Annotated in this window: 54 protein-coding genes and 2 pseudogenes (2 of these 56 cut by a window edge); 37 read left to right on the forward strand and 19 right to left on the reverse strand. The window is 56.7% G+C overall.

Features of this window, described 5'->3' with window-relative positions:
• Positions 1-729, reverse strand: the 5' portion of a protein-coding gene (locus tag ACWGXE_RS03895) for a M16 family metallopeptidase (RefSeq protein WP_447601477.1). Its footprint begins 651 nt before the window's first position; the window shows 729 of its 1380 coding nt (coding positions 1-729); its start codon is at positions 727-729; its stop codon lies beyond the left edge, outside the window.
• A 27-nt stretch (positions 730-756) separates the two neighbouring features.
• Entirely contained in the window at positions 757-1851 is a 1095-nt protein-coding gene (rlmN, locus tag ACWGXE_RS03900) for a 23S rRNA (adenine(2503)-C(2))-methyltransferase RlmN (RefSeq protein ID WP_447601479.1), read from the reverse strand.
• A 111-nt stretch (positions 1852-1962) separates the two neighbouring features.
• On the opposite strand from rlmN, the gene ACWGXE_RS03905 reads away from it, so the two are divergent.
• The 9 genes from ACWGXE_RS03905 (at position 1963) to ACWGXE_RS03945 (ending at position 11368) form a co-directional block, all read left to right on the forward strand.
• Positions 1963-4230, forward strand: a complete 2268-nt coding sequence (locus tag ACWGXE_RS03905) for a lytic transglycosylase domain-containing protein (protein WP_447601480.1) — start codon at positions 1963-1965, stop codon at positions 4228-4230.
• An 88-nt stretch (positions 4231-4318) separates the two neighbouring features.
• Positions 4319-4573, forward strand: coding sequence for a hypothetical protein (locus tag ACWGXE_RS03910; protein WP_447601482.1), 255 nt, complete (start codon positions 4319-4321; stop codon positions 4571-4573).
• Positions 4566-4865 carry a cell division protein ZapA gene (gene zapA, locus ACWGXE_RS03915; RefSeq protein ID WP_447601484.1) on the forward strand — a complete coding sequence of 100 codons (300 nt, stop codon included), beginning with the start codon at positions 4566-4568 and terminating at the stop codon, positions 4863-4865. The genes ACWGXE_RS03910 and zapA overlap by 8 nt, the downstream gene beginning before the upstream one ends.
• A 538-nt stretch (positions 4866-5403) precedes the next feature.
• Positions 5404-6981 carry a ribonuclease Y gene (gene rny, locus ACWGXE_RS03920; RefSeq protein ID WP_447601486.1) on the forward strand — a complete coding sequence of 526 codons (1578 nt, stop codon included), beginning with the start codon at positions 5404-5406 and terminating at the stop codon, positions 6979-6981.
• A gap of 10 nt (positions 6982-6991) precedes the next feature.
• Positions 6992-7771 carry a TIGR00282 family metallophosphoesterase gene (locus ACWGXE_RS03925; protein ID WP_447601487.1) on the forward strand — a complete coding sequence of 260 codons (780 nt, stop codon included), beginning with the start codon at positions 6992-6994 and terminating at the stop codon, positions 7769-7771.
• 60 nt (positions 7772-7831) lie between these two features.
• A complete protein-coding gene (gene xseA / locus ACWGXE_RS03930; protein WP_447601488.1) occupies positions 7832-9175 on the forward strand; it encodes an exodeoxyribonuclease VII large subunit in 1344 nt (447 codons plus the stop codon).
• 76 nt (positions 9176-9251) lie between these two features.
• Complete coding sequence (gene xseB / locus ACWGXE_RS03935; protein ID WP_447601490.1) at positions 9252-9509, forward strand: exodeoxyribonuclease VII small subunit; 258 nt, start codon at positions 9252-9254, stop codon at positions 9507-9509.
• A gap of 68 nt (positions 9510-9577) precedes the next feature.
• Positions 9578-10354 carry a TlyA family RNA methyltransferase gene (locus ACWGXE_RS03940; RefSeq protein ID WP_447601491.1) on the forward strand — a complete coding sequence of 259 codons (777 nt, stop codon included), beginning with the start codon at positions 9578-9580 and terminating at the stop codon, positions 10352-10354.
• A 93-nt stretch (positions 10355-10447) separates the two neighbouring features.
• Entirely contained in the window at positions 10448-11368 is a 921-nt protein-coding gene (locus tag ACWGXE_RS03945) for an NAD-dependent epimerase/dehydratase family protein (protein WP_447601493.1), read from the forward strand.
• 21 nt (positions 11369-11389) lie between these two features.
• On the opposite strand, the gene ACWGXE_RS03950 is transcribed toward ACWGXE_RS03945, so the two are convergent.
• Entirely contained in the window at positions 11390-11710 is a 321-nt protein-coding gene (locus ACWGXE_RS03950; RefSeq protein WP_447601494.1) for a rhodanese-like domain-containing protein, read from the reverse strand.
• A gap of 309 nt (positions 11711-12019) precedes the next feature.
• Here ACWGXE_RS03950 and cutA point away from each other — a divergent pair, with 309 nt between their 5' ends.
• From cutA to ACWGXE_RS03965, 3 genes are all read left to right on the forward strand, one after another.
• A complete protein-coding gene (gene cutA, locus ACWGXE_RS03955) occupies positions 12020-12322 on the forward strand; it encodes a divalent-cation tolerance protein CutA (protein ID WP_447601496.1) in 303 nt (100 codons plus the stop codon).
• Between the two features lie 128 nt (positions 12323-12450).
• A complete protein-coding gene (locus ACWGXE_RS03960; protein WP_447601498.1) occupies positions 12451-13467 on the forward strand; it encodes a M23 family metallopeptidase in 1017 nt (338 codons plus the stop codon).
• Positions 13468-13601: 134 nt separating this feature from the next.
• On the forward strand, positions 13602-15269 hold the full coding sequence (locus ACWGXE_RS03965) for a formate--tetrahydrofolate ligase (RefSeq protein ID WP_447601500.1): 1668 nt from the start codon (positions 13602-13604) through the stop codon (positions 15267-15269).
• A gap of 3 nt (positions 15270-15272) precedes the next feature.
• Here the strand turns inward: ACWGXE_RS03965 and hflC are convergent, their stop codons facing one another.
• The 3 genes from hflC to arsS all read right to left on the reverse strand — a co-directional run bounded on the left by hflC (position 15273) and on the right by arsS (position 18352).
• Entirely contained in the window at positions 15273-16133 is an 861-nt protein-coding gene (gene hflC, locus ACWGXE_RS03970; RefSeq protein ID WP_447601502.1) for a protease modulator HflC, read from the reverse strand.
• Positions 16130-17164, reverse strand: coding sequence for an FtsH protease activity modulator HflK (gene hflK, locus ACWGXE_RS03975; protein ID WP_447601503.1), 1035 nt, complete (start codon positions 17162-17164; stop codon positions 16130-16132). The genes hflC and hflK overlap by 4 nt, the downstream gene beginning before the upstream one ends.
• 147 nt (positions 17165-17311) lie before the next feature.
• Positions 17312-18352 (reverse strand): arsenosugar biosynthesis radical SAM (seleno)protein ArsS, encoded by a 1041-nt coding sequence (gene arsS / locus ACWGXE_RS03980; RefSeq protein WP_447601505.1) that lies wholly within the window; start codon positions 18350-18352, stop codon positions 17312-17314.
• A gap of 205 nt (positions 18353-18557) precedes the next feature.
• Here arsS and ACWGXE_RS03985 point away from each other — a divergent pair, with 205 nt between their 5' ends.
• Positions 18558-19847, forward strand: a complete 1290-nt coding sequence (locus tag ACWGXE_RS03985) for a PrsW family glutamic-type intramembrane protease (protein WP_447601507.1) — start codon at positions 18558-18560, stop codon at positions 19845-19847.
• A gap of 79 nt (positions 19848-19926) precedes the next feature.
• Here the strand turns inward: ACWGXE_RS03985 and ACWGXE_RS03990 are convergent, their stop codons facing one another.
• Both ACWGXE_RS03990 and ACWGXE_RS03995 read right to left on the reverse strand, forming a co-directional pair.
• Positions 19927-20313, reverse strand: coding sequence for a DUF2784 domain-containing protein (locus tag ACWGXE_RS03990; RefSeq protein WP_447601509.1), 387 nt, complete (start codon positions 20311-20313; stop codon positions 19927-19929).
• Between the two features lie 10 nt (positions 20314-20323).
• Positions 20324-21022, reverse strand: coding sequence for a DUF488 domain-containing protein (locus tag ACWGXE_RS03995; RefSeq protein ID WP_447601511.1), 699 nt, complete (start codon positions 21020-21022; stop codon positions 20324-20326).
• Positions 21023-21452: 430 nt separating this feature from the next.
• Between ACWGXE_RS03995 and ACWGXE_RS04000 the strand changes: the two genes are divergently transcribed.
• On the forward strand, positions 21453-22850 hold the full coding sequence (locus ACWGXE_RS04000) for an amino acid permease (RefSeq protein WP_447601513.1): 1398 nt from the start codon (positions 21453-21455) through the stop codon (positions 22848-22850).
• A gap of 59 nt (positions 22851-22909) precedes the next feature.
• Here the strand turns inward: ACWGXE_RS04000 and ACWGXE_RS04005 are convergent, their stop codons facing one another.
• The 7 genes and pseudogenes from ACWGXE_RS04005 to ACWGXE_RS04035 form a co-directional block, all read right to left on the reverse strand.
• Positions 22910-23908: a hypothetical protein gene (locus ACWGXE_RS04005; RefSeq protein WP_447601514.1), complete on the reverse strand. Its 999-nt coding sequence runs from the start codon at positions 23906-23908 to the stop codon at positions 22910-22912.
• Between the two features lie 9 nt (positions 23909-23917).
• Positions 23918-24685: an ABC transporter ATP-binding protein gene (locus tag ACWGXE_RS04010; RefSeq protein ID WP_447601515.1), complete on the reverse strand. Its 768-nt coding sequence runs from the start codon at positions 24683-24685 to the stop codon at positions 23918-23920.
• Positions 24676-25446 carry an ABC transporter permease gene (locus ACWGXE_RS04015; RefSeq protein ID WP_447601517.1) on the reverse strand — a complete coding sequence of 257 codons (771 nt, stop codon included), beginning with the start codon at positions 25444-25446 and terminating at the stop codon, positions 24676-24678. The genes ACWGXE_RS04010 and ACWGXE_RS04015 overlap by 10 nt, the downstream gene beginning before the upstream one ends.
• On the reverse strand, positions 25436-26605 hold the full coding sequence (locus ACWGXE_RS04020) for a TIR domain-containing protein (protein WP_447601519.1): 1170 nt from the start codon (positions 26603-26605) through the stop codon (positions 25436-25438). Before ACWGXE_RS04020 ends, ACWGXE_RS04015 begins: the two co-directional genes overlap by 11 nt.
• Positions 26595-27620 carry an ABC transporter substrate-binding protein gene (locus ACWGXE_RS04025; protein ID WP_447601521.1) on the reverse strand — a complete coding sequence of 342 codons (1026 nt, stop codon included), beginning with the start codon at positions 27618-27620 and terminating at the stop codon, positions 26595-26597. The genes ACWGXE_RS04020 and ACWGXE_RS04025 overlap by 11 nt, the downstream gene beginning before the upstream one ends.
• 213 nt (positions 27621-27833) lie before the next feature.
• Positions 27834-28854: pseudogene (locus ACWGXE_RS04030) on the reverse strand (IS630 family transposase); the annotation flags it as partial.
• A 438-nt stretch (positions 28855-29292) separates the two neighbouring features.
• Positions 29293-30150, reverse strand: a complete 858-nt coding sequence (locus ACWGXE_RS04035; RefSeq protein WP_447601523.1) for a class I SAM-dependent methyltransferase — start codon at positions 30148-30150, stop codon at positions 29293-29295.
• Between the two features lie 285 nt (positions 30151-30435).
• Here ACWGXE_RS04035 and ACWGXE_RS04040 point away from each other — a divergent pair, with 285 nt between their 5' ends.
• From ACWGXE_RS04040 to ACWGXE_RS04060, 5 genes are all read left to right on the forward strand, one after another.
• Positions 30436-30828 (forward strand): hypothetical protein, encoded by a 393-nt coding sequence (locus ACWGXE_RS04040; protein WP_447601525.1) that lies wholly within the window; start codon positions 30436-30438, stop codon positions 30826-30828.
• 138 nt (positions 30829-30966) lie between these two features.
• Positions 30967-31611 (forward strand): DUF2238 domain-containing protein, encoded by a 645-nt coding sequence (locus ACWGXE_RS04045; protein ID WP_447601526.1) that lies wholly within the window; start codon positions 30967-30969, stop codon positions 31609-31611.
• Between the two features lies 1 nt (position 31612).
• Entirely contained in the window at positions 31613-32272 is a 660-nt protein-coding gene (locus ACWGXE_RS04050) for a DUF2238 domain-containing protein (protein WP_447601527.1), read from the forward strand.
• Positions 32273-32284: 12 nt separating this feature from the next.
• On the forward strand, positions 32285-33826 hold the full coding sequence (locus ACWGXE_RS04055) for an ATP-dependent DNA ligase (protein ID WP_447601528.1): 1542 nt from the start codon (positions 32285-32287) through the stop codon (positions 33824-33826).
• A gap of 303 nt (positions 33827-34129) precedes the next feature.
• Entirely contained in the window at positions 34130-34564 is a 435-nt protein-coding gene (locus ACWGXE_RS04060) for a CBS domain-containing protein (protein WP_447601530.1), read from the forward strand.
• 102 nt (positions 34565-34666) lie between these two features.
• Here the strand turns inward: ACWGXE_RS04060 and ACWGXE_RS04065 are convergent, their stop codons facing one another.
• Positions 34667-35155, reverse strand: coding sequence for a hypothetical protein (locus ACWGXE_RS04065; RefSeq protein WP_447601532.1), 489 nt, complete (start codon positions 35153-35155; stop codon positions 34667-34669).
• A gap of 352 nt (positions 35156-35507) precedes the next feature.
• Between ACWGXE_RS04065 and ACWGXE_RS04070 the strand changes: the two are divergent.
• The 17 genes and pseudogenes from ACWGXE_RS04070 to ACWGXE_RS04150 all read left to right on the forward strand — a co-directional run bounded on the left by ACWGXE_RS04070 (position 35508) and on the right by ACWGXE_RS04150 (position 53873).
• A pseudogene (locus ACWGXE_RS04070) lies at positions 35508-36455 on the forward strand (NmrA/HSCARG family protein).
• Positions 36456-36582: 127 nt separating this feature from the next.
• The gene (locus ACWGXE_RS04075) at positions 36583-36864 is read left to right on the forward strand and encodes a hypothetical protein (RefSeq protein WP_447601534.1); all 282 of its coding nucleotides are present in this window, start codon (positions 36583-36585) and stop codon (positions 36862-36864) included.
• A 128-nt stretch (positions 36865-36992) separates the two neighbouring features.
• The gene (locus ACWGXE_RS04080; RefSeq protein ID WP_447601535.1) at positions 36993-38009 is read left to right on the forward strand and encodes a S1/P1 nuclease; all 1017 of its coding nucleotides are present in this window, start codon (positions 36993-36995) and stop codon (positions 38007-38009) included.
• A gap of 186 nt (positions 38010-38195) precedes the next feature.
• Entirely contained in the window at positions 38196-39650 is a 1455-nt protein-coding gene (locus ACWGXE_RS04085) for a sodium:solute symporter family protein (protein WP_447601537.1), read from the forward strand.
• Between the two features lie 49 nt (positions 39651-39699).
• Complete coding sequence (locus ACWGXE_RS04090; RefSeq protein WP_447601539.1) at positions 39700-40212, forward strand: hypothetical protein; 513 nt, start codon at positions 39700-39702, stop codon at positions 40210-40212.
• Positions 40213-40378: 166 nt separating this feature from the next.
• A complete protein-coding gene (locus tag ACWGXE_RS04095; RefSeq protein WP_447601541.1) occupies positions 40379-40981 on the forward strand; it encodes a Spy/CpxP family protein refolding chaperone in 603 nt (200 codons plus the stop codon).
• Positions 40982-41089: 108 nt separating this feature from the next.
• Positions 41090-41677 carry an RNA polymerase sigma factor gene (locus ACWGXE_RS04100; RefSeq protein WP_447601543.1) on the forward strand — a complete coding sequence of 196 codons (588 nt, stop codon included), beginning with the start codon at positions 41090-41092 and terminating at the stop codon, positions 41675-41677.
• Positions 41658-41972, forward strand: coding sequence for a hypothetical protein (locus ACWGXE_RS04105; RefSeq protein ID WP_447601545.1), 315 nt, complete (start codon positions 41658-41660; stop codon positions 41970-41972). Before ACWGXE_RS04100 ends, ACWGXE_RS04105 begins: the two co-directional genes overlap by 20 nt.
• 26 nt (positions 41973-41998) lie before the next feature.
• Positions 41999-42427: a hypothetical protein gene (locus tag ACWGXE_RS04110; RefSeq protein ID WP_447601547.1), complete on the forward strand. Its 429-nt coding sequence runs from the start codon at positions 41999-42001 to the stop codon at positions 42425-42427.
• Between the two features lie 12 nt (positions 42428-42439).
• Positions 42440-42880, forward strand: coding sequence for a hypothetical protein (locus ACWGXE_RS04115; RefSeq protein WP_447601549.1), 441 nt, complete (start codon positions 42440-42442; stop codon positions 42878-42880).
• A 61-nt stretch (positions 42881-42941) separates the two neighbouring features.
• Positions 42942-44207, forward strand: coding sequence for an MdtA/MuxA family multidrug efflux RND transporter periplasmic adaptor subunit (locus ACWGXE_RS04120; protein WP_447601551.1), 1266 nt, complete (start codon positions 42942-42944; stop codon positions 44205-44207).
• A complete protein-coding gene (locus ACWGXE_RS04125; protein ID WP_447601553.1) occupies positions 44204-47320 on the forward strand; it encodes an MdtB/MuxB family multidrug efflux RND transporter permease subunit in 3117 nt (1038 codons plus the stop codon). Before ACWGXE_RS04120 ends, ACWGXE_RS04125 begins: the two co-directional genes overlap by 4 nt.
• Positions 47317-50412: a multidrug efflux RND transporter permease subunit gene (locus tag ACWGXE_RS04130; protein WP_447601555.1), complete on the forward strand. Its 3096-nt coding sequence runs from the start codon at positions 47317-47319 to the stop codon at positions 50410-50412. The genes ACWGXE_RS04125 and ACWGXE_RS04130 overlap by 4 nt, the downstream gene beginning before the upstream one ends.
• A gap of 168 nt (positions 50413-50580) precedes the next feature.
• Complete coding sequence (locus ACWGXE_RS04135; protein WP_447601557.1) at positions 50581-51351, forward strand: CBS domain-containing protein; 771 nt, start codon at positions 50581-50583, stop codon at positions 51349-51351.
• 155 nt (positions 51352-51506) lie between these two features.
• On the forward strand, positions 51507-51866 hold the full coding sequence (locus ACWGXE_RS04140) for a hypothetical protein (RefSeq protein ID WP_447601558.1): 360 nt from the start codon (positions 51507-51509) through the stop codon (positions 51864-51866).
• A 483-nt stretch (positions 51867-52349) separates the two neighbouring features.
• Complete coding sequence (locus ACWGXE_RS04145; protein ID WP_447601560.1) at positions 52350-52814, forward strand: CoA-binding protein; 465 nt, start codon at positions 52350-52352, stop codon at positions 52812-52814.
• Positions 52815-52976: 162 nt separating this feature from the next.
• Positions 52977-53873 carry a nuclear transport factor 2 family protein gene (locus tag ACWGXE_RS04150; RefSeq protein WP_447601562.1) on the forward strand — a complete coding sequence of 299 codons (897 nt, stop codon included), beginning with the start codon at positions 52977-52979 and terminating at the stop codon, positions 53871-53873.
• Positions 53874-54683: 810 nt separating this feature from the next.
• Here the strand turns inward: ACWGXE_RS04150 and ACWGXE_RS04155 are convergent.
• Entirely contained in the window at positions 54684-55298 is a 615-nt protein-coding gene (locus ACWGXE_RS04155) for a DUF2959 domain-containing protein (RefSeq protein ID WP_447601564.1), read from the reverse strand.
• A 182-nt stretch (positions 55299-55480) separates the two neighbouring features.
• On the reverse strand, positions 55481-56386 hold the full coding sequence (locus ACWGXE_RS04160; RefSeq protein ID WP_447601565.1) for an SDR family NAD(P)-dependent oxidoreductase: 906 nt from the start codon (positions 56384-56386) through the stop codon (positions 55481-55483).
• 204 nt (positions 56387-56590) lie between these two features.
• Here ACWGXE_RS04160 and ACWGXE_RS04165 point away from each other — a divergent pair, with 204 nt between their 5' ends.
• Positions 56591-57334: a M48 family metalloprotease gene (locus ACWGXE_RS04165; RefSeq protein WP_447601566.1), complete on the forward strand. Its 744-nt coding sequence runs from the start codon at positions 56591-56593 to the stop codon at positions 57332-57334.
• Positions 57335-57376: 42 nt separating this feature from the next.
• On the opposite strand, the gene ACWGXE_RS04170 is transcribed toward ACWGXE_RS04165, so the two are convergent.
• Positions 57377-57671: the 3' portion of a CBS domain-containing protein gene (locus tag ACWGXE_RS04170; RefSeq protein WP_447601567.1), read on the reverse strand. 107 nt of this gene lie beyond the right edge of the window; 295 of the gene's 402 nt are visible here — the last part of the coding sequence; its start codon lies beyond the right edge, outside the window; the stop codon is at positions 57377-57379.

The raw sequence follows: 57671 nt of genomic DNA on the forward strand, positions 1-57671 counted from the left end.
AATCGGTTCGAATAACTTGGTGATGGTCTGAATCAATGTGTCGGCCTTGATGTCGCCCACAATGACCAACGTGGCATTGTTCGGCGAGTAGTAGGTGTCGTAGTGCCGTTGCAAATCTTCCAAGGTCATGGCGTCCAAGTCCGCAAACCAGCCAATGACCGGCCAATGGTAAGGATGGCTGACATAGGCCTGCGCGAAAAGGGCTTCGACGAGCGCTCCCTGGGGATCGTCTTCGGAGCGGAGGCGACGCTCTTCCTTTACGACTTCTCGTTCGGTCTTGAACTCATTGCCGTCCAGGATAAGGCCCTGCATCCGGTCCGACTCAAGCTCCAATGCGAGGGTCACTCGATCGGCCGCCAAATTCTCGAAATAGGCGGTGAAATCCTGGCTGGTGAACGCATTGTCCATCCCGCCGTTTTTTCGGATCAGGCGGGAGAACGACCCCTTCGGGAACCGATTGGTGCCCTTGAACATCATGTGTTCCAGCATATGAGAGAGGCCGGCCCTGCCCATCACTTCATTTCTGGAGCCGACCTTGTACCAGACCTGGACGGTCGCGACCGGTGCTTTGGGGACCTCGACCAACAACACCCTCATGTCGTTGGAGAGCACGAATTCTTTAGGTTCAACGGCGTGGGACACCGGTAGGGCCGCCGCCGATATCGTGAACAGTGTTCCGAGGATTGTGGATATGATGCGGCCGGATGTGGGGCGGAGAAATAAGATCATGAGTTCATGACGGAAATCCATCTCATGCTAGCAACGGCTTTGAATCTGTGTCAAGGTAATCGCAGCATCGCCCGCGACATTGCCGAGCTGCCCGCAGGCGCCGAGGACATCGCGCCCGCGGCTTTTTCTCACGAAGGTGTCGAGGCCGTGGCGGCGAAGGATCTCCTGGAAGGCATTCACCGCCTCATCCGACGGGCGGCGAAAGAAACTGCCGGGAAACGGGTTAAACGGAATCAAGTTCACCTTGCTGCGTAGTCCCCGCAGCAATGAAACTAAGCGGCGGGCGTCGTCCAAGCCGTCATTGACGCCACCCAATAACACATATTCGAACGTCAGACGGCGGTGTGAGGGAAGCGGATAGGCGCGGCAGGCCGCTAGGAGACTTTGAAGAGAATGAAGCCGATTGGCGGCGGGCATGAGTCGTTGCCTCATGTGATCCGTTGTCGCATTGAGTGAAATGGCGAGGTTCACCCCGAGCGGGGCCATTTCTCTGAGGCGAGTCGCCAGGCCGGCCGTCGAAATAGTAATGCGTCGGGGAGAAAATCCGAACCCCCACACATTGTTCGTCAGCCGCCCGATCGCATCGACAAGGGCGTCAAGATTGGCCAGCGGCTCCCCCATGCCCATGAAGACGAGATTTGTAATCGGTGTCTCTTCCGGGGTGTGATGCTGCGCCGCCAGGACCTGCGTCAGGATTTCAGCAACTCGTAAGTTCCGCCGAAGGCCCATGGTACCGGTGAGACAAAAACCGCAATCCAACGTGCATCCGACCTGGGTGGACAGGCACAAGGTCAATCGGTCGTCCTCGGGAATCAATACGCTCTCCACCGCCAGGCCGTCGGACAAGGTAAATACCAATTTTTTCGTCCCGTCCTTCGATGTATGGATCCGGCAATCCCGAGGCCTCGAGATGACGGCGCAATTCGAGAGCCGATTCCGGTCGTCCCTGGACAGGTCACTCATTCGCGCGATATCCGTCTCCCGGCGGCGATATAGCCATCGCAGTACTTGCTTGGCGCGATAAGACGGCCATCCGAGTCCCCGGACGAGTTGCACCATGCCGAATTCATCCAGGCTGAGAAGGTCCACTGGTTCTGTAAGCTGCTGCGCCGGCGTCGCCATGTGGCAAAAGCCTAACACACCAAAAAAAGTGCTGACAACCGAAGGCCCACGTCGAATCGACGGCAGGCTGTTCTCGCCGCGTCGAAGCCACTATAATGAGTCTCAGTTGTCATGATATTCGCATCCTCAACAGGTCCTATCCCTTCGGTACTTAAGCGGATGCAGGGATGGTTGGTTCTCTGTGCTCTGCTGGGGCTTACTTGCCTGATGCTGCCCACCGTGTCAGGCCAGTCTCCGCCTCAGCAGCTGGGGCCTCAGTGGTCCTGTGATTCGCCTGAAGATTGTTTTAGGTCGGTCGCCGCCATCCGTGACAATCGCACAACGGTGGAACGGCGGGATGAGGTACTTTCAACGAAGATCGAGCGGCTCCGTACCATCATGGAGCGCTATCCCGCATCTCTCTGGGCCAAGCGAGCCGGGGTACTCTTGGGCATTCTTCTGATTGATCGGGAGCCCGCCGAAGCGATCCGGTATCTCAAGAGCGCCCAACGCGATTTTCCTCTACTGGAAGACTATTTCCGCCTATGGATCGGTGATTCACTGGTGAAATTGAATGACGGGGCGGAGGCTGCAAAGTCTTTCGAATCGATCCGCGACGCCGTGCCCGATTCAAGTCTGGTGGTGCGAAGCGCCTATCGAACGGGAGAGACGTACTATGTGCTCAATGATTGTTCTGCCGCCATAGAATGGCTCAGCCGGGCTCTGGCACTGAATGACAAGGACCGGGCGGCTCCGCCGGCTTTGGTTCATTTGGCGGATTGCCATGATCGCGCGGGCCGGATCACGGAAGCCCGCACGGCGTTCAAACAGGCGTGGATTCGATTCCCCCACACGGCCGAAGCGCGGGAGGCAAAAGCGCGCCTTGATGCCAATGGGGGCGGAGAAGCGTGGACCCCGTCGGCGGACGACCATTATCAACGCGCACAAGCGTTTCTCGGCCTCGCCATGCAAGCCGAAGCGATCGAGGAACTGCGGCGCGTTCTCTCGCTGGAGCCGCAGCACCCTCGTCGATACGAGGCGAGGCTGAAACTCGGCATCGCTCAGACGAGACTGAAGCAGTATGACCTGGCGCGGGAGACCTTCCGCAACCTATCGATGGAACGTGCTCCGGAGGCGAACGAAGCGCAGGTATGGCTCTCTCGGGTGTATTTGCGCCAGGGATTGGGTGACAAGTTGCTGGAATTGGCTCGCCTGTCATTACATTCCACGCTGACCAATGATCAAAAAGCGATGGTGCAGTTGTTTGCCGGTGTCTGGCTCGAAGATCAAAACCGCTTTGATGACGCAGTCGGCGCTTTCCGCCAGGTGGCAAAATACGGAGAGTCGGCCTCGCAGCGCGCGGAGGGATTATGGAGAGTGGGATGGGTGCAATATCGCACGGCTCGGTATGCGGAGGCCGTCGAAACATTCAAAACGTTGGCGGACGCCCAAGTCAGCGCATTCGAGCCGCAGGCGCTTTATTGGTTGGCGCGAGCCTCGGATCATGACAAAAACGGCAAGGCGCATGACTATTACAGTCGTGTGTGCCAGCGCCAGCTGTATAGCTACTACTGCCAGTTGGCTATGCGGCAAGCCGATGTGCGGCTTGAGCCCATCCCGCAAGTCGTCCCTGTCAGCACCGGAGTCGAGGATCCGCCCCTGCCGGAAAACAGGCGGCTTGAAATTGAGCGACATCCGGCCTACCGGCGGGCGGTCGAACTGAAAATTCTGGGTCTCACCCAGGATGCCGCCCGTGAGCTCGCAACACTCACGGAGCAGTACAGTCGGGACGAAGAAGTCCTGCTCGCGTTTTCGGCTCTCTTGAATGAAGTGGGCGCCTACTATCCCGCGTTGCGTTTGGCCAAAACTCATTTTCGTGACAAGCTCGAGCGGGGCGGAGCCCCGGCTTCCTCTGTGCTCTGGACGGTGGCGTACCCGACCGGGCTTGTTCCGACCATCCAGTCTCAAGGCGTCACACAGGTCAATCCGTATCTTGCCGCCGCCATTATCCGCGAAGAAAGTCAATACGATGAAAAAGCGGTGTCGATGGTCGGGGCGGTAGGTCTGATGCAACTGATGCCTGCGACGGCAAATCAGGTGGCGCAACGATTTGGGTTGTCGGCAGTGGAGCGGGAAGATCTCTTCGATCAAAGCACCAATATCGGTCTGGGTGTACGATACCTGGGCCAATTGCTGGATCAGTTTTCCGGCAATATCGCTTACGCGGTCGCCGCCTATAATGCCGGTCCAACCGCCGTCACCGGCTGGATTTCCACCCACCGGGGGCGCGAGCAGGACGAATTTATTGAATTAATCCCGTATCAAGAGACTCGTCTCTACGTCAAACGGGTGCTTCGCAGCTACGGCGAGTATTTGCGCCTTCACCGGCTCTCCTCCTAGTCTTCCTTTCTTGACAAGGTATTGTGAACTTTCTATAGTGCCCGCCCATATAGGGTATTTTTTACTTTTGGATGATGAGGATGGCGCCATGACGATGGATCGGCTTGATGCGTTGGAAGTTCGAATCCGAGAGCTTGTCAAACTGGTACAGGATCTGAAACGGAAAAACACCGCCCTGGAAGAAGAACTTCGTCTTGCCCGGGAACGGCTGGTCTCGCAGGATGACAACAATCGGCGGTGGGAGCGCGAACGTATGGATATCCGGGCGCGTATCGAACGTGTATTGGGAGAAATCGAAGTACTCGAATGTCTGGACCCTTCCAAGGAGGTGGCTCTTGATTAAGACCATCGAGGTGGAGATTCACGGTCATCGGTTCGGTATTAATGGTGATGCCGATGATTCCTACGTGTACCAGCTTGCGGAAATAGTTGATAAACAAATGAAACATGTTGCGCAGGGCATGAAAACCGCCACGCCTCACAAGTTGGCCGTCCTTGCCGCGCTCAACCTCGCGCACCAGTTATTGGAGTGCGAAAAGAAGATGCAGCGTATCGAAACGGACATGGAGCGGCGGATGCTCTTGCTGATGGAGTCCATCGAAGAGCAAGTGCCTTCCGGGCCGCCGGCTCAATAGGTGGTCGCCTTGCAATCATGTAGCCCCTTTGCTATTGTGGGTCACCGGAAGATGAAGTGAACAGCGGATCGAAGAAAGGAACTTGGAATCGGTCAGGCGCTTGTACGAGCTCATGTACCCAATGAATATGGAATCGCTGGTCTGTCTTGCAGTTATCAGTGTCCTCGCTGGATGGGCGACAAAGCCGATAGCCCGTTTAATGCAGTGGAATGAAGGGTTAACGGACAATCTGGTGTCTATGATGAGGGATTTCCTGCTCAATGGGCCTCATGCCGGAGCACGTCCCTCATATGCGGCCGTTCGGTCTAGGCGGGGAAAATGTAACGATAGCGGCAGCTTGCCCGCAGGAGAACGGCAATCAGATAGACCTATTCAGTTCCGGCGATCCGACGGCGCTCCCTGGCTGACTGCCTAATCCGTAGGCGCGCTCAATCGTGCCTTCTTCGTTCCTCCCCTTTCGCTTCTGATTCCCTTTTTTGATCCGGTGAATCATTACCGCTCGGCCTGACCATTAGGTTCGGCATCGACTTTAAGGGAGGTGGGTCCCATTTCTCTCAGCATCTTTGCATACATTGTCACTGCGCTCCTAGGCGCCGGAATCGGCGTCGGAGTGTATGAGTTCTTGCGCCGAAACTCGGCCTTGGCACGGCGTACCGAAGCCGAAGAGCAAGCCCGCCATATTATCCAGGGCGCTCAACGCGAAGCCGAAACGGTGATGAAAGAAGCCAAACTGGAAGCCAAGGACTTGGTATTTCAATCCAAAACTGAGATTGAAAAAGAACAGAAGATGAAGTTGGCCGAATTGCTCAATATTGAAAAGCGCATCGCCCAGCGCGAAGAGAACTTCGAGAAAAAGCTGTTCGGGGTGGAGAAACGCGAAAGCGACCTTGCGAAGCGCGATCAAGAGTTGGCCAAGCGGGAAGACGGCCTGGGCCAAAAGGAAGCCCTATGCGTCGAGGCGTTGAAGCAGCACCGCGAGGCGTTGGAACGGGCGGCGAGCATGACTGCCGAGGAGGCCAAAAGGCAACTCATTGCTGAAATGGAGAGTCAGGCCCGTCTTGAAGCCGCGGGACTGGCCAAGCGGACGCTCGAAGAAGCCAAAGAGAATGCGGAGCGCGAAGCGCGTGAAATTATCGCCCGATCGATTCAGCGCGTGACACGCGATTATGTCAACGAAGCTACCATCTCCGTCGTCCCGATTCCCAATGATGCCATGAAGGGGCGAATTATCGGACGAGAAGGCAGGAATATCCGCGCGATCGAGGCCGCCACGGGCATTGATCTCATCATTGATGAAACGCCGGAAGCCGTCATTATCTCAGGGTTCGATCCGCTTCGCCGGGAGATCGCCAAGGTCTCGCTCGAACGCCTCATGCACGACGGGCGGATTCACCCTACTCGAATCGAAGAAATCGTGGAAAAGGTGAAGACGGACATCGAGAAGCTCATGATCGAAGAGGCGGAAAAAATCATCTTCGAACTGGGCCTGTCGGATTTCCATCCTGAATTGGTCAAGGTCCTGGGGCGTCTCAAATATCGGACCAGTTACGGTCAGAATAATCTGTACCATGCGCGGGAAGCCTCGTACATTTGCGGCATTATGGCGTCCGAACTTGGACTGGATGTCAAATTGGCGAGGCGCGGCGCGTTGCTGCACGATATCGGAAAGGCGGTCAGCCACGAAGAAGAGGGGCCGCATGCCATGCTGGGAGCGGAGATCGCTAAGAAATATGGAGAGGATCCGAAGGTCGTGAATGCCATTGCGGCGCACCACGAGCAGGTGGAGCCGATTTGCCCGGAAACGGTATTGGTTGCCTCAGCGGAAGCCTTGTCGGCGGCCCGGCCAGGGGCTCGGAGGGAAGCGCTGGAATCGTATGTCAAACGGCTTGAGAAGCTCGAGTCGTTGGCGACCGGCCAGAAGGGGGTCCAGAAGGCCTATGCCATCCAAGCCGGCCGCGAGATCCGCGTCATTGTCAAACAGGACGATCTCTCGGATCCCGAGTGCTTTCAGCTCTCACGGGATCTCGCCAAAAAAATCGAGCACGAATTGACCTATCCGGGACAAATTAAGGTAACGGTCATTCGAGAGAGTCGTTTCGTGGATTACGCGAAATAAGGAGGACGGCGTGAAGGTTCTCTTTATCGGCGATATCATGGGCGAGCCGGGACGCAAAGCCCTCGCTCGCCTCCTTCCCAAGCTGGTGGTACAGCGCCACATTGATGTCGTCATAGGGAATGGAGAAAATGTTGCGGGCGGATTCGGGATTACTCCCGATCTTGTCGATGAATTGTTTGACCTTGGCCTCTCCGTTATCACCACGGGCAATCATGCCTGGGATAAGAAGGAGATCGTCGACTTTTTCCCGCGTGAACCGCGGTTGCTTCGCCCGGCCAATTACCCGGAGGGCGTGCCGGGGAAAGGCGGTTACGTGCTGACCTGCCCGAACGGAGAGTCATTGGCCGTGTTGCACCTGATGGGACGTGCCTTCATGCCGACGATCGACTGTCCCTTTCAAGTTGCGAAACGAGAGCTGGAGCGGCTGAAGAGCCAAACGCCCGCGATTGTCGTCGATATGCATGCCGAAGCGACGTCCGAAAAGATGGCGATGGGGCATTTTTTGGACGGATCGGTCACGGCGGTCGTCGGCACTCATACTCATGTCCAGACCGCGGACGAGCAAATCTTGCCAAAAGGCACCGCCTATATCACGGATATTGGGATGACGGGCCCCCTGCACTCGGTTATCGGGATCAAGAAAGAACTCGCCATCGAAAAGTTTCTGACCGGGATGCCTCGTCGATTTGAGGTCGCATCAGGGCCGGTCGTATTTTGTGCCGTGCTTGTTGAGCTTGATGCCAGGCTGGGCAAAGCACTCTCAATCGAACGCATTCGCGTCGTTGACTGATCGCTCCTCCGTTTGACCGTTCAATCCTCACCGGTCTCCGATCTCATGGTTTGACGCCACATGGCCTCACGACGTATCTGGACCGTTTCTGATCTGACTAGCTTGATCCGGGAATCTCTGGAAGGGGATTTTCGCGATGTTTGGATTGAAGGAGAAGTATCGAATATCAGATGGCCCGGCTCGGGACATGTCTACTTCACCTTGAAAGACGAGCGGAGTCAAATCCGCATGGTGCTGTTCCGGGCCGGGGCTCAAAACCTCCGATTCGAACTTAAGGAAGGTCTTCATGTGCTGGTCCGAGGTCGCGTGTCCGTCTACGAGCCGCGGGGAGAGTATCAAGTGGTGGTCGAATATGCCGAGCCCCTCGGCATGGGGTCCTTGCAGTTGGCGTTTGAGCAGCTGAAAGAGCGGTTGGCCCGAGAAGGATTGTTTACTGAGAATCGAAAGCGTCCCCTTCCTCGCTTTCCGCGTGCCGTCGGCATTGTGACGTCCCCGGCCGGAGCGGCTGTCCGGGACATGGTGACCGTGCTACGCCGGCGATGGCCGGCCATCAATATTGTGCTTGCTCCCGCCCCGGTGCAAGGTGTCGGGGCCGCCGAGCGCATTGCCTCGGCAATCGGGGACTTGAGCGCCGCGGGCTTGGTCGATGTCATCATTGTGGGGCGGGGCGGAGGTTCTTGGGAGGATTTATGGTCTTTCAATGAAGAGATCGTGGTGCGCGCCATCGTCGCCTCGCGAGTTCCCATCGTGACCGGCGTGGGGCATGAGATCGACGTCACGCTGGCCGATTTTGCCGCCGATTATCGGGCGGCGACTCCTTCGGCTGCGGCGGAAGCGGTCGTGCCCGTATTTGATGAAGTGATGGAACGAGTCACCCAGTCGTCCGGACGGATAATCCGGTGCATGCGCACTCACTGCCTCTCGCAGCATCATCGGGTTGAGAACGGCCTCCGCCTGTTCGACGTCATGCGCCGGCGGCTGCAAGCCGAGGCTCAGCGGGTCGATGACGTGGTTGCCGGCGTGGTGGAGCATACGCGCCATCGTCTCGGATTTGCTCAACGCACCGTGCATGCGCTGCAGCACGACTTGCTTATAGCCGGTCCCGTGACTACGATGCGGGAATTTCGAATTCTGCTCCCTCAATTGGTCAATCGCCTGGGACGGGAAATGCGAACCCTGCTTTCGTGCAGGCGCCAAGGGCTTCATCGCCACATTATGGGGCTGGACGCCCTCGGTCCGCTGGCCATTCTGGCGCGCGGGTACAGCCTGGTTCATCGGCTTTCCGACGGTCGATTGGTCAGGGATGCGACGGATGTCGCCGAAGGAGATCTTGTCCGGGTGCGGCTCGCCGCGGGTCGGCTTTTGTGCGTGGTGCAACAATCGCTGCCTGATTCTTCACCTTGACCTCTCAAAGATCTCCGGCAATAATGTGTTCCTCTTCACATGTGCGTGAGTTTTCTTGTGATGAAACGGAGTCGCCGTGGCGGCCGTGAAATTTGAGCAAGCGATGGCCAGGCTCGAGGCCATTGTGACCGAATTGGAAAAGGGGGATCTTCCCCTCGATGATTCTCTGCGGATTTTTGAAGAGGGGATCCGACTATCCAAAACCTGTCTGAAAATGTTGGAAGATGCGGAGCGAAAGGTGGAAATTCTGGTTCAAGAGAAGGACGGTAGAAGGCGACTCCAGGCATTCTCGCTTACCGACCAAGATCCCGATGTTCCCTCGCCCAGCACATAATATCAATCATTCGGCCATCAAACTGATTGTTTATTACGGCTATTGTGATGCCTTCCCGGCTTCCCGCCATGCGCGATCGTCTTGATCGCTCTCTCGTTACCCGCGGACTGGTCTCCGGTCGAGACGAGGCCGGCCGGTTGATTCTTGCCGGCTTGGTCCGGGTCGATGGGTGTTTGGTCGACAAACCGGCTAAGCTCGTGCCTGTAGATTCCGATGTCCAGGTTCTGTCGCCCCCCTCACAGTATGTCAGCCGCGGCGGGGACAAATTAAGCCCGGCCCTCGATTATTTTGGAGTGAATGTTCGCGGGTGCATTACGTTCGATGTGGGATGTTCGACGGGAGGCTTCACCGATTGCCTTCTCCAACGCGGCGCCCAGCTCGTGTACGCCGTCGATGTCGGTTACGGTCAATTCGACTGGCGCCTGCGGCAGGATTCCCGCGTGGTTCTCCTGGAGCGCACGAATATTCGTTATCTCTCTCCTTCCGCCATAGCGAATCCTATTGAAGTGGCTGCCATCGATGTTTCATTTATTTCGTTGTCCATTGTGCTACCCTGCGTGATGCGCTTCCTCGCGACGCCTGCCACCGTGGTCGCGCTCGTCAAACCGCAATTTGAAGTCGGGAAGGGACGCGTGGGAAGGGGAGGCGTGGTGCGCGACGACGCCTTGCGGTTGGAAGTCAAAGAAAACATGATCGAATTAGCCCAAGACCTTGGATTGTCGGTGATCGGCAGTATGGATTCACCGATTCACGGTCGGAAAGGAAATCGCGAAATTTTGATGTGTTTCTATCGACCTGTGCCTGGTTCATCCTCTCGTTCAAGTCTGGCGGTCGCGCAAGGCTGAAAAATATTTGCAGCAGGGCTGAGAGGGTGTAGGCTTCAATTCCGATTCCGTGGAATGGGCTGTCGCTGGTTCGAATCGTAATCGAGGAAAATTATGAAGGTATTGGTAACTGGGGGTGCGGGATTCATCGGGTCTCATGTGGTCGATCGGTTGGTGCAGGAAGGCCACGATGTGACGGTCGTCGACAATCTGTGTTCCGGGAAGCGCAAGAACGTGCCGCGCGCGGCCCAGTTTTACAAGGTGGATATCGAAAGTTCGAGACTCGAACGTGTCTTTCGAAATGAGCGTCCTTCCATCGTGGTTCATCTCGCGGCGCAGATGAACGTGCGCAAATCGGTGGAGGATCCGCTTTTTGATGCGCGGGTCAACGTGCTGGGCACGCTCAATGTGCTCGAGCAGGCGGCAAAACATGGCGCGCGCAAGGTCATTTTTTCCTCATCCGGAGGGGCGATCTATGGGGAACAGGATGCCTTTCCCGCTACCGAATCTCACGCCACGCATCCGCTTTCGCCCTATGGAATCAGTAAATTATGCGGCGAGCATTATTTGTCCTATTACACCCGGATGAGCGGAATACAAGTGGTGAGCCTGCGATACGCGAATGTCTATGGTCCAAGACAGGATCCTGAAGGTGAAGCAGGGGTGGTCGCGATTTTCATACAGAAGCTGCTCAATCACGAGCAACCGGTCATTTACGGCAATGGGCGGCAGACACGCGACTTTGTATACGTTGAGGATGTGGTCGAAGCCAATCTCATTGCGATGGGGCAGGAAGCTCACGGTGTGTTCAATGTCGGCACAGGAATCGAAACCACAATCAATGATCTATTCTCTCTGGTTGTCGAATTGACGAAGTCGGACTGCAAAGAAGTGCATGGTCCGGCAAAAAAAGGCGAGCAGGCACGCAGCGTCATTGATGCGACGAAGTTAAGGCACGAACTGGGGTGGGAAGCGAAGGTGGATCTTCGGGAAGGACTCCGGCGAACAGTCGCCTATTTTCGCGAACGTTCTTAGCAGTCGTCTGATGTCGGTCGTTCAATAACGCGGTACGGAAGGGTCCACCTGCGCCGACCAGGCATCAATGCCGCCGATGAGGTTCTTCACGTTGGGGAAACCCTGTTGGAGAAGAAACCCCGTGGCGTCGGCGCTTCTCATACCATGATGGCAGTAAGCGATGATTTCAGTCTGCCGGTCCAGTTTGTCGAGTGCTTGCGGTAGCGTCCCGAGCGGAATCAGGATAGATCCTTCAAGTTTGGCCAACGCATATTCCCATTGCTCGCGAACGTCCACCAACACGAGTTTGTCGCCTTTATCGAGCCGCGTTTTTAATTCTTTTGGAGTGATGGTATAGCTCATGCCGGTACCCTCCATATTTCAAAGGGATCATAAGATAGGGTCAAAAGAGCTGTCAACTCGTGATCGGGCGGCCGGTTTACCGGCTGCCCTCGGCTGTGCGACTCTGACGGCCGCAGCCCTGAGACAAAATTTGTCGGTTTCTGTTCACGATTCGTACAGAGTTTCCATCTGAAATTCCGCTCGGAGTAGGAAGGTTCTCCTAAGAGGTTGGAAATCCGGAGCCATTGGGCCGTTGATCTTTGTGAGGGTATGGAATTTGCCTCCATCTAAACGCATGGGTGCCTGACCGTGACCGGAGAAAATCTTGTCGTGTTGGTCACGACCGCTTCTGTTGAAGAAGCCAAAACTATCGCGCAGATTGTTGTTGAAGAGAGATTGGCTGCATGCGCCTCCATTGTCGATCGTGTTCAATCAATCTTTAGGTGGGAAGAAGCGGTACAGTCTGAACAGGAGTCGTTGCTGATTATAAAGACGACTGCCGCGCGCTTCCCGGAACTTGAGGCACGCATTAAGGCGGTACACAGCTATTGCGTGCCGGAAATCATTGCTGTCCCGATCCAGATGGGCGCAGAGTCCTATTTGACTTGGTTGAACCGAGAAACGCAGAAGTAGAGGAATTTGTTCGAAAGGGAATTTTCAAGGGAAGGGTTGACCTACTAAGGAGAGATCAGTAAACTGCCTCCACATAGACGAATGTGATCATCCTTCCTGTATCGTGAGGGGGGAAGGGAGTTGCCATCATGAGCCAGCCAGCAAACGAAACAAGCGACGCTTATACAGTAGTCGTCTTCAGAGGGTCCTCCTCTAAACCTCTGCGCTTCAGCTTTCCGAGGAAGTTTATTAGAAAACTACTGATTCTCGTTGCTGCGTTTGTCGTCGCCGATTTACTTGTTGTTTCCCATTATGTGATACGGACCGGAGAAGTATGGCAATTGTCGGCGTTTCGAGCGGAAGCCATGAGCGCACGCGAGCAGACGGCAGCATTCTCTTCCGCCATCGATGATCTTAAAAGGCGGATCTCCGCCATGAATGAAGTCAACCAGCGGTTGCGGGTCATGCTGGGCATCGAACCCTCGAAGCAGCCCGGCGACTTATCCAATGGACGTGGAGGCGAGGAGACGCCTTTGCCCGATGGAAAAGGCACCATCGGTTCGACGCCTGCCGGTACCGGTTCGGACAACCGCCAGTCATCTGTGGACATGAACGATGCCGTACGTGCAGACAGTAATATTACCGCTGAGAATGCGGAAATAATCGCTCAGCAAGTTCGTGAAGAGATTCAATCACTTGCAGTAGCGGCCTCAAATCAGGAACAGTCGCTTGAAGAGTTGAGCCAGGCTGCTGAGCAGCGTTCCACCCAGTGGTCTTCCACGCCGTCCATTTGGCCTGTACGGGGTTGGGTGACGTCCGGCTTCGGTCCTCGGGTATCCCCATTCACAGAGAAGCCGGCTTGGCATGATGGTCTCGATATCGGAGCTTCTCCCAACGCTCCGGTTCAGGCTCCGGCTCAGGGCCGTATCATTTCGGTCGGCTTCGATCCCAAAATGGGAAACAATGTCAAGATTGACCACGGTTATGGGATCGAAACGGTCTACGGGCACCTTGCGAAAGCCTTGGTCAAGGAAGGCCAGCGTGTCAAGCGGGGCGATGTGGTGGCCTTGGTCGGGACGACCGGTTTATCGACCGGCCCTCATCTGCACTATATGGTAAAAAAGAACGGTCAAGCACTCGATCCCACTAGGTTTATTCTCGACTGATCAGTCGATTTCTCTTCGATAGCATCTCCCGCGCATCCCCGGTTCTTGTCCCGCCTTCAGCTCTGTCGCTCATCAGTAATGGATCAAACTCTCCGGCGGTCGAATTGCAGAATTGTTGAAGGAAGGACTTGGACATGTCTCCCTCCCGGGCTCCCCGCCACATTTTTGAAGTTGGACAGGCGCTGGGCATCCACTCTGATGACCTCATGCCGTTTGGCCGGTACAAGGCCAAAGTGGGCCTCGATGTGCTGGAGCGGCTTCAAGCTCGACCCAGCGGCCGATACATTCTTGTCAGCGCAATCAATCCCACCCCTTTAGGGGAAGGGAAAACGACCACGGCGATAGGTCTGGGCATGGGGCTCAGTCGCCTGGGACACCGCGCTATTGTCACATTGCGACAACCGTCGCTTGGCCCGGTATTCGGCATTAAGGGAGGGGGAGCGGGGGGCGGAAAAGCTCAGGTGTACCCGATGGAAGACATCAATCTCCATTTGACGGGTGACGCCCATGCGGTTGCTTCGAGCCATAACTTATTGTCGGCTTTCATAGACAATCATATCTTTCACGGCAACTCTCTAGCGCTGGACCCGCAACGGATCACCTGGCCTCGTGTGACCGGCATCAGTGATCGCGCGTTACGCGAGATTATCCTGAAAAATGGAGCCGCCGAAAAGACCGGCCGCTTTGTCATTACCGAGGCATCCGAAGTCATGGCGATATTGGCCTTGGCTCGCAATGCAGAAGATTTGCGCCGCCGCCTCGGACACATCGTCATCGGCCTCACATCTGACGGGAGACCGGTCAAGGCGGACGAGTTGGGCTGTGTCGGGTCCATGACCGTGTTGCTGAAGGAGGCTTTACTGCCGAACTTGGTTCAGACTCTCGAAGGGACGCCGGCATTCGTGCACACGGGACCGTTCGGCAATATTGCGCACGGCAATTGTTCGATCGTATCCGATGCGATTGCGTTGCGTTGCGCCGACTACGTCATCACGGAAGCCGGATTCGGGAGCGACTTGGGCGCCGAGAAATTCTTCAATATCAAATGCCGGCTGTCCGGTTTCCGCCCGTCCGCCGCCGTGGTGGTGGCGACACTCAGGGCGCTGAAGCTGCACGGAGGCGGAGGGCCTGCCAAATCGGGTGCGCCGTTACCCGAGACCTTGACCGGTCCCAACGAAGAGGCGCTCGCCAAGGGGTTTGCCAATCTCGAACAGCATATTGCGAACCTCCGCGCCTACGGGATTCCTGTCGTGGTGGCGGTGAATGCCTTTACGAGCGACTCGACCGCGGAACTGGAATGGGTCCGCGAACAATCCTGTAAAGCCGGAGCGTTTGATGCCGCGATAGCGACCCATTGGGCCGACGGAGGAAAGGGAGCGGAGCAACTGGCGGACGCCGTCCTTAGGGCCGCGAGGCATGGCAGCACCTTCACATATTTATATGATCCCGAGTGGCCTATCCGAAAGAAGATCGAGACCATCGCGATGAGGATGTACGGGGCGGCCGGAGTGTCGTTTGAGCCGGACGCCGAGCAACAAATGGAAACCGCCGGTCGCTTGGGTTATGGAAATCTCCCGATTTGCATGGCGAAGACCCCCCTTTCTTTGTCGCATGATCCCGCCCTGAAAGGGCGGCCTTCCGGATTTATCCTTCCGATTAAGGAGCTTCGTATCTTGGCAGGGGCCGGTTTCCTGACGGCGGTGTGTTCCGGGATGCAATTGCTGCCGGGCCTTCCGAAAAAACCCGCGGGGGAGCGAATCGATCTGAACGTCGAGAGCGGCGAAATCACCGGCTTGGCGTAGCGGCTACCGCTGTTTCAAGAACCGGAAGAATTCCGAGTCGGGGTTCATGATGAGAGTGGATTTGTCCCGAAACGTTTTCTTGTAGGCTTCCATTGAACGGGTAAATTCGAAGAAGCGCGGATCTTGACGATACGCGTCCGCATAGATCTTGAACGCTTTGGCATCTCCGCCCCCGCGTAGCTCTTCAGATTCCTTGTAGGCCTCCGCCAGGATAATCTCCCGGTCCTTCTCGGCGTCCGATCTGATTTTTTGAGCCTCTTCGGCCCCTTCCGCTCGGTATTGCTTCGCTTGCCGTTCGCGCTCGGCCTGCATGCGGGCGAAGACGGCCTTCTCATTCTGCTCCGGCAAGTCGGCCCGCTTGATGCGGACGTCCAAGATCTCGATGCCGTACCCTGAGGCCTTTTCATTGGCTCGCTGGGTGACCACTTTCATCAGTTCGGCCCGGGCCGTCGAGACGATTTCCGCCAATTCATGCCGTCCCAATTCGACGCGCAGCTCGCTATAGATGATGTCATGCAGGCGTTGTAAGGCTCCCCGCTGAGTCTGGAAGGCTTGATAGACCTTCAGCGGGTCGGTAATCCGCCATTTGGCGAAATTGTCCAAGAGCAAGGTCTTCTTATCCTGGGTGATGACGTCTTGCGCGTCTGATTCGTAGTCCAAGAGACGTTTGTCGAAGTAGGTGACCTCTTCGATGAAGGGTACCTTCATGTACAGGCCGGCTTCCGTCACATTGCGAACGGGCTTGCCGAGTTGGACGACGATGGCCGTTTGCGTCACATCCAAAATAAAGAACGGCGATGCCCCCAAGACGACCAAGCCGATGAGCACGGCCAGCACGCCGATGATGATTCCTTGCTTGCTCATTGAGTTCGCTCCGCAGCGGCGGATGAAGGCGCGGGTTTGGTCAACCGTTCGAGAGGGAGATACGGTACGACGCGGTCGCCGGCTTTCCCGTCCAGGATAATCTTGTCGACGTTCGGGAGGATCTCTTCCATCGTCTCGATATAGATTCGTTTGCTGATGATGTCCTTGGCCTGATTGTATTCCTTCAGCGTGGCCAAGAAACGGTTGGCTTCGCCTTGCGCGCGGTTGACTCGTGCCTGTGCATAGCCTTTCGCCTGGTTGACGACCTGCGCCGCTTCGCCTTTGGCCCTCGGGATGATGTCGTTCCGATATCCCTGCGATTGATTGATCAACTTTTCCCGGTCTTCCTTGGCATTCGTCACATCCTTGAATGCGGCGGCGACCGCTTCAGGCGGGTCGACGTCTTGCAACTGGATCGCGGCGACTTGTACGCCGGTTGCGTATTGATCCAGGATCGCTTGCAACAGCTCCTGGGTATCCTGCTGGATAATCGCTTTCCCGGTCGTGAGGGCCTCGTCGATCTTGCTCTTACCGATGACTTCCCGCATCGCGGCTTCGGCGGCCTTCACGATTGTTTCGTCGATATAGGCGACGTTGAACAAATATTCGCTCGAGTTCTTGATCTTGTACTGCACGATGAACTCGATGGCCAGGATGTTCATGTCACCGGTCAGCATCAGGGCTTCCTGCGGAATCATCTGCTGGCGGCCCTGGCGATCCTTTCTGAAACCCACTTCGACGCGGTGCAACTTGGCCACTTTCGGCTGGAGCACGCTTTCCAGAAGCGGAATCTTGAGATGAGGACCGGGAGAAACGGTGCGGACGGGAACACCGAAGCGCTTGACGACGCCTTCTTCATCCGGCGCGACAATGAACGCGCTCTGCCAAATCAAGAAGATGACCGCGACAACCAGAATGATGTTCTTGAGACCTCCGGAGGGAAGCAGTTCACGCAGCTGTCCCTGTGCCTGCTTGAAGGCGTCATCAAGCTTGTCGCCTTTGCTCCAAGGATCTTTCGGGTCCCAGACCATAACAAGTATGTCCCTGAACGTTAAGTAAGGCCCCCAACCATAACAAAGTGAGGTGTCGCGAGCAATAAAGAAAGAGACGAGCCGGCGCGACACGTAGGCGCCCGTTCAATACAACGGAACGAGTGTCGCAGCGAAGCGGGGAACCGGTCAGGGAGTCACGGCGCCGCCGCACGAAGAGCCGGACCCCGCGGTGCACCCGTAGCAATGATTGCCGGTGACGATGCGCCTGGTTTGCAGCCGGGTCAGGTCGAAGTCACGGAGGTGAGAAGGAGCGCCATGTTTCAGCGAAAGATCGAGCATCTGGTTAAAGTCACAATCATACAAGGTACCGTCCCAACCGACGGATAGCGTATGCCGGCACATGACACCGGCGGCGGCAGAGGGGTTGAACGCGTTGGCAAGCCGTTCCATGTAGGCTGCGTAATTACCGCTGTCGAGCAGGAATTCCAGAAAGCGGCTGATGGGCATATTGGTGATGGTGTAGAGCCGGTTGAAGCTCACCTGATAGCGACCGGCGAGTTCCCGGCGAAAATGCGCTTCAATGCTCTCTTGCTTCGGCGGCAGAAACGCCCCGACGGGATTGTACACTAAATTTAACGTGAGTCCGCTGCCGTCCCGTCCATAACCCAGATCATTCAACAGCCGTAACGCCTGGATGGATTTATCGAACACACCCTCTCCTCGTTGTGCGTCTGTTTGACCGGCCCGATAGTAAGGCAGGGAGGCCACGATCTCTACTTCATGACGGGCTAGAAAATCGGCCAAGTCCGATTGTGATGGCAACAGGAGGACGGACAAATTGCATCGGTCCATCACACGGCGTCCGAGGGCACGCGCCTGTTCGATGAGCCGGCGAAAATTGGGGTTCAATTCCGGGGCGCCACCGGTAATATCCACGGTGGGAATATCGGTTTTCGCCAGGACGTTCAAGCACAGCTCAGCTGTTTCCCGCGACATGACCTCGCGGCGGTCGGGCCCGGCGTCCACATGACAATGCCGGCAGGTCTGATTGCAGAGCTTGCCAACGTTGATTTGTAAAACGCTGATCCCCGTTGCCCGCAGGGGATACAGGCCGGCCTTTTCAAGACGGGACTCAAACGATGGACAGCCGGCCGGTTTGCCGAGTATACGCAGCTGCTCGCTCGCCGAGGCCAAGGGATTCTGTCGTCCCAGAAGCGTCAGAGGCATGATGAGTGGGTCCTCATGATGACTGTGGATAAAGGTCCTATCGCAAGGCTCTTCACTTTCCTTATACCATTCCCTGACAGAATGCTTCTTTCCCACCGATCCCCTTGACAGCAATGTGTCAAAAATAAACACCTAGCAGCCGCGACCGGTGTTATGCAATTGTCTTCCTCATCGGGGGGTGACAATGGATATTCCTTCCTCCTCTGTGACACCAATCATCCTGCATTGTATCTCAGGCCCAGATCTGGGAAAACGCCTGGCTGTCCGCGAAGACGACCTGACATTAGGCCGTTCACCGCTGTGCAATCTCCTGAGCGACGATCATGACGTCGGCGAATGCCACGTCACCTTCAATGTGAAAGAGAACAGGCCGACATGCAGGGCCATGGGAGAGGCCACGTTTCTGGTGGACGGCCATCGGGTGCGCGAGGCGGCATTGTCTCATGGACAACAAATTAGAATCGGCCGATCATTGTGGGAGGTCGGGTTTGGCGCGCCGGATACAGGATTGGATGGATGGATCGATCACATCAACACGAAGATCAGCGATGTCGCGGGGGTCGAACGTCTTGAAGGCTTTAGCGCCCGCGAGATGTTTTCCCAGGTTCTTAAATCACGCAAGGATGATGATGTTGAGGAATACTTCACGGTCGGCACCGCCTCGACGACCCCGCCTTTGTCGGCAGTCGAGACTAGCTGGCCGAAGCCATGGGCGTTCTTCAAAACCTTCACGCTGGCCGTCGGGGTGTACCTCTGTTTTGTCCTGGCGGTAGAGCAATTTCGGAATCCGAAGCTGGTGCCGGGATTGATTATTACCGGCGCCTTTCTCATTCCGATGTCCTTGCTGATCTTCTTCTTTGAGATGAATGTGGTACGCAATGTCTCTCTCTATCAAGTCGTGAAATTGGTTCTCCTCGGCGGCATCCTTTCACTTCTACTCTCGCTTTTTCTGTTCGAATGGACTTCGTTAGGGACCTGGCTGGGCGCCATGAGCGCCGGCATCATCGAAGAGATCGGGAAAACAGCCGCACTCTTTTTGGTCGTGTATAAGAAGAAATATCGGTGGACCTTGAACGGCTTGCTATTTGGAGCCGCGGTCGGAACCGGGTTCTCAGCCTTTGAATCGGCCGGCTATGCCTTGGTGCAAGGATTGAGCTACGGGCAGGAGGCGATGCTGGAGATCATCAGCCTCCGCGGGCTTCTCAGTATGCTGGGGTTGCATGTGATTTGGACGTCAATGGTCGGGGCGGCCTTGTGGCGCGTGCGCGGCGATCGCGACTTCAGTCTCGACATGCTGAAAGATCCGCGATTTCTCCGCATTCTCGGCCTGGCAATGGCCCTGCATATGGTCTGGAACGCGCCCTTTGATCTGCCGCTGCACTTCAAGCACATCGTGCTGGGCTTTATCGCCTGGACCGTGAATCTAAGCTTGGTTCAGGCCGGTCTGAAGGAGGTCCGCCGCGCCCAGCAGGAGCTGCGCGCGGCTGCATCGTAGCTTCGCTTCGTGACGATACGTGAGACATTTGCCACGATGCGAAACGGCTTTCCTGCCGCGCCCTTCTCTACATTGTTCTTCAGGCCGAAAACCGGCTTCGTGTTCTCTGTCGCCAATTGGCAAGCACCCACGCATACATGGCGACGTTGGCGACAACCACCAGCAGGCCTAGCACGATCTGCCCGTTCCGAGTCAGTCCTTCCGGATAGAGAATCGGCAGCAGATAATGCGCGATGAAGTCCCCCTCATAGCCTTCCCCGGCGCTTTGGAGCAGAAAGTGATTTTCGAGCGGCGTCAAGGGACAGGTCCAACCCAGAAACTCGATCATCGCTCCCCATAGTGCAGCAGGGATATGCAGCCACGCGACCGCTGGCCATTTCAGGACCAGCAATCCTCCGCCGGTGACGAACAGGACGAAGGCAAGATGGATCAGCATGACCAGGTCGGCGAGAGGGCCGTACAACATACTCACCGAGTTAGAACAATGATGATTGGCCGGTCGCTGACGGGTATAGCAGTTTGTCGCCTGAGACTGTCGCAAAGGACGTCAACGTGTGGGTGTCAGTGCGGTTTGCAGAGATGATGTGAAGCACGCGCCATCCTCTCGTTACCAGCGCATCCGCAATCAAATTCCGATGACAACGCCAAGGCACCGCCTCAGCGCACATGATAACCATGGGGGATGGGCGCATCTCGGTGCGCCCAGGGCGGGTGGGTGAGATTGTGGATGGGCGCATCTCGGTGCGCCCAGGGCAGGTGGGTGAGATTGTGGATGGGCGCGTCTCGGTGCGCCCGGGGCGGGTGGGTAAGATTGTGGATGGGCGCGTCTCGGCACTTGCCATTAATTCTTCCAGCGCTTCCCAGAACTCATCCGTTTCCATGTAATCCGCGTAGCCCCGAAATCCGGCGTTGCGCCATCCGATGTTCGGCGAGTCTCGTCTAGCTGGACGGCGGCCTCCGAGCGCAGGCATGTGATGATATTGAATGCCTGCATCTTTCAGGGATTGCGCCAGCAAAGTGCCGTTAAAGTGCGGATAGCGCCGTGAGGCAGGGAACCGGCGGACATCGACCAGCGATCGAATGCCGGGTTCCTTCAGCAGATCGATGAATTCCTCGATGGAGCGAGTGGAATGGCCGATAGTCCAGATCGTCAGCGGGACACTTGCTTTATCCATCGATCTTGTACTGGCCATAACTTAAGAGAAGATGACAGATAGTGACTGGCGGAATTAGTTTTCTCAAACGCGCCGGATAGTGTCTCTTGTAAATACCAATATTATCCGAACAGATACTACTTCCATGCTGGTGTGAAATAGGATGGCCGCCCATACGGAGTTGTTCACACAGAGGTCTATGGAATTCAGTAATTTACATTGGCTTCCAAGGGCTTTTTGGGTTTGCCTAAGTCTGGTATCAAGATTGCTTATCTTGTTGCTCTAGAGACACATGCCAATTAGACCACGATTGATAGTACTCAATCTTAGAACTTGGATCAAACCTGTGAATGGGCCTCGACTCTTCCTAACCAAACTACTCCGTACAGCACCGCTCGGTCAGTTACAGCAGGATGCGCAATCATCCAAGTTAAAACGAGCATTGGGCCGAATGGATGTGATGGCGTTAGGCATAGGGGGCATAATAGGAAGCGCGATTTTTACATTAGTCGGTTCCGTCATTGCAGTGGGGAAGAATGGGCAAGGGGCAGGTCCATCAGTCGCCCTCGCTTTCCTACTCACCGCAATTGCCTGTGGGTTTTGTGCATTGTGCTATGCAGAATTTGCTTCTCGTATCCCCGTTGCTGGAAGCGCATATACGTATGCCTATGCTACGCTGGGCGAATTGATAGCATGGATCATCGGATGGGACTTGTTGCTTGAATATGCCATCAGCAATTCAGTAGTGGCCATGAGTTGGTCCTCACATATCTATGTCCTCTTCACTGATTTTGGAATTCACATTCCTGAATGGGCCGCAGTCAACTACCATACGGCGATAGAAAGTGAAACGGAATTGGCGCAGCTCGCGTTGAAAAACCACCCGAGTATTTTAGGCCTTCCTGTTATATTCGATTTCCTAGGCCTGTTTATCGTTATGAGCATAACGTTGTTGCTTTTAATCGGTGTAGAGGAATCGGTTGCGACGAACAAGTGGATCGTGAGCCTGAAGCTCATGACATTAGTCATATTTATCGTGATAGGGTTGGTATATGTGAACCCGGAAAATTGGAGTGTGTTTATGCCCAATGGTCCGGGCGCCACCTGGTATGCGGCTAGCAATCTGTTTTTTGCGTACATCGGCTTTGACGCGGTTTCGACAGCCGCTGAGGAGTGCAAGAATCCACGCCGGGATTTGATAGTAGGTATACTTGGCTCCCTTGGAATTTGTATGCTGCTCTATATTTGTGTCGTGGCTGTCCTCACAGGAATAGTGTGGTGGGAAGATGTAAAGATAGAGCGGCCCTTGGTCGAGGCGCTTCGTTCGGTCGGTTCTCGCGCGGCTGGTATTGTGGCGATAGGGGCAGTTTTAGCCACGACGACGACCTTGCTCGTATTTCAGTATGGCCAGACACGTATTTTCTTTCGCATGTCTCAAGACGGGCTGCTGCCGCCCATATTTGGGAAGGTTCATACAAAATATCGGACGCCGTACGTTGCGACTTTCTTTTCTGGGATTCTGGTCGCCCTGGTGAGCGCGATATACACCAAGAAAGAGATTGTAGATCTTACAGTAATCGGTACCTTAGTCGCCTTCATCTTAGTCTGTGGCGGAATCATGGTGCTACGCTGGAGGTTCCCGAATGGCACCGCGTCGTTCAGGACGCCGTTCGTCCCGTTGGTCCCCTTACTTGGCATCGCTTCATGCCTTGCCCTGATGTGGAGTTTAAGCCCGGACGCTTGGGTACGCTTTCGTAACTGGTTCTTGCTGGGATTAGTGATCTATTTCGTGTACGGTTTCAGGCGCAGCCGGCTTAATTTGCCTTCGCAGCCCGGTGCCGACTATTAGGCGGGGATTACCATTAGCCAGAGAACTCTTCAACACATGGTGCTGAGAAGAAATCGTAATTAGCGTGTAGCGGCGGCGCCGGTCGTGCGGTACCAGTCTAACGTCGGCGGTTTGAAGGAAGTAGCAAGACCAGTAAGATATGGAAGGATTCTAATCACAGGGGCGGCAAGTTCGAAGATCTCCTCATTATTCTGTAAATCAATCGGACCATTGACTCGCTCGCAAGCCGATATGGCTTGATCGAATCCTATACATGGCATTAACTGATGGGAAATCTCCAAAAATGCCAATAATTCTTTTCGTTCCGGCACGGGAAGCCCGGTCTGAGTGGGACGCTGTTCGCCACGGATGGTGACCACGGCAATTTCCGAGTAAAGATACGCCAGCCGACCCAAATGCCCGGGTCCCAGTTCTTCCAGTCGGCTCACTCCCGAGAACTCTGCCACATCCGTACTCAAATGGGCTTCTTGAGCGAACAGTGGAATTGGTGCGAAAGCAGCATGCGCTGATTCGTGCCCAATATCTGAATCAAAGTCCCATTCACGTCCTTCTTTTCTAGCAGTAGCCAACCAAATCTTCAGGCCATCATCATCCTCGAATTTCCACGCGACGCCGTGGTTCCTGACTGCTGAGCATGGAATTACACCATGAGTAACCATTCCGAAGTCTTCACTTAAGGCTCCCAGCCCGCCGCTTTTTGAATAATAAATCGCCCATGGTTGTGCATAGCAACGAGCTCTTAAAAAATACTCCATCTGCTCAAATGTGAATAAGCCCAGTTTGAGCAACTTGTCGCGACGGATGGTTCTGCGACGAATTTCCTGGAGAAGAAATTCAGTTGTCGTTGAGAGAAACTTCATTATTGCTGTGTCATCTACCTCTGGGTCCGAAAACAAGGTAATAGAAGCCGGCAAGTATTGAGTTACTGCACTAGGCAGCTCAGTAGCGAAATAAGTTTCAAGATGAGCGTACATCCGAACAAGCTTTGCGTTCCAAGGCAATAAAGTGTCCTTGGAAACTAGCGGCTTCTCCATGGATATATTACGTTGCCAAGCCATATTGAATACTCACGCAGGAAACGCGGCCAGTATCTTATCATATAGCGCCATAAATTCGGCAGTCCTCGCAGACTTCGAAGTCCTTGGTATGTGAAGTGTTGACTCGAAGATATCCAGGACTCTCGATGGGCGCCGAGACAACACGACAATTCGATCGCTCAGTAAAATCGCCTCACGTATTCCATGGGTGACGAAGAGCACCGTACAGCGGGTCTGCGCTACGACGTGAAGCAGTAAGTCTTGCATGGCATTGCGTGTAGGTTCATCCAGAGCGCCGAATGGTTCATCCAACAGGAGTAACCGCGGCTCAATGATCATTGTGCGAGCGAGTGCCAATCTTTGGCGCATTCCACCAGACAACACCTTGGGGTAGGAGTCAGCAAATTCAGCTAAACCAGTCAGTTCTAACCAGCGAGTGACTTTCTCGGCCAGAAAAACGGATGATTGATAACGAAGCCCGAACGCCACGTTCTCTCGAACTGTGAGCCAAGGGAAAGCATTATATGCCTGAAAGACAATGCCTCGTTGGCGGTCTGGGCCTGCTATCGGACTTCCTTCAAAAAGAATAAGGCCGGAGCTTGGCTTTTCAAGGCCGGCCGCCATCCGAAGAAGTGTGGTTTTGCCGCAACCTGAAGGTCCTAATAGTGAGACGAACTGCCCGGAGCGTACCGAGAACGTGATATCGTCGAGCACATGTAGAGTACGGTCCTTGTTGGCGGAGAATATTTTTGACGCGCTATTAAATTCAAGGAGCGCCGCATTAGAAGTTATGCCCATTTGAATAGTCTGATAGCAGAGTAGCGGAAACCGAGATCTGTAAGGAATCCCAATATCCCAATGAGTATGATTCCTGCAAACGCTTTGTCCGTATCAAGAAATCGTTGGGATTGGACAATGAAATACCCGATTCCCCTATTACCCGCTACTAATTCTGCGAGGACCAAATACGACCAGGCCCATCCGGCTGAGATGCGAAGGTCATCCCAAATCGCCGGCATAGACCACGGTATCACGATGTGAAACAGTATTTGGCAACGCGATAGACCAAGCGTTAAGCCAGCCTCAACGTGCTCAGTGGGAACGGAGGCTGTGTTGCTCGCAATGAGCAATACAAGCTGAAAAATAACTCCAACAACTATGACGGCGACCTTCTGCCCGTCATGAATGCCGAACCAAAGAATGCAAAGCGGGACCAAGGCAGCCACCGGAAGATAACGCGCTGCTCCGCACACTGGTTGGACAACCATGGCTACTAAGGGCATCTGACCAGCCAATACTCCAAGAGGAAAGGCAACAAGTACGGACAATGCGAAACCGGTTGCCACCCGAGCCAAGCTTGGTAACAGATACTGCAAGACAAACTCGCGGGTGAGAAGTGTTCCAAGTCCTTCAAACGTCTTAGCCGGTGATGGCAGAAAGATAGGATCAATAAGACCGTTTCGAGTGACGAAATACCAGATGCAGAAGAGTGATAAAAACACACTAATCGTTATAAGCTGAGACGGGACGATCACACCAAACTTGACCCTACCCGCCAAAACACACCTCTTCCATGACTTGATGGAAAGATGGGTCGAATAGTTCACGAAGCTTTTCCCGAAGCTCTATTCTAACTCCTGGCGATCCGAGATCATTATCTAATGATTCTGCGAATATGGGCCGCTTGTCCGGAGGGGTAGGATTTACTTGCATGAGATCTTTGGCAATCTCGAAAGCTGATTGTCCTGCTGAACATTTTACAAATGTTCCATTCGGAAGTCCCAAGTAACAAATAGCATGGATCTTACTCGAAGCGTTGTGTACGCAGAATTCCAATGGGACCATATCCGTCATCAGGTCGATGGTAAGACTTTTTCTCATATTTTCTAGGTTATTTCTAACCTTCTCCCCATCGCGCTTCATGGTGTCCCTTCTTTCCCGCGGCAGTTGTCCTTCAAGCCCAGCGGCTGCAACTATCTGCACAAGCGATGGTATTAGGTAAGGATTATCCGGGTTATGTTGGAAAAAGTAGCGATATTTGACAGAAGCTTCGAGATTCCTCTGGATTTGAGGGGCAAAATTGTAATTTAAGTTCAACTCTAATGGTTCCGCTCTCTTGACAGTAACCATTGAAGGAGGCTTCAAATTTCCCTGGTAAATATCCAACTTTTCAAGCTGCATTAAGGTTCTAGAAGGTATTTCCAGCCTCAAGAGACATCTTGGTTCATGTCCCTGGAAGTTATTCGCTATTTCAATAACCTGGTTTCTGATAGCTTCGTCCAGGTCGTCATCAGAAGCAACCTCCAGGTTCAGTGGCTCTTCAAATGGGATGTATTTTATTCCTTCGATATCAGTGGGCAAGGCGGATTTTTCGACAGATGCAAGGATGGCACAACGAGTTTGCTGAAACATTAGTCCGCCCAAAAACAAGCCAAGTTCAAAAATACAGTTGTCTCGGGGAGTCATAGTCGCCGTACCTCTTTTCTTTGTCTCGTCATCCTTAGTCAAGCAAACAATAGCGAAATCGAAAGACCCACACTTATCTTTAAGCGTCTCAAATAGATATTGGCCTGTCGGAAATGAATCTGCGCACCATACGTGGCATCCAAATCCCTTGGTAGTCTTGCATAACTCGGTGAGTTGATACTGCACCCGTTTTGCCAGGCGTTGGGCACGGCCGCTTGATGCGATAAAGATCCTCATATGGTCACCTCGCATTATTGATGAAGGCTGAAGAAAGTATGGAGGCTGGTATGACGTCCGACTCGATCTCCCCAGCTTTAAGCCAGATAGTGGATGCGCGCTGCACCACCCTAAAAATAGGATCTTCAATTTCGTCGCGGGAAAAATAGTCGCGATTCCTGGTGAGATCACAGAAGCTAAGGCCCTGTAAGATCTGTGCATACTTCTCTGCATCGATCTGAAAATGCCGCGCCATCAATTCATTTGCCTCGTCCGGGTGAGCCTTCCAGAATTCAATAGCCTTGACTAATGCGTCCACTATGGATTGAACGTCGTTCGGAGCGCGAGAGACAAGGTCTTTGTTAAATGCGAGAACATCCACGATGAGATTCCTATGCTCTCTTGTGGATGCGAGAAGGTTGGCATCGGTTTGTTCGCGCACCCTTGTGAGCCAGGGCTCCCACAATGCAGCTGCATCCAGTTGATTCACGATGAATGCCGCGCCTGCTTGCGTCGTTTCCATTTCAACAGCATCCACATCTTCCAACGTCATGCCGTGCTGGGTTAGCATGACGCGCAAGAAAAACTCGCTCGGTAGCCCTCTTTGAAACGCGACTCGCTTACCGCGCAGGTCTTCAATCTTTTGAATAGCGCGCTTTGCGATAATGCCATCGCCCCCAACGGATTCATCGACGGCCATCACAATAATGGATTCGATACCATTACCGGCTAATAGGACGAAATAATCGACCGGCGCGGCGATGGCATCGATCCGTCCCGACCTTAGCGCACTGTTTCGTTCGGCAAGTCCAGTCAGGACAATAGTTTGCACCCTCACCCCGGCTTCCTTGAAGAATCCCATTTCTTGAGCAAGGTAGAATGGTCCGAACCCAATCCATGGACCTATGCCTATCCGATATGTTGGCGTTCCAGATCTCTCTCCGCATCCGATTGTTAACGGAGCGATCGCAAAAATACATGCCAGTACGCAAAATCGTGGCATATAGGCCGGCGAAGCTTTAAAGAAAACCTGAAGTCTTCGAATTCTCATATGAACAACAAAGAGCATTAAAGCAACAATGGTGCCGTAAGGGCAGGTTTTTGATTATGGTTCTCTAGTAAAGAGATGGCATTGATTTGCAAGCATTTTGGACGCTTCCCACCGTAGAATTAGTACGCGCCGCTATGTAAGGGATAAAATCGAGTATCTTAAGAGATAAACGGTGAGTATCTGATTTGATACAGGGAAGCAGAGGAAGCTGTGTAGTGCGTCCAACGCTTCTTTACATTTGGCGACCTGGGCCACAATGCTTTCCGCGGACGCCGTCCAGGTGAACACGCGAGGATTTTGGTTGTGATTGTTGATGTACTCCTGGATCGCCGCGATGAGGTCGCGCACGTGGCGGAAACTGCCACGGCGAATGCGCTTGTCCGTCAACTCGCGGAACCACCGCTCAACCATGTTCAGCCACGACCTCGATGTCGGAATGAAGTGGAGATGGAAGCGTGGATGCCGCCGGAGCCAGGACTGGACACGTGGGTTGCTTATGGGTCCCGTAGTTGTCCACGATCAGGTGCGGGTCGAGATGGGGTAACGTCTCCGCCTCGATCTTCTTGAGGAATCGGATGAAATCCTGGTGTTGTGCCGCGGCATGCAATCGTCGATGACGGTCCCATCGAGGAGGCTCAGCGCCGCGAACAACGTGGTGGTGCCATGACGTTTGTAGTCATGCGGTATCGTTGCCGCAGCGGCCTCTCTTCAGCAGCAGGCCCGGTTGTGTGCGATCGAGAGCCCGAACCTGGCTTTTCTCGTCTACGGCAAGCACCAAGGACCTATCCGGGGGATCGAGATAGAGTCCGACCACGTCGTAGAGCTTCTCGATGAACTGTTTGTCGCGACTGATCTTGAACGTCCGAACAAGATGGGGCTTGAGGCCATGCTGCTTCCAGATGCGGCGCACTGTGAATTCGCTGACTCCATGCGCGTCGGCCATGGTCCGAGTACTCCAATGAGTCGCAGCGGGCGGCTTCGTGTGTAGGGTCGCTTCCATAATGGCGCGGACCTTATTGGCCGGAATGTAGGGGATGCGGCCAGGGCGGGGGGCATCCTGCTTGAGTCCCACGACCCGCAGGGCCAGAAACCGCTCGCGGTCGGCCCCGTCAGCCGCCATGGTGACGATCCGGGCGCGGTGCACCACACGCAGGGGCAGGCTTCTCGCGTGAGCCCATGCGATCAACGTCGATCGCTCCTCTGGGGACAAGACAATGAGGGGAGCAACGTTCACGATGCAGAAGTTGCCTCTCGTTGTAGCCAATTGTCAAATTATTAATGACGCATTACACTAGGGCGAGTCTTGGGATTACCTGGATAGTAGGTAAAACTCCAGCATTGAGAGGGGCGTGCAGCAGGTATTGTTTAGGAATGGACGCCGCGGTCTTTGCCCACGGAACGGACGGCTCTCCTATCCTCGATAATTCCACCGGTATTTCGTAATAGTACCTGAGTCGATGTTTCCGGTTGGACTGGAGGTCTTCATGCCCGAGCGAGATGGTCTTGAGAACGGCTTCATCGATTTTGAAATAGAGCCGTCCTGGACGAAATGATTCCGAAGAAGATGCCGCTTTGGTACAGCACATACCATACCTGCCGAACATCGCCTTGGACCTAGTGCCAGGCAGGATGAATTTTTGAGTCCATCGCTTCTGTCGCCCCATCCGGATCTCTACCCCGGCTTCCGTACCGTGACGAAGCGGACGGCGATCGGCAGCGCGACCGTGCCGCCTTGTCGATACGAGTCGGCGGCCGCAATGATTCCTTGCTCTGCTTCCCGCTTTTGATCCGTCGACAATTTTGCAAAGAGGTTCTGAATGGGCGCGGCGATATCCATGACGCTGTCATAGTAATCGCGCGGTGAGGAGAAGCCCATCTCCGCCGTAAATTCCTCCTCGCTCACGGACAGCAGACCGGCATCCCGAGCTGATGCTGCCAGGTCGCCCGGCTTGGCCAGGCGGAAGATGCCCGGCGCCTCCGGATCGGGAGGCGGCAGCTCGATGAACTGTCTAATCGTGTCGATCGGAATCTGGAGATAGGGATTGCCGGCCGGCGCTGACCAGACCGCGGCTGCCAGATACCCACCCGCCTTGAGCACGCGTGAAATTTCACCGAGCGCCTTGGGCAATTCCGGGAGAAACATCAGGCAGAAACGGCTGATGCAGGCGTCGAAGCAGCCGCCCTCGAACGGCAGTTGCGTGACATCGCCGGTCTTGAATTCAACATTGGCCAGTGCCAGTTTCTTCGCCTTCCGTTCCGCGGCCGCCAACATTTGATCGGCCAGATCAATCCCGATGACGCGTCCTGCGGGACCGACGGTCTGTGCCGCCAGCAACGACGGATAGCCGGTTCCGGACCCGAGATCCAACACGCGCAGCCCGGGACGCAATCTGGCGTCGGCCACCAGGCGGTGGTTCAGGTACGTCATGTTTTCATCGAAAACCTGGTCCCATTTCTCCCATCCCGATGCGACACGATTCCAATCCTGGCGTTGCGTTTCAATGATCTGGGCCGGTGCTTGTTGCGGCATCTCTGACCTCTTGAGCTAATTGTTGTTCCCGTTGGCGACAGCGGAAAATCTGATTGATGTGGAACGCGCGTCTACCGCGTGAATAAGAGCCGGATGTATAGATTCCGTGAACCAGCGGCAACCAGTCAATCATGTTCATCTCCGTCAGTTCAAGCTTTTCCCGCCGCCCACACTGCATATCCGATTCTCGTGTCTTATGGGGGAAGCCCTAGGTCTCCGATCCATCGAAGCAGGATATAAAGTCCCCATTATAAAGGGCGCCAATCTCCAACCGGGAGGACTCCTATGCCGAACACCAATGCCTCATTTACACCGGAAACGCGAAGCCATCGGATCAAGACCCAACTGGAGAAGTTGGAAAAACTCGGTCATCAATCTGTTCCAGCCCCGACGGTCAATGCCTTTGATGCCGAGACGGAAGATCTGCTGGGCTCTCTCTACGGCAAGACCCACAAATATATCGAAGAATATAAGTATGCCTCATTGGGTGAGGCGGAGGCGATGGTCAATTTGCCGGAATCGGCACAGGAACCCCAAACCAGGGACATTCCCAAAAAAGCGTTGCAGCAGCGCCGGCAGGTTCTGCTGGGCATTCTGTCGGAACTGGAAGGTATGGAAGGCAAGGAAGAGCAGGCTCTCACAGGAGAGGACCACGAGGATCCGCCGGGAATGAGTTGATCGGCCCCACTCTGAAACAAGGCGCATCCAAACCAGTCCGAGGGCCGGCTTGCAGGACGCGGCATCCCGTTTGTAGAGTAATGGTGCATTCCGGCAGCAGCTCCATTGCTCTGCTCCAGTCACACTAAGGAGGCAACGGTGATCCGTAGTAAATCTGTCTTACTGGGCCTATTGATCTGGTACGTCGTGATGTCTTTGTGGGCGGCCTATGAGCCGGCCGATCGCCAATTTTGGATGTTGGCCAGCATTCTGCCGGCCGTCCTCGTGTTGTTTTTGATCGCCACCCACCGGGTCCTTCCGTTGTCGCTCGCGTCCTATCTCTCGATTACGTTGTTTCTGACCCTCCACATGGTCGGGGTCCGGTACACCTATGCGGAGGTGCCGGCCGGCCAGTGGTTGGACCAAGCGCTGCATTTCGACCGTAATCACTTCGACCGAGTGGTCCATTTCAGCTTCGGATTCTTGATGGCCTATCCGCTGGAAGAAGCATTCCGCCTGCTGGCTTCCGTACGCGGCTGGGTACTGTACTATCTGCCGGTCATGACCATCCTCGGATTGAGTGGCCTCTGGGAAATCATTGAGTCATGGGTCGCGCAATCCATCCATCCCGAATTAGGCTTGACGTATCTGGGATCCCAGGGCGATGTCTGGGATGCGCAGAAGGACATGGCTGCGGCCTTGTATGGGGCGCTCCTCTGCATGGTCCTGGTCTTTGTGAGCCGGAAACTCCGGCGAGCGCGGCCGCCGGACCATGTCCTCGATCCGCTGCAGACTCCGTCGTAAAATGACGACCAAACAGGCGCCATGGGCCGGAACCCCCCTCAGGCAGAATCGCTTGGTGCAGGGATTACTCGCCTGGTACCTGTTGTTCTGGGCTTGGATGGCAATTTCGCCGGTGGATCGAGGCGACTGGTTGCTGGAAAATATGCTGGCGATCACCGCCGTGATCGTGTTGATCGTGACGGGGCGTCGATTTCAGTTTTCCGATCTGTCCTATCTCTTGATCACCTTGTTCCTGACCGTGCACGCCGTCGGTGCCCACTATACCTATGCCAAGGTGCCCTTCGGATTCTGGCTGCAGGATCTGATGAATGCCGAACGGAATCCATTCGATCGACTCGTCCATTTTGCCTACGGTTTGCTGTTGGCCTATCCTATCCGCGAGGTGCTCATCCGTTTGGCCGGGGTGCGGGGGGCCTGGTCCTACTTCCTTCCCGTCAGCGCTACCCTGGCACAAAGCGGTCTGTTTGAGCTCATCGAGGCGGTCGCGGCGACCATTGCCAGCCCGGAACTCGGGGCCGCCTATCTCGGCACGCAGGGCGACGAATGGGACGCTCAAAAGGACATGGCGTCTGCACTGGCCGGCGCCATTCTGATCATGTCGATCACGCTCGCCGCATCGAGACGGGCGCGGGTGCCCTCATCCCTGCCAGAGCCGCAATGAAGGCGGCATCGGATGCAACTACGTAGCTTGACGGCGGTGGTCGAGGCGGTTCGCGCCGTCTCAAAAAAAACCGAAAAGACCACCTTGCTGGCCGACTATCTGAGCCTCACCCGGGGACGGGAGACCGAGTTGGCGGCGCTGTATCTTTCGGGTCTGTTGCCGCAAGGGAAAATCGGGGTCGGCTGGCGGTTGATTCAGGATGCCATGGTTGAAGGGGAGCCTATGGGGCAGGCGCTCACCTTGATCGAATTGGATGAGGCACTCGAATCGATTGCGACCGACCAAGGGGCGGGATCGACGGACCGGAAAGTCCGAGCGCTGCGCCGGCTATTCGAACGGGCGACCGCGGCCGAACGCCGGTTCCTCGCTTCATTGCTCGTCGGCGAATTCCGTCAAGGCGCGCTCGAAGGCCTCGTGGTCGATGCCATTGCCAAGGCGTCCCATCTTCCATCGCAGCAAGTGCGGCAGGCGTTCATGTTTTCCGAGCATATCGGCGCATTGGCTCGCAGAGCATTGGAGGAAGGTGCGGCGGGTCTGGCGCGCTACTCGCTTGATCTTTTCAAACCGGTTTCTCCCATGTTGGCCAACCGCGCCGAAGACATCGTGGAAGCGCTGGGGCGATTGGGGGAGGGCGCCTGGGAGTACAAACTCGACGGCGCGCGGATTCAGGTTCATAAAGGCGACGGGGATGTCAAAGTCTTCACGCGTCAATTGCAAGATGTGACCGATCGGCTGCCCGAAGTCGTGGAGTCGGTCAGAGCTTTGCCGGTCCGCGGGGTAATCCTCGAAGGAGAAGCGATTGCTCTGCGCGCCGATGGACGGCCACAGCCGTTTCAGACGACGATGCGGCGGCTCGGGCGAAAGAAGGACGTAGCATCATTGCAGCAGGACATTCCCCTCTCGTCCTTCTATTTTGATTGCCTCTATCTCGCGGAAGAAGGTTCCTTGCTTGCCTTGCCCTATCGCGAGCGAGCGGCGCTGTTATCCAGACTCGTCCCATCCGGTTCCCTCATTCCCAGCATCATTACCGGAGATCCGGCACAGGCCGAGCGCTTTCTCACGCAAGCGCTCGAGGCCGGCCATGAGGGATTGATGGCGAAAGCATTAACCGCGCCCTATACGGCGGGTCAGCGCGGCTCGCAGTGGCTGAAGCTCAAGGCGGCCGTCACGCTGGATCTGGTGATTCTCGCCGCGGAATGGGGCCACGGGCGGCGCACCGGCCTGCTCTCGAATTTGCATCTCGCTGCCCGCGATGTCGAAAGCGGGCAGTTCGTCATGCTCGGCAAGACCTTCAAAGGGCTGACCGACGACATGCTGGCGTGGCAAACAGAGCGGTTACTACAACTCGAAACCCATCGGGATGACTGGGTCGTGTATGTCCGTCCGGAACTCGTGGTGGAGATTGCTTTCAGCGGCGTGCAGGAATCGCCTCGTTATCCGGCCGGCATGGCCTTGCGGTTCGCCCGCGTCAAACGGTACCGGCCGGATAAATCGCCGCTGGAAGCCGATACGCTGCAAACCGTCAAGGCGCACTTCGAGCAAGGCCGCCTGTAGAAGACCGGCGCGCACTCTAGCCCGCTTATTCATGAACGTTTCTACTGCAACTGCGTATACGCTGCTACGACAAGCCTGGCCGTGCATTTTACACGGCCAGGCGGGCGGGCTCGCCACTCGGCCCCTCAACATACTGTTTCAAGTATGCTTCGGGCCCTCGCGTCTCCACGCGCCCGTCTCGCCCGGCGTCTCCGCAGTTTCGTCACGAACCGTCATGAATAATGGGGCTAGGGGTTCCGCCAGTGGCCTTCTTTCGGATCCGGCGGTACAAAGCTTTCATACATTTTTCAACGGAGGAATGTCATGAAAGTTGTCACGAATGCTCCAGGGACTCCGGCGGGCGGCTATAGGATGGTCAGCGATATCCTGGCGACGAACAGCCGGCAATTCAAACCGACAGAGAGCGCGATGGACGTGGCCATCGACATGGTCAGCAGCGGAGCGGGCGGAGGGCCGGTTGTCGGCGACGAGTTCGAATTTCTGGGTTTCATCAATGAAGGCGATGTGATCCGGGCGATCGATTCGGGCATTGACCTGAACAAAGCGTCGGCGCGCGACATCATGAATACCGCCTTTGTCGGCGTGAAAGAAGACACCTCTCTCGCCTGCGTGTCACGCATGTTCGAGATGGGATTTCAAATTCTGCCGGTGATCCAAGACGGCAAAGTGACACGATCCATTACCAGGCATGATCTACTGCGGGCACGCCTCGGCCTTGGGCCCTCTGTCGATGAGTAAGATCTATTGATCAAACAAATGGTGGGAAGAACGGGCCGGTCCGTATAGGCGATTGAATACAGGCGAGCCGGTGGAGGAGCCGGCTCGCCACAGCGGCCGGCGTTACCAGCGCCCCCGGTGGTGACCGAAATGCCGCGGACCGTAAAAGCGCGGGCCGATAAAGATCCGGGGACCGAAGTAGGGCCGATAGAAATAGGGGGAGCCGTACCCCAAGCCATATCCGTACCAAGGGCTGCCGAGGTAGAGTCCCAAGCCGACGGGCGGATAGGCATAAGAATAAGGATAGGCTGCCGGTGGGGCGGTATACGATTGTGAGGAGCGGTCGGACAACTGACGTTCCAAGTCGGCGGACGCGGCTCGTTGCCGCTCCACGCGGTCTCTCAATTCATTCATGGAACTTTGTTGGCTCCGCAATTCGCCCTCGAGTTTTGATATCTTTTCCTGCTGAACCTCGATGAGGGCGCGAAGACACCTGGCGTGCGCGTCACCGCTGTAACCCGAACATTCCCACGGGCCGGCGGACTCGTTTGCCGAGCCGGAAGGTTCGGCTGCCAAGAGCGGACCGGCTGCCCACCATAATGTAATCGCCATTACGGCGCCTGCCGTCAATCCGGCTGACTTCATCGTTAGCCCGGTCCGAGAGCGAGTCCGACAATGACATGATGTCCTCATGGTCTCCTCCTCCACACGTCTTGGCCGTTCAGCCGGCTGCCCTTTTCTATTGAAGCGCACCATTTGAAGCTGACCACTTATAGCCTACCACGAGTGGAGGGCGTGAAACATGGACACTTTCCCATTATCGATAACGATTCTGTCGATCCGCGGTTGACCGGCTGAACGGGGACTCCGCTTGTCTTGTATTTTCAGGGCGTTCATTTCGATAATAAACGTTTGCAAATGGCGGCGGTAGCGACCGGGAACAATACGACCTTGGGGGCAAGGTATGGCCGATCAAAAAATTATCGCGGTTATCGGAGCGACCGGTATGCAGGGCGGAGGATTGGCGCGGGCACTGGCGCGAGACAGCCAGGGGCCGTTCAAGGCCAGAGCGGTGACCCGCTCCGTCAATTCCGACAAGGCCGGGGCTCTCATGGCTTTTGGTGTCGAAGCGGTCACGGCGGATCTCGATGATATCGAGAGTTTGAAGCGGGCATTCTCAGACGCGCATGGCGCGTTCTGCGTCACGAATTTCTGGGAGCATTTTTCTCCGGAGAACGAATATGCGCAGGCCAAGAATGGCGACCGCGGCCAAGCAGGCCGGACTCGAACATGTCATCTGGTCGACCCTGGAGGATACGAGGCGCTGGGTGCCTTTGAGTGACAGCCGGATGCCGACCTTGATGAGAAAATATAAGGTGCCCCACTTCGATGCGAAGGGTGAAGCGGACAAGTTGTTCAGCGAACTTGGGGTGCCGACCACCTTTCTCCTGATGTCCTTCTATTGGGACAATTTCATTTATTTTGGAATGGGACCAAAGGAAGATCAAACGGGAACATTGGCAATCACGTTTCCGATGAAGGACAAAAACTGCCGGGGATCGCGGCCGAGGACATCGGAGGTTGCGCATTGACGATTTTCAAGCGAGGCCGCGAGTTGATTGGAAAGACCGTCGGAATTGCCGGTGAACACCTGACCGGCGCACAGATGGCCTCTTCCTTGACCAAAGCGTTGGGTCGCGAGGTTCGCTATCAAGACGTCGCGCCCGACGTCTATCGCTCGTTTGGATTTCCCGGCGCGGATGATGTGGGCAATATGTTTCAGTTCAAACGCGACTTCAATAAGGAGTTTTGCGAGGCCCGCGATCCGGCGGTCGCTCGCTCTTTGTACCCATCCCTGCAGACCTTCGATCAATGGCTGGCCAGACACAAGGACCGCATTCCGATTACCTAACCGAAAAGGAAAAACGTTGGGACGATTGTGGCACCCTTGATTAGGGATGGAGCCAGAGCCAGAATACGTATGTAATGGGGCCTAAATTGGCCCTCTCTAGCAACCTTTAACAGAGGATGGTGACGGTATGATCCGCAACGGGATGCTGATGGCAGCGGCGACGATCTTCGCCTTCACGGGCTTTGTATTTGTTTCTTACGCCGGTGAAACGAAGGCCAAGGTCGAAGAGATGAAAGGGGAAATGAAAGGTGCGGTGGAAGAGGGCAAGGGCCAGGTCAAAGGCGCGGTCGAGGATATGAAGGGCAATGACATGAAGGCGGCCGGCGAGCGGGCGAAAGGCAAAGCCAAGGGCGGAACAGAGCGGGCCAAAGGCAAAATGAAGGGCGCCAAAGAGCGCGTGACGGAGTAGCCGGGTGCCGTGTGCGACACAGGCCGGTGGATCGAACGATTCACCGGCTTTTTATCCTTACCTGGTGGGTTCTGTCCCGCTCACTCGGTTCGTTGTACAATCCAGTGAATATTTGAGGGAGCTGGTGCATGCATAAGAGGCTCATCCAGTGTGGAATCTCGCCTCGGAATGTCTTCTTCATTGTCCCATTCATTGTCCTGGTGTCTCAAACGTCACAGGCATGGGCCTATGGCGATTTAGGTCATCAGACAATAGGAGCGATCGCCGATGCTCAACTGACTCCGGAAGCGCGGGCTGCCATTCGCTCGCTGCTTCGTCCCGCCGAAACCTTGGCCACCATCGCGACATGGCCGGATGATCTGAAGCGCGCAAAGAAGAATGCCGGTCCATTGGTGCATGATCCGGAGGCCGAGCATTTCAACCAAGCCTTTCCCGACAATCGAGAATGGCATTATGTCGATCTTCCATTGGGTACCGCCGCTTACACAAATAAGACGGTCGGTAGCCGGTTCAATGACATCGTGCATAGCATCAGGCGCTGCGCCACCGTCCTCGAGGCAAAGACTGTTTCTCCTTCCGAGATAACCAGGACACAGGCGCTGCGATGGCTGGTCCACTTGCTTGGAGATCTTCACCAGCCCCTCCACGTCGGAAGCGGATATTACCGGTTCGACGATCACCGTCAGGCCGACCTGATTACCGATCCCCTTCAGGCTGCCGGAAAAGAACTCGATCATGGGGGCAATCTCTTGTTTTATGAAGCGGAAGAAGAGCTGCATGCATTTTGGGATCATCGTCTGGTGGCCGCCGTGGCCAAGGGCCGGGCATATCAAGAGCTGGCTACTGATCTCCTGAAGCATGGCCATCAACCGGCTTGGGATGGCAGCGGCTCGTATCACCGGTGGGTTGATCAGTGGGCGATCGAAGCTGTTCGGGAAGGCAAGGCGGCGTATGAACGCCTCACGTTCGGCGCGGGAGAGTTCGGGGGACCCCATGACGAATTGCAGAAGATCACGATCACCTTGGCTCCCGGCTATGAGGAGGACGAGGCCCGTTTCGTAGAGCAACAACTCGCCAAAGCCGGCTATCGGCTGGCCGCCCTTTTAAACGCCATACGGTGGCCTGCGGCCGAGCCATCGCATTGAGCGACGAGACGACGATGTGATGACAGTTCGCTGGCGACCGCTAGGCCCTTGTCCTCGAACCCGCCTTACGCGAGGTTCAGGACCAGCAGCTATGTCGGCGTCGGCTGAGATTTCATTAATCCATTGCCTGTCGCCGTTCTCCTCGTTACAATCCGCGCGTTCCAACTCATCTAGCTTGCCGCACGCATGATCCTGTCTTTTGTCGTTCTCTACCTGTTCGTTTCGGTCGGGATCGGTCTCTATGCCGCAACCCGCGTGCACAACACGAAAGATTTTGCCGTAGCGGGACGCCGGCTGCCGCTGCCGGTCGTGACGGCCACCGTCTTTGCCACCTGGTTCGGGGCGGAAACCGTGCTGGGGATCTCCGCCACCTTCGTGAAGGATGGGTTACGCGGAGTCGTGGCGGATCCCTTCGGATCGAGCCTCTGCCTTATTCTGGCGGGGCTATTCTTTGCCCGGCGCTTCTACCGGCTCAATCTCTTGACGATCGGTGATTATTACCGGCTGCGATACAACCGCTCCGTCGAAGTCTTGTGCACGCTCTGCATCGTCGCGTCCTATTTGGGATGGGTGTCGGCACAGATCAAAGCGATGGGCCTGATCTTCGACGTGGTGACCGACGGGGTCGTGGCCCAACCGGTCGGCATGGTCATCGGCGCCGCCATTGTCCTGACCTATACGGTGTTCGGCGGCATGTTCTCCGTCGCCATCCTGGACTTCGTGCAGATTACAATCATCATGGGCGGGATGCTCTATATCGGAGCCATCGTCAGCGGGCTTGCCGGCGGTGTCGGCGCGGTCCTAGACCATGCGGCCTCGGCGGGGAAATTAGCGTTCTTCCCTACGGGTGGGTTCGCGACCTGGCTGCCCTTTGTCGGTGCCTGGATTACCATGATGCTTGGCTCCATTCCCCAACAGGATGTCTTCCAACGAATCACCTCGGCCAAGGACGAGGTAACCGCCGTGCGGGGGTCGGTGTTGGGCGGTTCGCTCTATTTCGTCTTTGCCTTCGTGCCGATGTTTTTGGCCTATGCGGCGATGTTGATCGAACCGGCGCTCTTCGGCTCATTGCTGGCGCAGGATTCGCAATTGGTGCTGCCGACCCTCATTCTGCAGCACACGCCGGTTGCGGCGCAGATTATTTTCTTCGGCGCGGTACTCTCGGCGATTATGAGCTGTTCAAGTGCGACCTTGCTCGCACCTTCCATCGCATTCAGCGAGAACATTCTCAAAGGATTGATCCCGGGTATGGACGAGCGCGCCTTCTTGCGCACCATGCGGGCGGCGCTCGTCTGCTTCACCGGGATGGTCCTGGTGTTTGCGCTCAATTCCGAGGCCAGTATCTTTAAGATGGTCGAGAGCGCCTATAAGGTCACGTTGGTGGCGGCTTTTATCCCGCTGGTGGCCGGGCTCTATTGGACGCGCGCCACCAGCCAAGGCGCGCTGGCCGCCATCGGGGCCGGTCTCGGGACTTGGATTTGGCTCGAACTGTTCGGTCGCCACAATGATGTCTGGCCTCCCCAGTTAGTCGGATTTCTCATGGCCGGCGCCGGGATGCTCGCCGGGTCGTTGCTTCCGCCTCTGCGCCGAATCTTGCCGGTGTCGCGCCGTGCTCCGGCCTCTGTCCCGGACCTACCTTAAAGAAAAGTTCCGACTGGAATAAGCTACCGGTCTCCCTCAAAATGAGTCTATGGATAATCGTCCAATAGCACAACGGCAAGGCGTGCGCGTTCATATCCCGGCGATAGTTTTCATCGCTTGGTATACGGTGTTCGGTCTCCTGCCCCTCGCCCACGCGGCGCCTCCCTTATCCTTGCCCGCTCCGGATGTGGCCGGAGCCGACACCCCGGGCCCGGCCTTGAAGTACGAGACCGACCAGCGGGTGTACAAGAGGGGTGAGGTGGTCCGGATTACCGTCACCAACGTCTCCGATGTGGCCACCCCGATCGTCGATCGTGCCGCCGTAGATGGAGAATTCGCAGTGCTGGAAACGAAGACCGAGGGCGGTGAATGGAAACCGGTCGAGCTGCGCGCGACGGGCAATCTCGTTTCGTTCCGTGATCTGCCGCCGGGTGATCATCATGAATACCTGTGGCCGACATCCGGCGGCGATGGATCGATGCAACCGCCCAACCCCGGTACCTACCGTATTGGATTCGGACGACCCTTCTATACCAATTCCTTTGAGATCGACGAGAAATAGTCAGGCTTACCCGATCTGTCCTGATTGTATACGCTCCGGTTTAGTAGCCGCGCCCGCCCAACCATTCTCTTCGCAAGCATATTCCACATCAGTATGTAACCTTTCAGCCGCCGGCCACGACTAAGAAATAGGAAGAAACAATTTATCCATTTGGGAGGAGGTTGTCATGACAAGAGTTGGGACCATAGCGTTTGGGATGCTCATGGGTCTGGCTACGCTGGCCTTCACTGCCGCCCCCGGCTGGGCAAATGGCTGGTTCTCGTACAAAAGCGCGTATGGGGCTGGAGCGGGCAGCCACGCCATGTCGGGGCATGGCGGCAAGGCCCATGGATTTGCCAACCATCTGTTGCGGCATCGGCAAGACCTGGGATTGACTGACGAGCAGGTCCAAAAACTGAAAAGCATCGCGCTGCAACAGGATCTGGCGGCGATCCGGGCCCACGCCGATGTGATGGTGGCGGCGCGGGAATTGCGGGCCCTCGTCTCGGATGAAAAAACGGATCTCTCGGTGATTGAAGCGAAGGTGAATGAACAGGAGGGATTGGAAGGCAAGCTGCGTATGATCGGCATCAAATCCAAGCGTGAAGCCTCCGCCGTCCTGACGTCCGAGCAACGAGAGAAGCATCAGGCGCTGCGCCGGCAGATGTGGCATGGCTATCGATCGCGCATGATCCAAGCTGATGCCGACGGACCGGCAAACGAAAGTGCCTCTTCCGAGAAGGCCGCCGACAGGGACTCCGGTAGTCAGGAAGCGAACCAGGCGGGTTAAAGCGGCCGACCTTTGTCCCGATGATCCATGAGGTTCATTGCCCGTTAGGGTATGATGCGGGCCGGCAGGCCGCGGGCGGCGACCTGTTCTCATGGAGCATAGGCGCCGGTGCCGGATGATTTGGACATTATCGAGCGGGTCTTGCATGGCGACGTTGACCGCTTCGGGGAGTTGCTGGCGCGCTATCGCACGCATGTGGCGAGAATCGTCAGCCGGCATGTGCCGTCCGACAGAGTGAGCGAGGTGGCCCATGATGTCTTTGTCCGAGCCTACGCTGGATTGGGCGGGTATTCGACCGATGTGCCGTTCGCCCATTGGTTGTCCGGCATTGCCGTCCGCGCCTGCTATGATTTCTGGCGGGACACGAAGCGCGGCGCAACACCGGTCAGCGCATTGACGGAGGAGCATGACGCATGGATCGAACGGGTGTTGACGGCCGACTCGGAGGCGCGTTTTCACGAGGAGGCCGGACGGCGGGAAGCGAAAGAGGTTCTGGAATGGGCCTTGAGCCGGCTTTCACCGGAACATCGGCTCGTCCTCACCCTCGTGCACCTGGAAGGACATTCGGTCCGCGAGGCGGCCAAACTGCTGGGCTGGAGCACGGTCAATGTGAAGGTCAGAGCGTATCGAGCCAGGCAGGCACTTCGGCAAGTATTTGTGGCACAGGAGCGGCGTCATGACGAAACGAAGCCGTAAGGATATGGCTCATCTGGAGCGGACCCTCGCGAAGGTCCATCGGGATCGCGAAGCTCCTCCGCTCGATACCGGCTGGGCTCAGGCAGTGATGCGGGATATCCGGCGGGAAAGCGTTCACTCTCCGGGGGAAGCTGGCGCGTGGATAGAACTTTGCGTCTGGCGATCGGCGGCGGCGGCGGCCGCCTTCGCCGCTCTCCTTGCCGGATCCGCCTTGTTCTATGCCGGAACCGATCAAGGGGAACTGACCGCGTTGCTATCCGAGGATTTGGAGCCGGGTCCGGCGCTGATTGAATAGAATTGAAACGAGGAAAAAAGGCCGTCATGACACGACAGAAGCTCTGGATCGGCCTGGTCGTCTTGTTCCTCGCCGGCGTCCTGACCGGCATCGTCGGCGCCGCCCTCTATTGGCAATATGAGGGAGACCATCGGGGAGACCGAGGACCGGCGGCTAGGCAGGAACGGCTGATGAAAAAGTTGACCCGCGACCTCGCGTTGGATTCGGCGCAACAAGCGGCCATGAAACCGATAGTGGATCGGACTCACAAGCAGCTCTTGCAGTTGCGCTTCGAACATCAGCCGGAAGTGGAGAAGATCCTCGCACAAGCAATGGCGGATATGAAGGCGACGTTGTCGCCGGACCAGCAGCAGAAGTTGGACGGTCTCTATGCCGGTCTGCGGGGTCGATGGACCAAATCACGGGAATTTGTGTCCGAAGCGGAGCGAGGTCCGCGATCCGCCGGACAGCCGTGATCGGAGACATGTATGGTGAGCCGGATTGGACGTCTTTTGTCGGCCGTGGTGATCGGGACAATTTCGGGATTCGCCCTTTACCTCATTCCGGCCATGTTGATCGATGCCGCCTCGATTTCCCCAAAATTTACGGCGACGCTGTTTCTCGGAGGGCTGATCGGCACCGGTGTATTCGTGTCGCGGCGCGCCCCCACGATCCGTGCCGTTTGGGGACGGAGCTGTCTGGTGTGGAGCGTCGAATGCCTGCTGGCCTCGGTAATTCCACTCTATGTTCCGTGGCTGGCGTTGGCGGAATCAGGTATCCTGAACCCTGGACCGTCTCAGCTCAGGGATGCCATGATGTGGGAGGCAAGATTGTATTCTGTTGCGGGCATCGGCCTCTGTTTCCTGCTCGGCGCCGTCCTGTTCGCTCTGTATATCCGTACAAAACGACCCATGGAGCGCCATGTTTGAGTTACACTCTGATGACAGCGTTTCCTCGGCTACGGAATCCACGAGTCGGAACGGTGGAAGGATGGCTGGGGCTCACGATTTCATCAAGACCGACAGTCCGACAGCGACAGCACGGCCGCGACAACTGACGCGCTTGCTGCTCGTTCTCCTCGTGATCAGCCTGCTCGCCATTGGAGCCTATGCGCTCGTCTCAAGATCCGGCGAGGAGCAATCCCGTGCCGTCGGACCGGCCGGCCATGGCGCGTCCCGGTCTGTGCCGGTCGTGACGGCATCGGCAAGGGCCGGCGACATCGGCATCTACCTCAGCGGGCTCGGCTCTGTCGTACCGTTCAACACGGTTACCGTGCGAAGCCGCGTGGACGGCCAACTCATGCAGATCCTGTTCAAGGAAGGACAACTCGTGCGCAAGGGCGATCTGTTGGCCCAGATCGATCCGCGTCCGTTCGAGGTGCAGTTGACCCAGGCGGAGGGACAGATGGCGCGGGACCTGGCCCAGCTCAAGAATGCGCAGTTGGATCTGGAGCGGTACCGCGGGCTGTATGAACAGGGATTCGTCCCGAAACAACAGCTGGATACCCAGGAAGCGTTGGTTCGCCAGAACGAGGGGATCGTCAAGGCCGATCAGGGCCAAATCGATAACGCCAAACTGCAACTTCTCTATAGTCGTATCACGGCGCCGATTGACGGCCGTGTGGGCCTACGGCTCGTGGACCAAGGCAACATGGTGCGAGCCAATGATCCCAACGGGCTCCTGGTGATTACGCAACTTCAGCCCATTACCGTCATCTTTACCATCCCTGAAGACCGGTTGCCCGCCCTGATGAGCAAACTCGCGACCGGCGAGCGACTGCCCGTCGAGGCCTTCGACCGCGAACATAAGCGGCTGCTGGCGAGCGGCACCTTGTTGACCGTTGATAACCAAATCGATCCGAACACCGGGACGGTCAGGCTCAAGGCCATTTTCCAGAACGACAACAATGAGCTGTTTCCGAATCAATTCGTGAACGCCCAATTATTGCTAGACACGAAGCGCGGGGCGACGATCGTGCCGTCGGCCGCCGTTCAGCGCGGGCCGCAGGGCGCCTTCGTCTATGTTCTGAAAGAAGACCAGACGGTCGGCGTACGGCCGGTCGAGGTGGGTATCAGCCACGGAGAGGACAGCGCCATTGAGGCGGGCCTGGCGCCCAATGACGTGGTGGTCGTGGACGGCACCGAAAAACTTCGTGACGGCACCAAAGTCGAGGTGCGGCAACCGGGTCAGTCGCCTGTTCAGAAACCGGCGGCCGAATCACCGGACGGACAGGCGCCTCAAGGGCCGCGCACGTGAACCCGTCCCGTCTTTTCATCCTCCGGCCGGTGGCGACCGCGCTCACGATGGTTGCCATCCTGCTCGCCGGTCTCGTCGCCTACAGGCAGCTCCCCGTCTCGGCGCTGCCGCAAGTCGATTATCCGACCATCCAAGTCCTGACTTTCTATCCAGGCGCGAGCCCGTCCGTGATGGCCTCGTCCGTCACGGCGCCTTTGGAACGCCAGTTCGGGCAGATGCCCGGCTTGAATCAGATGACCTCCGCCAGTTCCGGCGGCAGTTCGGTCATCACCCTGCAGTTCAGTCTCGATTTGGATTTGGACGTCGCCGAACAGCAGGTTCAAGCCGCCATCAATGCAGCCGGGTCCTTTCTGCCGCGCGATCTGCCGGCTCCGCCGATTTATAGCAAGGTCAATCCCGCCGATGCGCCGATTCTGACCTTGGCTCTGACCTCTGAGACATTGCCGCTGCCTCAGGTGGAAGATCTCGCCGAGACCCGCTTCGCGCAAAAGATTTCTCAGTTATCCGGCGTGGGCCTGGTCAGCATCAGCGGCGGACAACGGCCGGCGGTGCGAATCCAGGCCAATCCTCGGGCCCTCTCGGCCTATGGCATGACGTTGGAGGATATCCGATTCGCCGTGGCGGCCGCCAATGTGAACCAAGCGAAAGGGACGTTCGACGGGCCTCGCCGCGCGTCGATCATCAACGCGACCGACCAGCTCCTTTCGAGCCGTGAATATCGTCCGTTGATTGTCTCCTATCGGAACGGTGCCCCGGTGCATCTGTCCGACGTGGCCGATGTCATCGACGACGTGGAAAACGTGCGGCAGGCCGCGTGGATGAATGAGACGCCGGCCGTGATCGTCAATATTCAACGGCAGCCGGGCGCCAACGTCATTGAGGTGGTGGATCGGGTCAAGAATCTCCTCCCGCAGCTGCAAAGCGCGCTCCCGTCGTCGGTGCATGTGGCCGTCTTGACCGATCGCACGATGTCGATCCGGGCCTCGGTGCGGGACGTGCAGTTCGAGTTGGTGCTTGCCGTCGCGCTCGTCGTGATGGTGATCTTTCTCTTTCTGCGGACGCTTTCCGCCACGGTCATTCCGGCGGCGGCGGTGCCGCTCAGCCTCGTGGGGACGTTCGGCGCGATGTATCTGCTGGGGTTCAGCCTCAACAATCTCACATTAATGGCTCTGACCATCTCGACCGGGTTCGTGGTGGACGATGCAATCGTCATGATCGAGAACATCGCCCGGTACATCGAACGGGGCGACCAACCTCTGCAGGCTGCGCTCAAAGGTTCTCAGCAGATCGGCTTTACGATTCTGTCGCTGACGCTGTCGCTCATCGCGGTCTTGATTCCACTCTTGCTGATGGGTGATGTCGTGGGGCAGTTGTTCCGGGAATTCGCCGTCACGCTGAGCGTCACGATTCTGATCTCGGCGATGGTCTCCCTGACGTTGACGCCGATGATGTGCGCCCGACTGTTGCGCTATCGGCCCGTGGCCAAGCAGGGCCGGTTTTACCGCGCCTCTCAAGCCTTCTTCGATCGCACCATCGCGGCCTATGGCAAGAGCCTGCGATGGGTCTTGGCGCATCAGCCGGCCACCTTGGTCGTGGCCGTCGGAACGCTGCTCCTGACGGTCTTCCTCTATATCGTGATCCCGAAAGGTTTCTTTCCCGTTCAGGACACCGGCGTCATCCTGGGTATTTCCGAATCGGCCCAATCGGTTTCGTTTCCTGCGATGGCCGAGCGCCAACAGGCGCTGGCCAAGATCATCCTGGAAGATCCGGCGGTCGCCGGTCTTTCTTCGTTCATCGGAGTGGACGGCATCAACACCACGCTCAATAGCGGACGTATGCAGATCAATCTAAAACCGCTCGCCCAGCGGTCCGAGCGGGCGCCGGATGTCATCAAGCGATTGCACTCCCGCCTGGCGGGCGCGCAGGGGATCACGCTGTATATGCAGCCGGTGCAGGACCTCACGGTGGAAGATCGGGTGAGTCGCACGCAATATCAATACACCCTGGAAGACGCCGATCCGGAAGAACTGCAACGCTGGGCTCCCGCGTTGCTCGATGCGCTTCGGGCGCTTCCTGAATTGCGCGATGTAAGCAGCGACCAGCAGGATCAGGGTCTGGCGGCTATGATCGATATCGATCGGAACACGGCCGCCCGGTTGGGGATCAGCCCGCAGCTGATCACCGATACGCTGTACGACGCCTTCGGGCAGCGGCAGGTGTCCACCATGTTCACGCAACTGAATCAGTATCGCGTCGTTCTCGAGGTGATGCCCGAATTTCAAAAGGGCCCGCAGGCCTTGCAGTTTCTCGACGTGCGCTCCGCCGGCGGCGGGCAGGTTCCTCTCAGCGTTTTCACCCGAGTGACGGAAACCACCGCGCCGCTGGTCATCAATCGCCAGGGACAGTTTCCCGCCGTCACGCTGTCGTTCAATTTAGCGCCGGGCGAATCGCTCGGCCGCGCGGTTCGCGCGATCGAACGGGCGACGGAGCAAATCGGCCTGCCTCCCAGCATCAGAGGCAGCTTCCAAGGCACGGCGCAGGCGTTTCAAAAATCCTTGGTCAATACTCCGATTCTGATTCTGGCGGCGCTGGTGACGGTGTATATCGTGCTGGGGATTCTCTACGAAAGCTACATCCATCCGCTGACGATCCTTTCCACCTTGCCCTCCGCCGGGGTGGGCGCTCTGCTCGCCTTGATGCTGGTCGGGACGGAATTCAGCGTGATGGCGTTGATCGGCCTCATCCTGTTGATCGGCATCGTGAAGAAGAACGCCATTATGATGATCGACTTCGCGTTGGAAGCGGAGCGCAAGGACGGAAAACAGCCGGCGGATGCGATCTATGAAGCCTGCCTCCTGCGGTTCCGGCCGATCATGATGACGACCATGGCTGCGCTCCTGGCCGCCCTGCCGCTCGCGGTCAGCACCGGCGTGGGGGCCGAACTGCGGCGCCCGCTGGGCATCGCGATCGTCGGCGGCCTGATTGTCAGCCAAGCGCTGACCCTGTACACCACCCCCGTCGTGTATCTGGCGTTTGATCGAATGGCCCGCCGCCTGTCCGATCGCCGGGCGTCGGCCGCGAGGGGCGAGGCTCTGACCGCCGATCCGATATGAATATCTCGGCGCCGTTTATTCAACGACCGGTCGCCACGACGCTGTTGACCTTGGGGGTGACGCTCCTTGGAGTCATCGCGTTCCAGTTCCTGCCCGTGGCGGCCTTGCCGCAAATCGAATTCCCGACGATTTATGTGTCCGCGAATCTTCCCGGCGCCAGCCCCGAGACCATGGCGACGTCGGTGGCGGCTCCGCTCGAGCGGCAATTTTCGCGGATCGCCGGCGTCACGGAAATGACCTCGACCAGCACGCTGGGATCCAGCGGCATCGTTCTCCAGTTTGAATTAAACCGGAATATCGACGGAGCGGCTAGAGATGTGCAGGCGGCTATTACTGCCGCCCGCGGCGATCTGCCGAGTACGCTGCCCATGAATCCGCAGTATCGAAAGATCAATCCGGCCGATGCGCCGATCATCCTTCTGGCGCTGACGTCCGAGATGGTCAGCCGCGGCAAGATGTACGACGTCGCCTCCAGCATCCTGCAGCAAAAACTTTCGCAGGTGGAGGGTGTCGGCCAAGTGGTGGTCGGGGGCGGTTCCTTGCCGGCGGTGCGTGTGGAGCTGAATCCGACCGCGCTGAACAAGTACGGGATCGGGCTCGGTGATGTGCGCCGCATGTTGAACGACACCAACGTGAATCGCCCCAAGGGCCAGCTCTCCGACGAGACGAGGTCCTGGGAAATCAAGACCAACGACCAACTCCATACGGCCGAAGATTATTTGCCTTTGATTGTGGCGTACCGCGAGGGCCGAGCGGTGCGGCTCTCGGATGTGGCGACGGTGGACAATTCGGTAGAAGACGTCCGGACACTGGGATTGGCGAACGGCAAGCCGGCCGTCATCATCATCATCTATCGGCAAACGGGCGCCAACTTAATCGAAACGGTGGATCGGGTGCGCGCGCTCCTGCCGCAGTTGGAGGCGTCGATTCCGGGCAGTATGACCTTGTCCGTGGTGAGCGACCGCTCGCCCGTCATTCGGGCGTCGCTGCATGAAGTCGAACGGACCTTGGCTATTTCGGTGCTGTTGGTCATTCTGGTGGTATTCGTCTTCATCCGGGATCTGCGGGCGACTCTGATTCCGAGTGTCGCCGTGCCCGTGTCGTTGGTCAGCACCTTCGGCGTCATGTACCTCTTCGGCTACAGTCTCGACAATCTGTCTTTGATGGCATTGACCATCGCCACCGGTTTTGTCGTGGATGATGCGATTGTTGTCCTCGAAAACATCAGCCGGTATCGCGAGCAGGGGATGCCGCCGCTCCAAGCCGCCTTGCGCGGCGGGAAGGAAATCGCCTTTACCGTGCTTTCGATGACGGTGTCGCTGGTGGCCGTCTTCATCCCGATTCTCTTATTGGGCGGCATGATCGGAAGATTATTCCGCGAGTTTGCCGTCACCCTGTCGGTCGCCATTCTGATTTCGTTGGTGGTCTCGCTGACCACAACCCCGATGATGTGCGCGAGGTTTTTGCCGTCTCATCACAGGCGGCGTCACGGCCGCCTCTATCGGGTGAGCGAGGGCCTGTTCGAAGCGATGCGCGGGGGATACGCGTCAAGTCTCGGGTGGGTGCTGCGGCATCCCCGCAGCATGTTGGCCGTCACCTTGATGACCATGGGCCTCAGTATCTATCTTTACGTCATCATCCCCAAAGGTTTCTTTCCGCAGCAGGATACGGGGCGCATGTTCGGAAATATTCAGGCTGCGCAGGATATCTCGTACCAAGCCATGCGGCAGAAGTTGACGGAGGTCGTGGACATCGTTCAACAGGATCCGGCCGTGGACAACGTGACAGGATTTTTAGGAGGAGGATACGGCGGGTCGATGAATTCCGGCCGCATGTGGGTCGCGTTGAAGCCGCTTGAGGAACGCGGGATCGATGTGGACCAGGTCATCGCACGTTTGCGCGGCAAACTGGCGAAGATTCCGGGCGCGCCGACATACCTCCAAGCCGTCCAGGATCTGCGCATCGGCGGCCGATCGAGCAGCGCGCAATATCAATATACCCTGCAGAGCGTGGATCTGGCCGAGCTCAATACCTGGGTGCCGGAGGTCGAACGCCGACTGCGCACACTGCCGGAGATTGCCGATGTCAACAGCGACCAGCAGGACAAGGGTCATCAGTCGCTGGTGGTGTTTGATCGGAACACGGCGTCAAGGCTGGGCGTGACGCCGCAGTTGATCGACGATACACTCTACGATGCCTTCGGGCAGCGGCAGGTCTCCATCATGTATACGCCGCTCAACCAGTATCACGTCGTGATGGGAGTCGCTCCCAGGTATTGGCAGGACCCCTCGGCTCTGCATGACATCTATGTCCGATCGATGACCGGCGCACAGGTCCCGCTGAGCGCCGTGGCCCGTTATGAGCCGGCCTCTTCGTTGCTGTCCGTGAACCATCAGGGCCAGTTTCCCGGCGTGACCTTGTCCTTCAACATGGCGCCCGGCGTCTCGCTGGGAGAAGCGGTGGAGACGATCGAAGAGGCGTTGGGCCAGATGGGATTGCCGGCCGGCATCAAAGGCAGTTTCCAAGGGGCGGCGAAGGCGTTTCAATCGTCGCTCGATACGGCGCCGTATCTCATCCTCGCGGCGATCGTCGTCGTCTATATCGTGCTGGGCATTCTCTATGAAAGTTATGTTCATCCGCTTACTATTCTCTCGACCCTGCCCTCGGCCGGAGTCGGCGCCCTGCTCGCGCTATTGCTCTTCAAGACGGAATTGACTCTGATCGCCCTCATCGGGATCGTGCTCTTGATCGGCATCGTGAAGAAGAACGCGATCATGATGATCGATTTTGCCTTGGAGGCCGAGCGCAAGGAAGGCAAGGGACCGGCGGAGGCGATTTACGAAGCCTGCTTGCTGCGCTTTCGTCCGATCATGATGACCACCATGGCGGCCTTGTTCGGGGCCTTGCCCTTGGCGCTGGGCACCGGCGTGGGGTCCGAATTGCGGCGGCCTCTCGGCATCGCGATCGTCGGAGGGTTGCTCGTGAGCCAATTATTGACGCTATATACCACGCCGGTCGTCTATCTCTACCTCGACCGCCTGCGCTGGTGGGTGCTGCGCCAGCGGGCGAGGGTGGTGCAACCGACGGGATGATGCCACAGCCGATCTTGCCGGAACTGGTCTGTATCCTTCCATGAATCCCCGTGGTGATGTCATACTTCTCGGCTATCGCCGCAAGCCGGTGTGAGTCGAAAAGCCCGCTTGCCTCGTCTTTCATACCGGCGTAAGATCGCTTCCCTGCCACCCGGACAGGAGGTTTCTATGAAAACGCTCAGTCCGCCGCCGAGACGGAGACTCTCTCTTGATCGCAACATTGGTCGCCTGCGGGAACAGCTTGCCCAGCTGCGTTCGTATTTTGATCGGAGCAAGGCTGCACGCTCTCTGGAAGAGTTCGATTTGGAGACCGAGCGCTTGATCAGCGATATCCTGGGAGAGAGTTCCGATCTCTTGGGCGCGTACGAGTACGCGCAAGTGGGAGAAGCGGCCGGCCTGGTGAATATGACCGATGAGGCGCCTGAGAGTGTCGGCTTGGATACCGAGCGTCAAACCTTATTGCAGCGCAGTCGCGTGCTGGAGAGCTGCATCGCGGAGCTCGAAGCGCGCCGAGCGGCCGGAACGAAGAGACAGAACCGAAATGAGCACGTGTTGATCGGCCCGCAGGTCGCGGAGCATTTGTCGCCGGACATCAGAACCATTTCACAAGATGCGAGTTTGAGAGAGGCGGGGCAGCTCATGGAGAAGTGGAAGACCGGCTCGTTGCTCGTCACGAACAATCAGTCTTATGCGGGCGTCATCACGGATTCCATTCTGGCGCGTGAGGTGGTCGCCAAAGGCCTCGACCCGGCTCGCACGGCGGTGAAAGTCTGCATGCGCTCCCCGCTTGTCGCCATCGAAAGTCACCGTCCTATTATCGAGGCGGTCCGTTTGATGAAGGACCAGGCCACTCGCCATTTGGCGGTGACGCAAGATGCGGAAATCATCGGAGTCATCTCAGTTTCGAATATTCTGCGGTATTACTCAGGAGTCGCGTAGCACGCATGGTTCGTCGTTTGTGAAGCGTCGTTCGGCTCTCGCTCTCACAAAAAACTAGAGGAGAGTCGCGGGATATATTCCACGAGTCAGGCTTAAGGCATTGCGAGTGAGGCCGGAGACCGTTTCAACATCCTGATGGCACAAGGAGGTGGGGGATGGGTCCAACCAAGGCGATCGTGAAAGATAACGGACTCTATGAGGCGTCGAGCGGAAAATTAATTAAAGGCGGTTTTGCCAATCAAGCGGAAATCGAACAGTACGTCAACCGCCATTATATCGTGCTGCCAGTGGCCGACAATAAGGGTAATCCATGGTTATTCGACGGAAAACCGGTTTATTGCACACGCGGTACCCAATATGAGACGCTCAATGACATCAAAGTTCATCTGGCCCGTTGTCCCGACTGCGGAGGGATGGGAATCAGGTCCGATGAGTTCACGGTTGAGTCCGATTGTATCCGCTGCCTGAGTTGCGGACATGAATTTGATGCGAGGCTGGAGATGATGGAAACATAGGGGATGGTGGCCTGCTTCCGGCTCCATGCTACGGCTTTACCGCACTAAGCCTCATGTCCGCTCGTCTGCGCAACTTGGTTCATTCGCTGCTTCGCACGAATGAACCTTCGAACAGTGATCGCCGTCGCTAAAGCGATCGCATTCAATCGGCAAGTGCGGGGCCAAAGCCTCCGCACGAGTCGCCGCGAACAGGCCACCATCCCTGACGCAATGAGGGTCGGAAGTTAGGAAGCGGATGACGGATCTTAGAGGAGGCGCGGCTGATGCTTCTGATGATATTCTCTTGCTCGGTCCGCGTGCTCCTATGAGGCTGCGCCGAAGCGGCACAATGTCGTCGCACGCTTCTTGCTGCTGTCACTGTTCTTCAGTTGCCGCTATGTCGGCCACCTCCGTGCCCATCCTTTCCACCCGCTAGTGAGAAGCTACGACTCCATCCGCCAATGGTGGAACGAGGGAGAGAGTTGCCCTCTGCATTAGGGCATTATGTCAGCCACTGAACCAGGACAATGGAAGAAGAATCTCATCGAAGACTCGGATGGCGTGAGGCAGCTCATCGCGACGACTAAACGCGTTGCCGTGCTCGGCATTCGAAGCGAAAAGCGCGGATCACGACCGGCCTTCTATGTGCCCCAGTATCTGGTTTCAGCCGGGGTAGAGGTGATTCCGGTTCCCGTCTACGAGCCGAACGTACAGGAAATTCTCGGTAAAAAGGTCTTTCGCCGGCTCGTGGACATTCCCGGCGAGGTTGATTTGATTAACGTATTTCGCCGCGTCCAAGACATCCCGGCGCATATTGATGACATTCTCGCCAAAGCGCCGAAGGCCGTCTGGTTCCAGTCGGGTATACGGAACGATGAGGCAGCGGAGCGCCTTGCTCGTGCCGGCATCAAGGTCGTGCAAGATAGATGTCTGATGGTCGATCACCGCCGCTGCCGTGCAGGATGGTAATCCTTTCCGGGCACGAGAAGTACAAGCGTTTCGAAACCCTCATGTTTCACTCCCGACGGCATGAGGCAAAGTGCCTCCTGATCGACAAGGTCTTGGAGTTCAGCGTGTGAGACTTGTAGCCATCAAGATTGTCATGAACCGAGCCAACGAGGACAGTTGCCCATGAACGTGTTATATGAATCGTGTTTGTCCTCTGTCATCCCCCGCTGGGGCTGGCTGCTTATCGTCCTATCATTCAGCAATGTCGATCCGGCCAAGGTCTGGCCGGAAGAGCCTTCGGGTCCCGAGGCCATGCTGCGGCTCATCGTGAAAGCCAATGCCGATCGAGATCTCGCTACTTTATCCAAATACATGTCACACGATGCCGATGCGATCGGATACGCCATGGACGGACATAAATATGTGGGATGGCCCGCTCACGAGGCCGAGATGCGTACTGAGTTCGAGGCCGTCCACAAGCTGGAGATCCCGATCACGGACCTCCAGGTGTGGCAGAAGGGCGATGTCGCTTGGTTCGCGATGGAACTGGACTATATCCGATACCTCAGTGCGGAGGATGACAGTGACCGGATGGTGCTTCCCATGCGAGAAACCGGTGTGTTGGAGCGGCGAGACGGCCGCTGGGTTCTCGTGACCTGGCACGAATCTAGAAGGCAGTCGGATACCGGCGGTGGGAGTGTCCTCCCAAATCCGACGACATTGAGCCATCGCACGGATGGCGATCAGGCGAACGCGACCGATCGCATCGATTTGGGCGGCAAGTGGGAAATTACAGAGATCGAAGACAATAAGAAATATTATGCGATGCTGGATATTCACGGCAATGGCCCCTACACCTGGCAAGGGGGGCAGATCGCGACCACCGACTTTCGCGATCGTCGCTGGCAGGGAACCTGGAAGCAACCCGGGAACGACCGCGAAGGAGGATTTGAGGTCGTGTTATCGGAAGACGGGACGGAGGCGAAGGGCATATGGTGGTATGGGCGTGTCGGGACGAGAGACACTATCCCGCCTCGGCAGCATGGAGGCACATATCTCTGGCGGCGCGTCCTGCAGTAGATCGGCTTCCAGGTCGATGATTCTGTTCATTAGCGGCGAAACCGAGGGTGGATCCGGCCGTTACAAAATTCTCCCAAATCGATCTTGATCAGCGGCCCTTTCCGTTCGCTTTGCCGAATGAGGAAGGGAGAGCAGGAGAAAAGTTAAGGAACTTCGTTATTCCGCGTGTCGCGGACCCAAAGACTCCGTGTAAACCCCTGGGAACAACCCATCAGCTCCAAAGCGATAATAAGCAGCGTCGGGCAAACATTGAAGGGCGGCTGACAAACGGTTGGAGCGGGTGACGAAAGGCGGGCAGCTCCGGTGGCGACATAATGCGATGGTCCTCTTATTGCTAATGACACTCTCTTGCTCAATCCGCGTGCTCCTATGAGGCTGTGCCGAAGCGGCACAATGCCGTCGCACGCTTACCGTAGTTGCCCTTGACCTGTAATTACCGCTATGTCGGCCACCTCCGTACCCATCCTTTCCACCCGCCTCTGAGAAGACGATCAAAAGCCTCACCGCGCATCCGTTCCGAATGCCTAAGTTGGGGCGGGAATATGGGATAACGAGCAGGCTAGTTGAAAAGGTTAAGTGGCGGCTGACGCACGTCTCGGCGTGCGTGGGTGGAAGGTCGAGATAGGGCGCGGTTCGGTCGCGCCATGATGCGCTGTGTTGCAATTCCTCCTCAGACGGTTTCTTTATCCGATGGACGACTCTGAAGCTGCGCTGAAGCATCGCAAAGCCGTCGCCCATCGATGTTGTTCCCGCCGCTGAGCCGTTACTACCGCCATGGCGACGAGCCTTACCGCGCATCCGTTCCAGCCTCTATCCCTCCTCCTTCTCGAGTCCCTGGATGAATTTGTCGGCCTCTGCGATGGAGCGATTCATGTCCTTGACGAGCTGATTCACCTGCGCGTCCACCTTGACCACCTCGCCCTTGAGTGACGATAGCGCAGTAGCGTTCAGATTGTGTTTGAGATAGAGCACCTGGTCCCGCAGCGGCCGCAGTACGGGATCGATGCGTTGCTCGGCCTTCTTCATCGCGGCGAGCATCTCGCTGTATCGCGTCTTGGTCTGGGTGTATTTCGCCTCGCTCTTGCGGCGCAGGTCTTTGCTGGAGTACTGATCGAGTTCCTTTTTCCATTCCTGGAACAGGGCGTCGGCCACGGATTCGACGTCGCCGATCCGTTTGCGGACCGTTTCGGCCTGCTCTTCGCTCGACTCTAATTTGCCGTTCAACTTTTTATAGGTGGATTCCAGATCGCCTCCTGAGAAGTTCACGACTTTGCCGAATTCATCAAGCGCGCTCTGGATTTCCTGCTTCGTCTCTTCCTGGGCGTCACGCGCCGCCTTGACGCGGCTGCTCAGGATGTCGCGCTTCGCATAGCCTATCTTCTCCATCGCGCCCATGTAGAGGGTGTCGCAGGCGGACAGCGTCACAGCGATGGTGCCACCGAACAACAAACAAGGCAGAAACCGAGCGAGGAGGATCTGAATTCGCATAAAGCCTCGATATGCTTGTTGTATGAATAGACGTACCGGACCCACCCATAGTCCAATGGCCGATTGTCCAAGTCAAGATGTAAGGGATGCCGTTGGCGCGTGGTGCGCGCTTCCTAGCCTTACGACTCTAGTCCGATCACCCGGCGGACGAGCCAATCATGAACACGATCAGGAAGCACTTTGACGAGAATGGCGCGGATTTTGGCATCGCGACCCACCAGATATCGGGTCCTCGGAAATCGCGAGCGCAGGGCATGAAGAACGGCATCCACCACGATGCCGGGCGGAGGCGCTTGCGCGCCGATCTTGGACACTTCTTCTTTGGCCTTCGTGAATGAAGTCCCGTACAGGGCTTTCATCTCTCGCGTCCATCCCGATTCCGCCGCATCCACTTCTTTTCTTGTCTTTCCCCAAATCGGTGTGGCGATGACGCCGGGCTCGATTAAGGCGACATGGATTCCCCGGGGTTGGAGCTCGATCCGAAGGGAGGTCGTCAGCCCCAATAAGGCATGCTTGGAAGCGGAGTAGGGGGCCATGTAAGGCATGGCGGTACGACCGGACATCGATCCCATGTTGATGACCCGGCCATATCCTTGTCGCAAGAGGGGCAAAAAAGCCTGGGTCACTGCGACCAGACCAAAAATATTCACCTCGAATTGCCGCCGCCATTCCGAGAGCGGCAAAACTTCCACCGGACCGGCGACTGCAATTCCGGCATTATTAATGAGGCCGGCCAATCCCTGTTCGCCGACCATGGCCTTCACCGTGTGGACCGCTGCCGCGATCGAGGGCGGGTCGGTTACGTCAAGGCCGAGTGGCATCAGGCGAGGGCTGGCTGAGGCGGTCAGCCTGGCTCCGTCAGCTTTGTTTCGTATTCCCGCAAAAACCCGGTACCCCAACTTATCCAGCGCCAGTGCGCAGGCCGCGCCGATTCCGGTGGAGGCGCCGGTGATGATCACAGCCGTGGATTTAGTATGCGTTGTACCAAGTGGAAACATGGCGACCAAGATGTTGCCGTGAGCCACGCGTCGATCCGACGCCTACCCTATCACAACCGGTGTCGCAGCCCCAATGGGATCTCTCTCATCCTGAAAGGTCATGATAGGATAGGCCTTCTTGCTTTCGGCGCCGGCTCCTGTAGGGCGTTGTTTGCGGCGGAAGGGCAAATGATTTATGTTGGATCCGTTCGTAGCTTCGCACGTGCACATGTGACTTGAACTCTTTGCCTCGTGGACCGCCGTATTGCCATAATCGGATTCCTGCTTGTTGGTCTCGCCGGCTGCACGAGCCATGCCGATCGGTATCGTGCCGAATCAACGGCCAGGGCCCAGTCCCATGAAGTGCAGTCGGGAATCGCGGCCTTTCAAAAATTTCTCACCGCCTCCGATATCATCGTATCTCATGATCCCGACATCCGTGATCGCGTGCTCCGCGTGTTTGTTCGTCTCGTCGAGGCCGCCAAGCGGTCGCAGTTCGGGGATCTCGCTGAAGACCTTCCATGGGAGCACGTGGTAATCAAGAATGATCAGAAAGTAACCGGGCTGGCCTTTCCGGGTGGAAAGGTCGTCCTGTATACGGGGCTGATTACGGCTGCGGAAACCGATGACGAGTTGGCTGCAGCCATGGGACATCTGGTGGCGAAGGTCTTGACACGTCACCAAGCCGAGGGAATCAGCCGAAATTTCATGAAGGACGCGGGGGGAACGGGACCTGATTTGGGAATCGGCAAGCCGCCGAAATCTGAAGATTTGGCGAAGGCATGGCGGAAAGCCCAGCGGGAGGAGGCGGACTCTGTCGGCATGCTGCTGAGCGCGGAGGCCGGCTACGATCCGCGAGGCGCGATCGCCTTATACAAACGTCTGGAAGGCCATGGCAGTCCGAGGGCCAAACACTTGGAGGAACGCCTTCCCGACGCGATGGCGCGGTTTAAGGCATACCAGCCTGCTTCGGACGGTACGATAAGTGCTCCATGACTACCGGCTGCGGTCTACCGATTCAACTGGTTCGCGATGATCTCATAGGCGGATCGGAAAGAGTGCGAGATAGGCTTTCAAGAGGTCTCTCCAACTGATGATACCCTCGGCTGTTCCATCCTCCGTAACAACAGGAAGACATGACACGCCTTTCTCGATCAACAGCTCCGTTGCCGTCTGAATGCAGGTGCCGCTGTGTACGGTGATCAATCTTCGGCTCATGATCTGATGGATGCGCTTGTGGAGCGTCGCGATATCGCGATCCATTTCGTTCAGCGTGCCGGTAAAGGGGCTGCTCGCCTTCAAGACGTCGCGATCAGAGATCACTCCGACGAGC

This window comes from Nitrospira sp. Nam80, assembly GCF_965152575.1.

What these genes read in the sequence shown, in the direction of transcription:
- rlmN (WP_447601479.1), bottom strand. Translation starts at nt 1,851, where the DNA reads ATGGCGACGCCGGCGCAGCAGCTTACAGAACCAGTGGACCTTCTCAGC.
- ACWGXE_RS03905 (WP_447601480.1), top strand. Translation starts at nt 1,963, where the DNA reads ATGATATTCGCATCCTCAACAGGTCCTATCCCTTCGGTACTTAAGCGG.
- ACWGXE_RS03910 (WP_447601482.1), top strand. Translation starts at nt 4,319, where the DNA reads ATGACGATGGATCGGCTTGATGCGTTGGAAGTTCGAATCCGAGAGCTT.
- xseA (WP_447601488.1), top strand. Translation starts at nt 7,832, where the DNA reads ATGGCCTCACGACGTATCTGGACCGTTTCTGATCTGACTAGCTTGATC.
- ACWGXE_RS03940 (WP_447601491.1), top strand. Translation starts at nt 9,578, where the DNA reads ATGCGCGATCGTCTTGATCGCTCTCTCGTTACCCGCGGACTGGTCTCC.
- ACWGXE_RS03945 (WP_447601493.1), top strand. Translation starts at nt 10,448, where the DNA reads ATGAAGGTATTGGTAACTGGGGGTGCGGGATTCATCGGGTCTCATGTG.
- ACWGXE_RS03950 (WP_447601494.1), bottom strand. Translation starts at nt 11,710, where the DNA reads ATGAGCTATACCATCACTCCAAAAGAATTAAAAACGCGGCTCGATAAA.
- ACWGXE_RS03960 (WP_447601498.1), top strand. Translation starts at nt 12,451, where the DNA reads ATGAGCCAGCCAGCAAACGAAACAAGCGACGCTTATACAGTAGTCGTC.
- ACWGXE_RS03965 (WP_447601500.1), top strand. Translation starts at nt 13,602, where the DNA reads ATGTCTCCCTCCCGGGCTCCCCGCCACATTTTTGAAGTTGGACAGGCG.
- hflC (WP_447601502.1), bottom strand. Translation starts at nt 16,133, where the DNA reads ATGAGCAAGCAAGGAATCATCATCGGCGTGCTGGCCGTGCTCATCGGC.
- hflK (WP_447601503.1), bottom strand. Translation starts at nt 17,164, where the DNA reads ATGGTCTGGGACCCGAAAGATCCTTGGAGCAAAGGCGACAAGCTTGAT.
- arsS (WP_447601505.1), bottom strand. Translation starts at nt 18,352, where the DNA reads ATGCCTCTGACGCTTCTGGGACGACAGAATCCCTTGGCCTCGGCGAGC.
- ACWGXE_RS03990 (WP_447601509.1), bottom strand. Translation starts at nt 20,313, where the DNA reads ATGTTGTACGGCCCTCTCGCCGACCTGGTCATGCTGATCCATCTTGCC.
- ACWGXE_RS03995 (WP_447601511.1), bottom strand. Translation starts at nt 21,022, where the DNA reads ATGGATAAAGCAAGTGTCCCGCTGACGATCTGGACTATCGGCCATTCC.
- ACWGXE_RS04000 (WP_447601513.1), top strand. Translation starts at nt 21,453, where the DNA reads ATGGATGTGATGGCGTTAGGCATAGGGGGCATAATAGGAAGCGCGATT.
- ACWGXE_RS04005 (WP_447601514.1), bottom strand. Translation starts at nt 23,908, where the DNA reads ATGGCTTGGCAACGTAATATATCCATGGAGAAGCCGCTAGTTTCCAAG.
- ACWGXE_RS04010 (WP_447601515.1), bottom strand. Translation starts at nt 24,685, where the DNA reads ATGGGCATAACTTCTAATGCGGCGCTCCTTGAATTTAATAGCGCGTCA.
- ACWGXE_RS04020 (WP_447601519.1), bottom strand. Translation starts at nt 26,605, where the DNA reads ATGCGAGGTGACCATATGAGGATCTTTATCGCATCAAGCGGCCGTGCC.
- ACWGXE_RS04025 (WP_447601521.1), bottom strand. Translation starts at nt 27,620, where the DNA reads ATGAGAATTCGAAGACTTCAGGTTTTCTTTAAAGCTTCGCCGGCCTAT.
- ACWGXE_RS04035 (WP_447601523.1), bottom strand. Translation starts at nt 30,150, where the DNA reads ATGCCGCAACAAGCACCGGCCCAGATCATTGAAACGCAACGCCAGGAT.
- ACWGXE_RS04040 (WP_447601525.1), top strand. Translation starts at nt 30,436, where the DNA reads ATGCCGAACACCAATGCCTCATTTACACCGGAAACGCGAAGCCATCGG.
- ACWGXE_RS04050 (WP_447601527.1), top strand. Translation starts at nt 31,613, where the DNA reads ATGACGACCAAACAGGCGCCATGGGCCGGAACCCCCCTCAGGCAGAAT.
- ACWGXE_RS04055 (WP_447601528.1), top strand. Translation starts at nt 32,285, where the DNA reads ATGCAACTACGTAGCTTGACGGCGGTGGTCGAGGCGGTTCGCGCCGTC.
- ACWGXE_RS04060 (WP_447601530.1), top strand. Translation starts at nt 34,130, where the DNA reads ATGAAAGTTGTCACGAATGCTCCAGGGACTCCGGCGGGCGGCTATAGG.
- ACWGXE_RS04065 (WP_447601532.1), bottom strand. Translation starts at nt 35,155, where the DNA reads ATGGCGATTACATTATGGTGGGCAGCCGGTCCGCTCTTGGCAGCCGAA.
- ACWGXE_RS04075 (WP_447601534.1), top strand. Translation starts at nt 36,583, where the DNA reads ATGATCCGCAACGGGATGCTGATGGCAGCGGCGACGATCTTCGCCTTC.
- ACWGXE_RS04080 (WP_447601535.1), top strand. Translation starts at nt 36,993, where the DNA reads ATGCATAAGAGGCTCATCCAGTGTGGAATCTCGCCTCGGAATGTCTTC.
- ACWGXE_RS04085 (WP_447601537.1), top strand. Translation starts at nt 38,196, where the DNA reads ATGATCCTGTCTTTTGTCGTTCTCTACCTGTTCGTTTCGGTCGGGATC.
- ACWGXE_RS04090 (WP_447601539.1), top strand. Translation starts at nt 39,700, where the DNA reads ATGGATAATCGTCCAATAGCACAACGGCAAGGCGTGCGCGTTCATATC.
- ACWGXE_RS04095 (WP_447601541.1), top strand. Translation starts at nt 40,379, where the DNA reads ATGACAAGAGTTGGGACCATAGCGTTTGGGATGCTCATGGGTCTGGCT.
- ACWGXE_RS04105 (WP_447601545.1), top strand. Translation starts at nt 41,658, where the DNA reads ATGACGAAACGAAGCCGTAAGGATATGGCTCATCTGGAGCGGACCCTC.
- ACWGXE_RS04110 (WP_447601547.1), top strand. Translation starts at nt 41,999, where the DNA reads ATGACACGACAGAAGCTCTGGATCGGCCTGGTCGTCTTGTTCCTCGCC.
- ACWGXE_RS04115 (WP_447601549.1), top strand. Translation starts at nt 42,440, where the DNA reads ATGGTGAGCCGGATTGGACGTCTTTTGTCGGCCGTGGTGATCGGGACA.
- ACWGXE_RS04120 (WP_447601551.1), top strand. Translation starts at nt 42,942, where the DNA reads ATGGCTGGGGCTCACGATTTCATCAAGACCGACAGTCCGACAGCGACA.
- ACWGXE_RS04130 (WP_447601555.1), top strand. Translation starts at nt 47,317, where the DNA reads ATGAATATCTCGGCGCCGTTTATTCAACGACCGGTCGCCACGACGCTG.
- ACWGXE_RS04135 (WP_447601557.1), top strand. Translation starts at nt 50,581, where the DNA reads ATGAAAACGCTCAGTCCGCCGCCGAGACGGAGACTCTCTCTTGATCGC.
- ACWGXE_RS04140 (WP_447601558.1), top strand. Translation starts at nt 51,507, where the DNA reads ATGGGTCCAACCAAGGCGATCGTGAAAGATAACGGACTCTATGAGGCG.
- ACWGXE_RS04145 (WP_447601560.1), top strand. Translation starts at nt 52,350, where the DNA reads ATGTCAGCCACTGAACCAGGACAATGGAAGAAGAATCTCATCGAAGAC.
- ACWGXE_RS04150 (WP_447601562.1), top strand. Translation starts at nt 52,977, where the DNA reads ATGAACGTGTTATATGAATCGTGTTTGTCCTCTGTCATCCCCCGCTGG.